The 45,332-nt window shown below is 67.5% G+C and carries 45 protein-coding genes; 31 read left to right on the top strand and 14 right to left on the bottom strand.

The window, feature by feature from the left end:
* Positions 1-280: 280 nt before the first annotated feature.
* Complete coding sequence (locus tag AX708_RS01510; RefSeq protein ID WP_067489371.1) at positions 281-1,315, top strand: DUF1176 domain-containing protein; 1,035 nt, start codon at positions 281-283, stop codon at positions 1,313-1,315.
* 90 nt (positions 1,316-1,405) lie between these two features.
* Positions 1,406-2,296, top strand: a complete 891-nt coding sequence (locus tag AX708_RS01505) for a DUF5694 domain-containing protein (protein ID WP_067489367.1) — start codon at positions 1,406-1,408, stop codon at positions 2,294-2,296.
* Here AX708_RS01505 and AX708_RS01500 read toward each other — a convergent pair.
* From AX708_RS01500 to AX708_RS01485, 4 genes are all read right to left on the bottom strand, one after another.
* Complete coding sequence (locus tag AX708_RS01500) at positions 2,287-2,985, bottom strand: nitroreductase (protein WP_067489364.1); 699 nt, start codon at positions 2,983-2,985, stop codon at positions 2,287-2,289. The two genes, AX708_RS01505 and AX708_RS01500, sit on opposite strands and share 10 nt — an antisense overlap.
* A gap of 85 nt (positions 2,986-3,070) precedes the next feature.
* The gene (gene hemA, locus AX708_RS01495) at positions 3,071-4,291 is read right to left on the bottom strand and encodes a 5-aminolevulinate synthase (protein WP_067489381.1); all 1,221 of its coding nucleotides are present in this window, start codon (positions 4,289-4,291) and stop codon (positions 3,071-3,073) included.
* Between the two features lie 171 nt (positions 4,292-4,462).
* On the bottom strand, positions 4,463-5,263 hold the full coding sequence (murI, locus tag AX708_RS01490; RefSeq protein ID WP_067489378.1) for a glutamate racemase: 801 nt from the start codon (positions 5,261-5,263) through the stop codon (positions 4,463-4,465).
* Between the two features lie 35 nt (positions 5,264-5,298).
* Positions 5,299-5,991, bottom strand: a complete 693-nt coding sequence (locus AX708_RS01485; RefSeq protein WP_067489361.1) for a LuxR C-terminal-related transcriptional regulator — start codon at positions 5,989-5,991, stop codon at positions 5,299-5,301.
* 125 nt (positions 5,992-6,116) lie between these two features.
* On the opposite strand from AX708_RS01485, the gene plsY reads away from it, so the two are divergent.
* Genes plsY through AX708_RS01470 form a run of 3 tightly spaced genes read left to right on the top strand, consistent with a single transcriptional unit; the run spans position 6,117 to position 8,608 of the window.
* Positions 6,117-6,719, top strand: a complete 603-nt coding sequence (gene plsY, locus AX708_RS01480) for a glycerol-3-phosphate 1-O-acyltransferase PlsY (protein ID WP_067489358.1) — start codon at positions 6,117-6,119, stop codon at positions 6,717-6,719.
* A 16-nt stretch (positions 6,720-6,735) separates the two neighbouring features.
* Positions 6,736-7,884, top strand: coding sequence for a DNA-processing protein DprA (dprA, locus tag AX708_RS01475; RefSeq protein ID WP_067489355.1), 1,149 nt, complete (start codon positions 6,736-6,738; stop codon positions 7,882-7,884).
* Between the two features lie 31 nt (positions 7,885-7,915).
* A complete protein-coding gene (locus tag AX708_RS01470; RefSeq protein ID WP_156454508.1) occupies positions 7,916-8,608 on the top strand; it encodes a hypothetical protein in 693 nt (230 codons plus the stop codon).
* On the opposite strand, the gene AX708_RS01465 is transcribed toward AX708_RS01470, so the two are convergent.
* Positions 8,598-9,152 carry a superoxide dismutase family protein gene (locus AX708_RS01465; RefSeq protein ID WP_067489349.1) on the bottom strand — a complete coding sequence of 185 codons (555 nt, stop codon included), beginning with the start codon at positions 9,150-9,152 and terminating at the stop codon, positions 8,598-8,600. The genes AX708_RS01470 and AX708_RS01465 overlap by 11 nt on opposite strands.
* Before the next feature lie 160 nt (positions 9,153-9,312).
* Positions 9,313-9,741 carry a hypothetical protein gene (locus AX708_RS01460; protein ID WP_067489346.1) on the bottom strand — a complete coding sequence of 143 codons (429 nt, stop codon included), beginning with the start codon at positions 9,739-9,741 and terminating at the stop codon, positions 9,313-9,315.
* A gap of 145 nt (positions 9,742-9,886) precedes the next feature.
* On the opposite strand from AX708_RS01460, the gene topA reads away from it, so the two are divergent.
* The 4 genes from topA (at position 9,887) to AX708_RS01440 (ending at position 14,251) form a co-directional block, all read left to right on the top strand.
* Complete coding sequence (gene topA / locus AX708_RS01455) at positions 9,887-12,463, top strand: type I DNA topoisomerase (RefSeq protein WP_067489343.1); 2,577 nt, start codon at positions 9,887-9,889, stop codon at positions 12,461-12,463.
* Positions 12,464-12,560: 97 nt separating this feature from the next.
* Positions 12,561-12,857 carry a hypothetical protein gene (locus AX708_RS01450; protein ID WP_067489340.1) on the top strand — a complete coding sequence of 99 codons (297 nt, stop codon included), beginning with the start codon at positions 12,561-12,563 and terminating at the stop codon, positions 12,855-12,857.
* Between the two features lie 2 nt (positions 12,858-12,859).
* Positions 12,860-13,507 carry a PleD family two-component system response regulator gene (locus AX708_RS21235; protein ID WP_255357968.1) on the top strand — a complete coding sequence of 216 codons (648 nt, stop codon included), beginning with the start codon at positions 12,860-12,862 and terminating at the stop codon, positions 13,505-13,507.
* 66 nt (positions 13,508-13,573) lie between these two features.
* Entirely contained in the window at positions 13,574-14,251 is a 678-nt protein-coding gene (locus tag AX708_RS01440) for a lysoplasmalogenase family protein (protein WP_067489338.1), read from the top strand.
* A gap of 40 nt (positions 14,252-14,291) precedes the next feature.
* Here AX708_RS01440 and era read toward each other — a convergent pair whose 3' ends face one another.
* The 3 genes from era to lepB form a co-directional block, all read right to left on the bottom strand.
* Positions 14,292-15,209 (bottom strand): GTPase Era, encoded by a 918-nt coding sequence (era, locus tag AX708_RS01435; protein WP_067489335.1) that lies wholly within the window; start codon positions 15,207-15,209, stop codon positions 14,292-14,294.
* Between the two features lie 83 nt (positions 15,210-15,292).
* Positions 15,293-15,979, bottom strand: a complete 687-nt coding sequence (gene rnc / locus AX708_RS01430) for a ribonuclease III (protein WP_067489332.1) — start codon at positions 15,977-15,979, stop codon at positions 15,293-15,295.
* Complete coding sequence (gene lepB / locus AX708_RS01425) at positions 15,976-16,815, bottom strand: signal peptidase I (protein WP_067489329.1); 840 nt, start codon at positions 16,813-16,815, stop codon at positions 15,976-15,978. The genes rnc and lepB overlap by 4 nt, the downstream gene beginning before the upstream one ends.
* Positions 16,816-16,864: 49 nt before the next feature.
* Between lepB and pgi the strand changes: the two genes are divergently transcribed.
* The 5 genes from pgi to AX708_RS01400 all read left to right on the top strand — a co-directional run bounded on the left by pgi (position 16,865) and on the right by AX708_RS01400 (position 23,627).
* Positions 16,865-18,409: a glucose-6-phosphate isomerase gene (gene pgi, locus AX708_RS01420; protein WP_067489326.1), complete on the top strand. Its 1,545-nt coding sequence runs from the start codon at positions 16,865-16,867 to the stop codon at positions 18,407-18,409.
* A gap of 369 nt (positions 18,410-18,778) precedes the next feature.
* Entirely contained in the window at positions 18,779-20,362 is a 1,584-nt protein-coding gene (locus tag AX708_RS01415; protein ID WP_067489323.1) for a DEAD/DEAH box helicase, read from the top strand.
* Positions 20,363-20,468: 106 nt separating this feature from the next.
* Positions 20,469-21,821, top strand: coding sequence for a glutathione-disulfide reductase (gene gorA, locus AX708_RS01410; protein WP_067489320.1), 1,353 nt, complete (start codon positions 20,469-20,471; stop codon positions 21,819-21,821).
* 59 nt (positions 21,822-21,880) lie between these two features.
* Positions 21,881-22,903 carry an NAD-dependent epimerase/dehydratase family protein gene (locus AX708_RS01405; RefSeq protein ID WP_067489317.1) on the top strand — a complete coding sequence of 341 codons (1,023 nt, stop codon included), beginning with the start codon at positions 21,881-21,883 and terminating at the stop codon, positions 22,901-22,903.
* A 1-nt stretch (position 22,904) separates the two neighbouring features.
* Positions 22,905-23,627 (top strand): SDR family oxidoreductase, encoded by a 723-nt coding sequence (locus tag AX708_RS01400; protein WP_067489310.1) that lies wholly within the window; start codon positions 22,905-22,907, stop codon positions 23,625-23,627.
* A gap of 1 nt (position 23,628) precedes the next feature.
* Here the strand turns inward: AX708_RS01400 and AX708_RS01395 are convergent, their stop codons facing one another.
* Complete coding sequence (locus AX708_RS01395; RefSeq protein ID WP_067489308.1) at positions 23,629-24,735, bottom strand: FAD-binding oxidoreductase; 1,107 nt, start codon at positions 24,733-24,735, stop codon at positions 23,629-23,631.
* Positions 24,736-24,839: 104 nt separating this feature from the next.
* On the opposite strand from AX708_RS01395, the gene AX708_RS01390 reads away from it, so the two are divergent.
* The 12 genes from AX708_RS01390 to AX708_RS01330 all read left to right on the top strand — a co-directional run bounded on the left by AX708_RS01390 (position 24,840) and on the right by AX708_RS01330 (position 36,481).
* The gene (locus tag AX708_RS01390; RefSeq protein ID WP_067489306.1) at positions 24,840-26,372 is read left to right on the top strand and encodes an acyl-CoA carboxylase subunit beta; all 1,533 of its coding nucleotides are present in this window, start codon (positions 24,840-24,842) and stop codon (positions 26,370-26,372) included.
* A gap of 234 nt (positions 26,373-26,606) precedes the next feature.
* The gene (gene mce, locus AX708_RS01380; RefSeq protein WP_067489300.1) at positions 26,607-27,059 is read left to right on the top strand and encodes a methylmalonyl-CoA epimerase; all 453 of its coding nucleotides are present in this window, start codon (positions 26,607-26,609) and stop codon (positions 27,057-27,059) included.
* 17 nt (positions 27,060-27,076) lie between these two features.
* Positions 27,077-27,862, top strand: a complete 786-nt coding sequence (locus tag AX708_RS01375; RefSeq protein WP_067489297.1) for an enoyl-CoA hydratase-related protein — start codon at positions 27,077-27,079, stop codon at positions 27,860-27,862.
* Between the two features lie 123 nt (positions 27,863-27,985).
* Entirely contained in the window at positions 27,986-30,139 is a 2,154-nt protein-coding gene (scpA, locus tag AX708_RS01370) for a methylmalonyl-CoA mutase (protein WP_067489295.1), read from the top strand.
* Complete coding sequence (locus AX708_RS01365) at positions 30,136-30,609, top strand: hypothetical protein (RefSeq protein WP_067489293.1); 474 nt, start codon at positions 30,136-30,138, stop codon at positions 30,607-30,609. The genes scpA and AX708_RS01365 overlap by 4 nt, the downstream gene beginning before the upstream one ends.
* Entirely contained in the window at positions 30,610-31,620 is a 1,011-nt protein-coding gene (gene bioB, locus AX708_RS01360; protein WP_067489289.1) for a biotin synthase BioB, read from the top strand.
* Positions 31,617-32,018, top strand: a complete 402-nt coding sequence (locus tag AX708_RS01355) for a hypothetical protein (protein WP_067489286.1) — start codon at positions 31,617-31,619, stop codon at positions 32,016-32,018. The genes bioB and AX708_RS01355 overlap by 4 nt, the downstream gene beginning before the upstream one ends.
* A complete protein-coding gene (locus tag AX708_RS01350) occupies positions 32,015-32,872 on the top strand; it encodes an alpha/beta hydrolase (RefSeq protein ID WP_233999588.1) in 858 nt (285 codons plus the stop codon). Before AX708_RS01355 ends, AX708_RS01350 begins: the two co-directional genes overlap by 4 nt.
* A gap of 31 nt (positions 32,873-32,903) precedes the next feature.
* Entirely contained in the window at positions 32,904-33,323 is a 420-nt protein-coding gene (locus AX708_RS01345; protein WP_067489279.1) for a lysozyme inhibitor LprI family protein, read from the top strand.
* Positions 33,324-33,475: 152 nt separating this feature from the next.
* Positions 33,476-33,892 (top strand): lysozyme inhibitor LprI family protein, encoded by a 417-nt coding sequence (locus tag AX708_RS01340; RefSeq protein WP_067489276.1) that lies wholly within the window; start codon positions 33,476-33,478, stop codon positions 33,890-33,892.
* A complete protein-coding gene (locus tag AX708_RS01335) occupies positions 33,892-35,952 on the top strand; it encodes an acetyl/propionyl/methylcrotonyl-CoA carboxylase subunit alpha (RefSeq protein ID WP_067489373.1) in 2,061 nt (686 codons plus the stop codon). Before AX708_RS01340 ends, AX708_RS01335 begins: the two co-directional genes overlap by 1 nt.
* Positions 35,953-36,199: 247 nt before the next feature.
* A complete protein-coding gene (locus AX708_RS01330; protein WP_067489273.1) occupies positions 36,200-36,481 on the top strand; it encodes a hypothetical protein in 282 nt (93 codons plus the stop codon).
* A gap of 7 nt (positions 36,482-36,488) precedes the next feature.
* Here AX708_RS01330 and AX708_RS01325 read toward each other — a convergent pair whose 3' ends face one another.
* From AX708_RS01325 to AX708_RS01315, 3 genes are read right to left on the bottom strand one after another with little or no spacing between them, the layout of a single operon-like run.
* Positions 36,489-36,947, bottom strand: a complete 459-nt coding sequence (locus AX708_RS01325; RefSeq protein ID WP_067489270.1) for a GNAT family N-acetyltransferase — start codon at positions 36,945-36,947, stop codon at positions 36,489-36,491.
* Complete coding sequence (gene aroB / locus AX708_RS01320; RefSeq protein ID WP_067489267.1) at positions 36,944-38,062, bottom strand: 3-dehydroquinate synthase; 1,119 nt, start codon at positions 38,060-38,062, stop codon at positions 36,944-36,946. The genes AX708_RS01325 and aroB overlap by 4 nt, the downstream gene beginning before the upstream one ends.
* Entirely contained in the window at positions 38,053-38,622 is a 570-nt protein-coding gene (locus AX708_RS01315) for a shikimate kinase (RefSeq protein WP_067489264.1), read from the bottom strand. Before AX708_RS01315 ends, aroB begins: the two co-directional genes overlap by 10 nt.
* Positions 38,623-38,660: 38 nt before the next feature.
* On the opposite strand from AX708_RS01315, the gene AX708_RS01310 reads away from it, so the two are divergent.
* The 5 genes from AX708_RS01310 (at position 38,661) to AX708_RS01290 (ending at position 44,216) form a co-directional block, all read left to right on the top strand.
* Positions 38,661-38,864, top strand: coding sequence for a hypothetical protein (locus AX708_RS01310; protein ID WP_067489261.1), 204 nt, complete (start codon positions 38,661-38,663; stop codon positions 38,862-38,864).
* Positions 38,861-40,780 carry a hypothetical protein gene (locus tag AX708_RS01305; RefSeq protein WP_067489258.1) on the top strand — a complete coding sequence of 640 codons (1,920 nt, stop codon included), beginning with the start codon at positions 38,861-38,863 and terminating at the stop codon, positions 40,778-40,780. Before AX708_RS01310 ends, AX708_RS01305 begins: the two co-directional genes overlap by 4 nt.
* Positions 40,780-41,667, top strand: coding sequence for a tyrosine recombinase (locus AX708_RS01300; protein ID WP_067489256.1), 888 nt, complete (start codon positions 40,780-40,782; stop codon positions 41,665-41,667). Before AX708_RS01305 ends, AX708_RS01300 begins: the two co-directional genes overlap by 1 nt.
* Before the next feature lie 9 nt (positions 41,668-41,676).
* On the top strand, positions 41,677-42,621 hold the full coding sequence (locus tag AX708_RS01295; protein WP_067489253.1) for an acetyl-CoA carboxylase carboxyltransferase subunit alpha: 945 nt from the start codon (positions 41,677-41,679) through the stop codon (positions 42,619-42,621).
* 110 nt (positions 42,622-42,731) lie between these two features.
* Positions 42,732-44,216 (top strand): M48 family metalloprotease, encoded by a 1,485-nt coding sequence (locus AX708_RS01290; protein ID WP_067489250.1) that lies wholly within the window; start codon positions 42,732-42,734, stop codon positions 44,214-44,216.
* Positions 44,217-44,383: 167 nt separating this feature from the next.
* Here the strand turns inward: AX708_RS01290 and AX708_RS01285 are convergent, their stop codons facing one another.
* The gene (locus AX708_RS01285) at positions 44,384-45,247 is read right to left on the bottom strand and encodes a L,D-transpeptidase family protein (protein ID WP_067489247.1); all 864 of its coding nucleotides are present in this window, start codon (positions 45,245-45,247) and stop codon (positions 44,384-44,386) included.
* Positions 45,248-45,332: the final 85 nt, after the last annotated feature.

Here is a 45,332-nt window from a genome sequence, read left to right as displayed (position 1 = left end):
GGCTCGGAGATGTGTATAAGAGACAGGTCATGGGGAGGGCACTTTTCTTGGAACGGCACGCGGCCTGCGCAGGGGCGCTGAATCGGGCGGATTGCCGAGGGGGGAGGAGCCGATGCGGCTGTCACCCCGCACAATCAAGGGCGCGCCATAGCGACAAATGCGCCGCTTGGCCTGTCAAAAGTGATGCGCACCGGAAATGAGCGGGCGGGGACGGGCGAGGCCGTGCTCCCCGCCGTGCGGCGCGGTTGCCGCAGGCCGGGCCCAATGGCACATTGGCCTCATGCTCCTCGCCCCGCTCCTTGCCGCCGCATCCGCCGTGCTCCTGCCGGTCGCACCCGTCCCGCCCGCAGCCCAGTTCAAGGACTGGAGCGTGGCCTGCGACAACACCCGGCGCTGCGAAGCGGTGGCCGCCGTCGAAGCGGACGAGACCGGCGACAACTGGGTGATCCACGTTGTGCGCGGCGGCGCGGCCGACGCCGTCCCCGTGGTCGAGGCTACCCCCATCTTCGGAGACCCTGTGGCCGCTGTGGGCGTTCTGGTCGACGGGCAGGCGGCGCCCTTCGGTTTCGATGTTGACGGGTTGCTGACCGGCGATCCCGCCGCCTTCCTCGCCGCGCTTGCACGGGCGCGCAAGGTCGAGGTCGCCGCGCGCGGCGGCGCGGTCATCGGCACGCTCCCCACCAGCGGCGCGAGCGCGGGCCTACGCTGGATCGACGACCGGCAGAGGCGCGCAGGCACCGTCACCGCAATTGTCGCGCGCGGGCGCGCTCCGGCAAGCGCCGTCCCCGCGAGACCGGCGCTGCCGCGCATTGCCCAGCCGCCCGTCTCCGCCGCTCCGCCCCGCATTCTCACGCCGACCGATGTGACCGCGATCCGCGCGCTCGGCGATTGTGATGGCGATGTGCCACCCGAAACCGTCGCCAACACCTACCGGCTCGATGCGGCGCATACCCTCGGGATCGTCGGCTGCTATCTGGGCGCCTATCAGGGCCCATCGGTGATCGTGGTGATCGACGAGGCGGGGCGCTGGACACCTGCGGTGATCGAGCAGGCCCAGGCCTTGCCGAAAGAGATCGAGGGTTACTGGTCCTTCCTCCTGACCAGCGCCAGCTACGATCCTGAGAGCCGGCTGCTGGGGGAATGGGCCAAGGGCCGGGGGCTCGCCGATTGCGGGCGTGCGGCATCCTGGGCGTGGGACGGGGCGGTGTTCCGGCTCGCGTATTTCGCCGCGCTCGACGAATGCCGGGGTGCGCCGCCGGGAACGTGGATGACGCGCTGGCAGACCGCGAACGCGCCGCTCGAGGGAGCGGACTAGGCGCTGACTTCACCGGTTCCGCGAGGCGCGGCCTTGTTCTCGATCCATCTTGGTGTATTAATGCAGCAATGCACCAACGGAGGGCGGAGCATGAAGTGGCTGACGATATTGGCCGGGATCGCGGCACTGTTTGCTGCGCCGGTCTGGGCTGAAGACGCGCCGGGACCGCAAGCAGCGTCCGATCGCGCTTCCGAGCCTGTGCAGGTCATGATCCTCGGCACATATCATTTCGCCAATCCCGGCCTCGACGTGGCCAATGTCGAAGTGGATGATGTCCTCGCGCCCAGGCGGCAGGCGGAGATTGCCGATCTGGCAGACAGTCTTGCCGCATGGGCCCCCACCAGGATCATGGTCGAGGACGAGGCTGTGCCGCCGATGCTCGCATTGCCTGCCTTTGCAGAGACGGAGGCGTTGCTGAAGACATCGCGCAGCGAGAGCGTGCAGATCGGCTTTCGCCTCGCGCGGCAGCTCGGCCATAAGGCTGTCTATGGCTATGACGAGCGCGGGGGCGAGGGCGAGCCCGACTACTTCCCGATCGGCGAAGTGCAGGCCTTCGCCGCGGCGAACGGAATGATGGGCGATCTTGCGGCGGTGTTTGCCCAGGTCGAGGCGATGACCAAAGAGCAGCAGGGACAACTGGCAAGGCAGTCGATCGCCGAATCGCTCTTCGAGCACAATGACGGCGCGGCATTGGCGCTGATGCACTACCGGATCTACTATGCGCTGCTCCGCTTCGGCGACGGCAACCAGCAACCCGGCGCGCAGCTCAACGCCTACTGGTACATGCGCAACGCAAAGATGTTCGCCAAGATCGCCATGGTGGCGCAGCCGGGTGACCGGATCGTCGTCCTTGCGGGCAGCGGTCATGCCACATGGCTGCGGCATTTCGTCGAACACGTGCCGGGCTTCGAACTTGTCGAAGCCATGCCCTATCTTGATCGAGCGGCCGAGCGTTCGCGGCCCGCCACTCCTCAGCCCTGATCGAACCCCACGAAGCGCGCTGCTTCCTCGACGCTCTTGCGCAGCGAGACGACCGCGTTGGCGGGGAAGTCCGGATCGGGCCAACCCATGGCGACCGCCTTCATGATCACCTGATCATCGGGGATGCCGGCGTGTTCGCGCACCACGGGGCTCTGCATGATGCCTTGCGAGTTGATCACGCAGCCAAGGCCCCTGGACCATGCCGCGTTGACCAGCGCGGTCGTCACCGCGCCGCAATCGAAGGCGGTGTCGTCGCTGCCGGAAAGCTCGCGGTCGTAGGTGACGATCACGCAGACCGGCGCGTCGAACTGGCGGAAGCCGCGCAGCACCCAGTCCTGTCGGGCAGCGGCGTCGTCACGGGCGATCCCCATTGCGCCGAAGAGCTGCTTGGCGACCTCGACCTGCCGCTCGCGGTGGACGCCCGCGAAGGCCTCGCTGCGACGGAATTCGCGGCTGTCGGGGACGCCGGCAAGGATGTTCTCGGTGTTGCCCTTGCGGATGCGATCCAATGGCGCGCCGGTGATGACGTGGAAGTGCCAGGGCTGGGTGTTCATCGAGGTCGGCGAGCGCATCGCCATCGCCAGGATCTCCTCGATCAGCGCGCGCGGCACGGGCTTGTCGAGGTATCCGCGAATGCTGCGCCGCCCGAGGACGACCTCGGCGTAAGTCTGGTCAGGCGTGCCGCCCATGTCTGCTCTCTCCCGAATCTGTCTCGGGGCAGGGGTTAGCGCAGCACCGGCCGCTCTCAAAGGACGCTACGGCAGAGCGGAGCGGCTATGCCGCCTCGGCGAGCCCCAGCTCCAGCCGGTCCCAGATTTCGACCAGCGCCGCGGTCAGCTCGTCCATCATGTCGTCGGTGTGGTGCGGTCCCGGCGTGAAGCGCAGGCGTTCGGTGCCGCGGGGGACGGTGGGGAAGTTGATCGGCTGCACATAGACGCCGTATTCGGCCAGCAGGATGTCGCTGATCTTCTTGGCGCGCACCGGATCGCCGACCATCAGCGGGACGATGTGGGTGACCGAGTCCATCACCGGCAGGCCCGCCTCGGCGAACTTCAGCTTGAGGAGCGCGGCGGCGCGCTGCTGGGCGTTGCGCTCGACGCTGCTCTCCTTGAGGTGCCGCACCGAGGCGAGCACGCCCGCGACCAGCACCGGCGAGAGCGAGGTCGTGAAGATGAAGCCCGGCGCGTAGCTCCTGATGCAGTCCACCACCTTGGCGCTCGCGGCGATGTAGCCGCCCATCACCCCGAACGCCTTGCCGAGCGTGCCTTCGATGATGTCGATCCGGTGCGCCGCGCCGTCGCGCTCCGAAATCCCTCCGCCGCGCGCGCCATACATGCCGACCGCGTGGACCTCGTCGATATAGGTCAGCGCGTTGTACTTTTCGGCCAAGTCGCAGATCGCGTGGATCGGAGCGACGTCGCCGTCCATCGAATAGACGCTTTCGAAGGCGATCAGCTTGGGGGTGCCCTCCGGCACGCTCGCCAGCAGTTCCTCGAGGTGGGCCACGTCATTGTGGCGAAAGACCTTCTTCTCGCAGCCCGAATTACGGATGCCGGCGATCATGCTGGCGTGATTGAGCTCGTCGGAGAAGATCACGCAGCTAGGCAGCAATTTGGCCAGCGTCGAGAGCGTCGCGTCGTTCGAGACATAGCCGCTGGTGAACAGCAGCGCCGCGTCCTTGCCGTGGAGGTCGGCGAGTTCCTGCTCGAGCTCGACATGCAGGTGCGTGTTGCCGCCGATGTTGCGCGTGCCGCCCGAGCCTGCGCCGACATCGTGAAGCGCGGCTTCCATCGCGCCGATCACCTTGTCGTGCTGCCCCATGCACAGGTAGTCGTTCGAACACCACACGGTGATCGGCTTGGGGCCGTTGTGCCCGTGAAAGCAGCGGGCGTTGGGATAGGCGCCCTTGTTGCGCATGATGTCGATGAAGACGCGGTAACGGCCCTCTTCGTGCAGCCGGTCGATCGCGGAATCGAAGATCTGGTCGTAGTTCACTCGCGTCTCGCTCATGTCGCGGCCGCCATGGCGGGGCGGACGCGGTTCCTGCCTTGCTTTTGTCCCGCCACAACGAGCCAGAAGGCGGAAAGTTTCGGCGGTATTTAAGGGTGCGGCGGCGCATTTTCCACCGCGATCTTTGCGAGTGTTTCGCAAGGGGACTTGCGCCAGTCAGAACGCTTCCGGGCTCCCGAAGCCGCGTGCGGCGAGGGCCCCCTCGAGGCCTGCTGCCCCGGCGAGCGGCCCGGTGACGACGAAGCGGTTGGGGCCGGGGGAGGGCGCGAAGCTCTGCCCTTCAAGCAGGTGGGCGATGCGCCGCGCGATGCCTGCCGCGCCGTCGACCTGAGCCACGTCAGGCCCGAAAGCGGCGGCCAATTCGTCGGAAAGCAGCGGGAAGTGGGTGCAGGCAAGCACCAGCGTGTCAATGCTGCCATCGCCCGCCATCGCGGTCAGGCGGTCGCGGACATCGGCGATCAGCGCCCGATCGACCGAGCCCCCGCGCAGCTTGGCTTCGGCGGCTTGCACCAGCCCCGGTGCAGCCACGCGCAGCAGGCGCTTGCCCTGGGCAAACTGCGTCTCGAGATCGTCGACATAGCGCTGGCGGATCGTCGCCTCGGTGCCGACGAGGCCGATGGTGCCGGTCTGCGTGAGCGCAGCGGCAGGCTTGATCGCGGGGACGGTGCCGACCACCGGGATCTCGAGCACGTCGCGCACCATGCCGAGCGCGATGGTGGAGGCGGTGTTGCAGGCGATGCAGGCGAGCCGCGGCTGCCAGCGCTCGGCCATGCGCCCGAGCAATCCCGCCACCCGCGCGGCGATCTGCGCCTCGGTCTTGTTGCCGTAAGGAAGGCCGGCAAGGTCGGCGGCGTAGATCACCGGGGCATCCGGCATGACCTTGCGCAACGCGTCATAGACCGTGAGCCCGCCCACGCCGGAATCGAACAGCAGGATCGGGGCAGCAGGGTCGGCCATGGCAGGCGAGGCGATGGCCGAGCCGCCGCCCGAGGTCAACTGTCCGGGAGAACCTTGATGATGGTCTTGAGCTCGATGCCGAGTTCCGCCCAGCGCGCTTCGCTCCAGGCCTCGTATTCGGCAAAGGATACGCGCCCGTCGCGGTCGGTATCGGCTGCGGTGTAGAACTCGGTGACCTGGGCGGGATCGTCGCTGTTGCCGATGACGGCGCTGCCTTCGCGCGAGTCCCCGCCATTGGGGTCGACGAACGCGATGGCGACAAAGGGCGATTCCGGGCTCTCAAGATAGCCGCTCTTGTTGCGGTCGAGATAGGCGAACACCCGCTCGAAATTGCCGTCGACCTCAATTTCGGTCGGCTCGGCAGAGGGGTAGGCGGCAGCGAGGGCAAGCCCCAGAACGGTCAGGGTCAACATGGCAATACCTCCAAGGATGATGGGTCGGTATCGCCGGGATGGCAGCGGGGTGGGGTACTCTGGAAGGTCCGGCGGAGCGGTTACGGCCTGACCATACCCGTCCGAAGCCCCCTCCGCCTCGGCCAGCATCCGCGCCGCTTCCAGCGAGGTTGCAGCGCCCAGCTTGGTCCGCGCCATCTTCAGACGCTTCTCAACCGCGTGGTGCGTAATGCCGAGATCGATTGCGATCTCCTTGGCCGACTTGTGCGCCAGCCACGCGCGCAGCACTTCCTTCTCGCGCTCGGTCAGGCGGCAGATGGTATCACTCGCGGTCATGGTAGCCAGACTAGCGGCACGCAAAGACACGCGAAAGTATGGTCGGACCGTACCCGCGCGTCGGTCGTGCCTGCGGCGAATACATGGGCTTGGGCGAATCGCGAGGGGGGCGCTATGGGGTTCGCATGGAACCGTTTTTCGCTGCTTTGCTGGGCTTTGCCCTGGGCTCGATCCCCTTCGGCCTGATCCTCACCCGCGCGGCGGGGCTGGGGGATGTGAGGAAGATCGGCAGCGGCAGCATCGGCGCGACCAATGTGCTGCGCACCGGCAACAAGGGGCTGGCGGCGGCGACCGTGCTGCTCGATGCGTTGAAGGCGGTGATCCCGGTGCTGGTCGCCAAGGCGTTCTGGCCCCATCCCGACGGACTTACGGAAGGGATCGCGGCCGTCGCGGCGGTCGCCGGGCACTGCTTCACGCCCTGGCTCGCCTTCAAGGGCGGTAAGGGCTTTGCGAGCGCGGCCGGTGCCTTGGCCGCGCTGGCCTGGCCCGCGATGCTCGCCTGCGCCGCGATCTGGGGGCTGACGCTGTTCCTGAGCCGGATTTCGTCGGTCTCCTCGCTGGTGAGCGTGGTGGCCGCGCCGCTGGTGGCATGGGGCCTCGGCTACGGCCAGGTGATCCCGCCGCTGATCGCCATTGCCGCGATCGTGATCGTCCAGCACCGCGCCAACATCGGCCGGCTGATGCGGGGGGAGGAGCCGCGCGTGGGCTCCTCTTCGGCCAAGCCGTGACGCGGGGCCGCATCTGATGGAGAGCACGGGGTCGCAGCCAACGCTCTCAGAGTCGAAATTGACTCAGGCAGAGGCCTTCGCGCGCATCCGCCTGCTGCGCTCGCCCAATATCGGCCCCATCAGTTACCGCCAGCTGCTCGCCCGCTTCGGCACGGCGGCAGCGGCGCTCGATGCGCTGCCCGATCTCGCGAGCCGGGGCGGGCGTGCCTATCGCCCGGCCAATGCGCAGAGCATCGAGCGCGAGATCCTCGCCGTGCGCGCGGCGGGGGCGCGCTACCTGTTTCACGACCAGCCCGATTATCCTGCGCTTTTGGGCGAGCTCGACAGCGCGCCGCCGATCGTGACCTGCCGGGGCAACCTCGCGCTGGCCAGCGCCCCCTGTGTGGCGCTGGTCGGTGCGCGCAATGCCAGTGCCGCGGCCGTCAAGCTCGCGCGCGATTTTTCCGCGGCGCTGGCCGAGGCGGGGTTCACCGTCGTCTCGGGCCTCGCGCGCGGGATCGACGGCGCCGCGCACGAGGGCGCCTTCCCGCAGACCATCGGCGTGATCGCCAGCGGCATCGACATCGCCTACCCCCCGCAACACACCGAGTTGCAGGAGCGCATCGCGCAAGAAGCCCTGCTGATCGCCGAACAGCCCCCCGGCACCGAGCCGCGCGGGCGGCATTTCCCCTCACGCAACCGAATCATTGCAGGCCTCGCGAGCGGCACGCTGGTGGTCGAGGCCGCGCCGCAATCGGGCAGCCTCATCACTGCAAGGCTGGCGGGCGAGGCGGGGCGCGAGGTCATGGCGATCCCCGGCTCGCCGCTCGATGCGAGGAGCCTCGGCTGCAACCAGCTGATCCGCGAGGGCGCGGTGCTGGTGCAGACGCCCGCCGAGGTGGTCGAGCTGCTCCAGAGTTTTACGGGAGCGCCGCGTTCGCGGTTCCGCGTCGCCGACAGCCCGTCGGACTTCGACTACGCCGAACTCGCCAAGCTCGACTGGGGCGAGGCCCGCGCCGATCTCAGCCACGACATCGCGCACCTCATCACCAACGCCCCGGTCGAAGTCGACGAGCTGATCCGCCAGACCGAAGCGAGCCCGGCGGAGGTGCACATGGCGCTGCTCGAACTGGAACTGGCAGGCGAGCTGGTGCGCGAGGCGGACGGCACGGTGCGGCGGGCATAACCGGCCCGGGACGGATTGCAGGAGACAGGTATTGGAAAGGGACGCGCGCGGGTTTCTCGAACGGATGATGGCCGAACAGCGGCGGCTGGCCGGCGGGGCTGCCGGCGTCATCGCCGGCTATGTCGTGTTCGCAAGCACGCCCTATGTGCTGCTCGACATCAACACCCCCGACAAGACGGTCGCCTATCTCTGGGCGAGCTTCTTCGACTGGGGGCTGGGCTATCTCATGTTCCTTGCGATGATGCAGCGCGGCGGATTGACAGCAGGCGGTTTGCGGACCGGAATCGGCACCTATTTCGTTCTCGGCCTCGTCATTGCGATCCCGGTGGCGGTCGGGCTGATCGCGCTGCTTTTGCCGGGGCTCTACCTGCTGATGCGCTGGCTTCCCGCCTATTCTCGGGCGCTGATGACGCGGGACGGCGTCTTGTCGGCAATGACGTGGAGCTGGCAGCGTACGGAGCCGTGGCAAGGACCGCTGGCGGCGGCGATGATGCTGCCACTGGCCCTCGCCGCCATCGCGGCGCTCGCCCCTTTCGCCAACACCTTCGTTTACGAGCATCTGGGCCGGACGGGTATCATCCTGCTCTCGGTGTTCTGCAACGCGGTCGCCTCGATCGGCTTTGCGGGGATGACGGTGTACGGAATCGCGGCCTATAGCCTCCTGCTCGGCCAGGATTCCACCCAAGAGACCGAGGCGGACGCCGCCACCAGTATCACCCCTTAGCCACAATCACCCCGCATGCCTGACGCCCGCCGCTCGAGGCCATGGTCTTGTAGTCGTCGGTCGCCGCGTGGATCATGATCGACGCGCCGTCTTCGTCGTGGAGCGTGTGGGGCAGGGCTTCGCTTGCCGGGCCGTGAATGGTTACGTCGGGGACGAAGAACTCGGCCGTCGCGGTGCCGTCGGCGGCGACGTCGAGGTTGGGGAGGTCGCCCGCGTGATAGCCGCCGGGGGCGTGGAAGCCGTGCTCGGTTCCGGCGGGGTTGAAGTGGCCGCCGGCCGCCATGAAATCGGGCGTGCAGGCGCCGACCGTGTGGATGTGGAGGCCGTGCTTGCCCGCCGGCAGCCCCTTGACCGCGACCGATACCACCACCCCGTGCTCGGTCTGAGTGAAGCTGATGGTGCCGACATCGGTCCCGTCGGCGAGCTTCATCGCGGCGACGGTTGCGCCATCGGCGGCGTCGCCGTGGTCATGCGCGGCGATCGGGGCGGCGAGCGCGCCTGCGGCCAGCGCGGCGGCGAGGGCGGGGCGGGCGAGACGCTTCATCGGCAGGTGCTCCTTCATGTACAGTCCGGGGGAAACACCATCCGCCGGGCCAGGTTCCACGCGCGCGCGGCAGGGCGGGCGCGCCAACCGGCCAAGCGATCCTGCCTCCCTGTCGGCGCGAGGGCTTTCCAACCCTCACCACCACCTGCGCCCGGCCCCATCAGTGGTGCTTGGGCATGCAGATCACCTTCTCGGTGACGATCTCCGAAACGGCGCGATACTTGGCGACGAAGGCGGCCCAGCCCGCGTCCTGCTTGTCGCGCGGGACATTGTCGCCGGTGGCGAAGGTCATCACCTCGTCGGGCGAGACGGTGGGCGCGCCGTCCTTCCATACCAGCACCGGAGCGACCGTCTGGGTGAGCTTGTAGCCCTTGGCCTTGTACCATGCGACATGCGCGGCGACCGCCGCATCGAAATCGGCCATGCTCGCGCCGGGCTTCAGCTTGGAGAGCCGCACGCGGGTGACATCGCCCTTGCACACGGCGGCGGTCTGCTCGGCGGTCTGGGCGAGCGCTGCCCCTGCCAGTGCCGGAACTGCCACTGCCGGAACCACCAGCGCCGCGAGCGCGGCAAACACCATCTTGCGCATATATCATTCCCCCCTAGGTAAGCGGCCGCATGGCCCCCGCGGCCCATATCCCACGGGCCCTGGCCGCGCGCAAGCCTCGCTTGACTTGGCCAACGCTTCCTCGCCACCCTCGCGCGTACACACGTAAGGACCTCCTCCCAGCCCCATGCAGCTCGTCATCGTCGAATCCCCCGCCAAGGCCAAAACAATCGAGAAGTATCTGGGCAAGGACTTCAAGGTCCTCGCCTCCTATGGCCATGTCCGCGATCTGCCGGCGAAGGATGGCAGCGTCGATCCCGAGGCGGATTTCGCGATGGAGTGGGAACTCTACCGCGACAAGCAGAGCCGCTTCAAGGAAATCGCCGACGCCGCCAAGGGCGCCTCGCGCCTCGTGCTGGCGACCGACCCCGACCGCGAGGGCGAGGCGATCAGCTGGCACGTGCAGGAGCTGCTGGCCAAGCGCAAGGCGCTGCCCAAGCAGGTCGACCGCGTGACCTTCAACGCGATCACCAAGACCGCGGTGACCGAGGCGATGGCAAAGCCCCGCGAGCTCGATAAGCCCTTGATCGATGCCTACCTCGCGCGCCGGGCGCTCGACTACCTGTTCGGCTTCACGCTCTCGCCGGTGCTGTGGAGGAAGCTCCCCGGTGCCAAGAGCGCCGGCCGCGTGCAGTCGGTGGCGCTGCGCCTGATCGTCGAGCGCGAGCGCGAGATCGAGGCCTTCCGGGCGGAGGAATACTGGTCAGTGCTGGCGAAGATGCAGCACGACGGCACGGATTTCGACGCGCGCCTCGTCAAGTTCAAGGGCGTGAAGCTGGAGAAGCTGAGCCTCGGCGAACAGGGCATCGCGATGGAGGCCAAGGCGGCGGTTGGGGCCGGCCGCTTCACGGTCGAGGGCGTCGAGACCAAGCCGGTCAAGCGCAACCCCGCGCCGCCCTTCACCACCTCGACCTTGCAGCAGGAGGCCGCGCGAAAACTCGGGTTCTCGGCGCAGCACACCATGCGGCTTGCGCAGAGCCTCTACGAGGCGGGCGCGATCACCTATATGCGCACCGACGGCGTGCAGATGGACCCCGGTGCCATCATGGCGCTGCGCGATGCGATCAAGGCTCGTTACGATGCCGCCTATCTCCCCGAAAAGCCGCGCTTCTACAGCACCAAGGCCAAGAACGCGCAGGAAGCCCACGAGGCGATCCGCCCGACCGATTTCAGCCGTGAACGGGCAGGGACCGGCGACGAGGGCAAGCTCTACGACCTCATCTTCAAGCGCGCGATGGCGAGCCAGATGGCGAACGCGCAGCTCGAGCGCACCACCGTCACTTTGCGCGATGCCACGGGGCAGCACGAGCTGCGCGCCACGGGGCAGGTGGTGAAGTTCCCCGGGTTTCTCGCGGTCTATCAGGAAGGCTTCGACGACAGCGAGGATGAAGACGGCGGCCTGCTCCCGGCGATGAAGGCGGGGGACACGCCCGCCAAGCGCAGTGTCGAAGCCACGCAGCACTTCACCCAGCCGCCGCCGCGCTTCTCCGAGGCGAGCCTCGTGAAGCGGCTCGAGGAACTCGGCATCGGCCGTCCCTCGACCTACGCCTCGACCATCCAGACCCTGCGCGACCGCGCCTATGTCCGCATGGAGAAGAACCGTTTCTTCGCCGAGGAATCGGGCCGACTGCTCACCGCCTTCCTCGAACGCTTCTTCCCGACCTATGTCGCCTATGACTTCACGGCGGGCATGGAGGACGAGCTCGACGTCGTCTCCGACGGGCGCGAGGAATACAAGGCGCTGCTCGCCCGCTTCTGGAAGGACTTCAAGCCCAAGGCCGACGAGGTGATGGAGAAGATGCCTTCGGAAGTGACCGAGGCGCTCGACGAATATCTCGCCGACTTCCTGTTCCCGCCCAAGGAGGACGGCAGCGACCCGCGCGCCTGTCCGCTCTGCGCCGCCGAGGGCCGCGCGAACGGGCGGCTTTCCTTGCGCGGTGGCCGCTTCGGGGCCTTCGTCGCCTGCGCCAATTACCCCGAATGCAAATACACCCGCCGATTCGCCCAGCCGGGCGGCGAGGGTGAGGGCGGGGCCGAAGACGGCATCCTCGGCCAGCACCCCGAAACGGGCCAGAACATCCTGCGCAAGACCGGCCGCTTCGGCCCCTATGTCGAGATGGGCGAGGGCAAGGAAGCCAAGCGCGCCAGTATCCCCAAGGACCTCGACGATTTCGGGCTCGACTGGGCGGTGAAGCTGCTCGATCTGCCGCGCATCATCGGCGCGCACCCGGACACGGGGCTGGAGATCGAAGCCAATATCGGGCGTTACGGACCATACCTGCGGCATGACGGCAAGTACGGCAAGCTGACCAACACCCGCGAGGTGTTCGAGGTCGGCATGAACCGTGCAGTCGCGATCCTCGCCGAGGCGGCCAACCGCGGCGGGCCAGGCGCGGCGCGGGTCAAGGCCGAACCCATCGCGACGCTCGGCGAACATCCGACCAGCGGGGGCGAGATCAAGGTCATGCCGGGGCGCTACGGCCCTTACGTCACCGACGGAACCACCAACGCCACGATTCCGCGCGACGTGAAGCCCGAGGACGTGACGCTCGCCGCCGCCATCGAGTTGATCGACGCGCGCGCCGCCAAGGCTCCGCCGGCCAAGAAGGGCAAGAAGAAGGCCGCGCCAAAGAAGGCCGCCGCCAAGAAGGCGCCCGCGAAGAAGAAGGCTCCGGCCAAGAAAGCGGCGGCTGTGGCGAAGTGAGGCGCGGGGCGGCGCAAAACGCTGCTCTGCGCCTGCGCGCGTTGACCAAACATAAAGCATTTGCCCGATAGAACCACGGCCAGACGAGGGCTGCGCCGTGATCGAAATCGAAGTCCAGAACGAAACCCACCAGACCCAGAGCCGGATCCGCTTTGCCGCGGTGCCGCGCATCGGCGAAGGCCTGCGCCTGCGCGAGCCGGACGGCATGTGGGCAAGCTACGACGTGATCGACGTGTGGTACCAGAAGGCCGAATTCGGCGATGTCTGGATGCCCTATCTCCACGTCCGCGTGACGCCCGGCGAAATGGTCGGGTCGATCGAGTCCGATCCCTATTCGGACGATTACGCCGCGCAGGCCTACCAGCAGAATTATGCCGTGGGCGGGGGGCGCTAGAAATGCAGAACCTGATCAAGCGCCAGACCGGCCCGGGGCGCCGCGCGCCGATGGAAGGCAAGACCCTCGCCGAAAAGCTTGCCCAGAACGAAGCGATGCTGGCTGCCGCTGCCGAGGAGGATGCCGCGCGGATCGCGGCCGGCTCTGCTGCGCCCGAGGCTCCCGCCGCGCCCGCCGCCGCAGCGACCGGGAGCGCGGTCGATCCTGACGACACCGCCGCCATCGTCGCCGCCGCGAAGGCGATGCGCGACCGCTATGCCGGAACGCCAGCGCCCGCAGCCGCCGCCAAGACCTGCCTGATCGTCGACGACAGCCGCGTGATCCGCAAGGTCTCGAGCAAGATCGCGATCAGCCTCGGCTATGTTCCGGTCGAAGCCGAGAACGGCGAGGAAGCGCTTGCGCGCTGCAAGAAATCGATGCCCGATCTGGTGCTGACCGACTGGAACATGCCCGAAATGGACGGCATCACCTTCGTCACCAAGCTGCGCAGCATTCCCACCCCGCGCGAGCCGGTGGTGGTGTTCTGCACCTCGAACGGCGAGGCAAAGGATATTCATGATGGGATTGCGGCGGGGGCGGATGATTACATCGTCAAGCCCTTCGACGAGGCGGCGCTGAAGGCCAAGCTGGAGAAGCTGGGGCGGGGGTAAGACCCTGATCCTTGCCATCATTCCTGTCGAGGTCTAGCTCACCCCAGACGTCAGTGTCGGGGTGGCATGGATCAGAGTTCAACAGCACGCTATCTGTGGCTCCTCGGCCTTGTGCTGGGCACGGGCTACTGGTTCGGCGCGGCCGCAAGGTCGGGGCTGGCATTCGCATTTCTTGCCGATCTGCCGGGCGCGCTTGTCGTAAGCTGGAAGTGCGCGGCGACCGGAGCGCTGGTGGTGAGCACCTTTCTGGCCACCCGCGGGACCAGGCTCCAGCGCCTTGCGGTGACCTTCGCCTTGATCTGGTTCGCCGATCTGATGCTTGCCGTGGGACAGGCGATAGTCTCGGGCGTGGTGTTTACTGCCGCGCATCTGTTCGCGGCGGGCGCCTTTGCGCAACTTGATCCGCGCCAGCAGGCCAAGGGCCCAGCGCTTGCGCTGACGGGCGTGGTGCTGGCTCTGGCGCTGGCGAGCCTGGTGACAGTGTGGCAGCTCGGCGGATCGCCGCTGTTCGCAATCTTCCCGCTGTTTTCGGCCATCGCCACTGCGCTTGCGGCGCGCAGTACGCTGCCCTTGGGGCTGGTGGCGCTGGGTTACGCCATCTTCTTCCTGTCCGATGCGATTGTCGTGATGGATATGACCGCGTCAACGGGTCCGAGGATTTGGGGCTGGCTCTCCTGGCTGACTTACTTTGGCGGCCTTGCGCTGTTGGCGCGCGGTCTGGCTGTGGCAGCGGACCGAGGATAGCCGGCGCTTGATCGCGGCAGGGGCGGATGACTACATCGTATCACCGCACCCAATCGAGCCCGATTTCTTCAAAGATCTCCCGGTCCTCGGCCCAGTTTTCCAGCACCTTGACGTGCAGAAACAGGTGCACCTTGACCCCCAGAACCTCGGCCAGTTCCGCCCGCGCCGCCGCGCCGATCGCCTTGATCTTGGAGCCGCCCTTGCCGAGCACGATGGCGCGCTGGTTGTCGCGGGTGACGACGATCTGCTGGTGGATCTCCACCGAGCCATCGGGGCGCACCTCGTACTTCTCGGGGCGCACCGCGCTGTCGTAGGGCAGTTCCTCGTGGAGCTGCTGGTAGAGCTGCTCGCGGGTGACCTCGGCGGCGAGCAGGCGTTCGGAGGCGTCCGAGACCTGGTCTTCGGGATACATCCAGTCGCCCTCGGGCATCAGCTTGGCGAGGTTGTCCTTGAGTTCGGGAACGCCCTCGCCGGTGAGGGCCGAGATGAAGAAGACCTCGGCGAAATTGACCTTGCCGGTGAGTTCCTGCGCCAGAACCAGCAGCGGCTCCTTCTTGGCACGGTCGACCTTGTTGAGGACGAGGATCTTGCGCTCAGGGCGGCCTGCCAGCGTTTCCAGCAGCGGCTCGAGTTCATGGCGGCGCTGCTTGATCGGGTCGACCATCAGCAGCACCGCGTCCGCCGCCTCGGCGCCCTCCCACGCGGCGCTCACCATCGCGCGGTCGAGCCGGCGCTTGGGAGCAAAGATGCCGGGGGTGTCGACGAGGATCATCTGGGTGGGCACACCCTCCAGCTCGTGCAGCGCAATCCCGAGCATCCGCGCGCGCGTCGTCTGCGCCTTGGCGCTGGTGATCGCCACCTTCTGGCCGACGAGGGCGTTCACAAGGGTAGACTTGCCGGCGTTCGGCGCACCGAGCACGGCAACGACGCCGCAGCGGGTGGGGGGCGTATCTGTCATGAGGAACCTTCTTGCATCATCGCGGCCAATCTTTCACGTGGAAGCGAAGCTGTGCCGTAGGCACAAACGTATAGAGAACAAAATCACCCGAACTGCTCGAGAAACGCCTTGGCGGCGAGCTTTTCGGCCTCGCCCTTGCTGGTGGCGGTCGCCTCGGCGCTGCCGACGTTGCGGACGGTGACGCGCACGGTGAAACGCGCCGCATGGTCGGGTCCCGAACGGTCGGTGACTTCATAGAGCGGAGGCGCGCGGCGGTTGCCCGCGGCCCATTCCTGCAGCGCGCTCTTGGGGTGTTTGGCCTTGCCGACATCACCCTCGAGCTCGCCTTCCCACAGGCGGTAGATCAGCGCCTGCGCGGCGTCGAAGCCGTGAGTGATGAAGCAGGCGCCGATCAGCGCCTCCATCACGTCGCCGAGGATCTTGTCGCTGTCCGCCCCACCATCCTCGCGCGCCTGCTTGCCGAGGCGGATGTGCTGGGGCAGGCCGATGCTGCGGGCGATCCGCGCGCAGGTCGCCCCGCTGACGAGCGCGTTGAGTCGCTGCGAGAGGCGGCCCTCGGGCGCATCGCCCGCGCGGAACAGCCAGGCGGCGACCGACAGGCCGAGGACGCGGTCGCCGAGAAACTCGAGTCGCTGGTAATCGGCCGCTTCGGCGCCCGATCCATTGAAGCTGCCGTGAGTCAGCGCCTCGAGCCAGGTCGAGTCAGCCCCGGGCGCGAAGCCCTGTTCGGCGAGCCAGGCGCGGGTCTCGGGGGCGAGGCCGCCGGTCACAGCGCGGTCCCGATCCGATCCCAGCGTGCGGCGGCAAACCACGAGACGGGATTGAGCCAGTCGGCGCTGCCATCGGTCGACCACACGATCACCGCCGCCCGGCCCACCAGCAGGTCCTGCGAGACGAAGCCCACGCCCTCGCCGGCGGAGGCGGGGAAGCGGCTGTCCATCGAGCTGTCGCGGTTGTCGCCTATCACGAACAGGGTGCCGGGCGGCACGACCCTTTCGGAGTAGGCGTCGGCCTGCCATGGGCCGAAATCGAGCGTCACATAGCTGCGCCCGTTCGGCAGGGTCTCGCGAAAAGCCTTGTAGCGGCAGACTTCGCCTTGGCCCTCTGCGGCAGGCTCGGCCGCGCCGCCCCAGGCGCAGCCGGTGTTGGGCGAGAGCGGGACGAGCACGTCGGCGGCGGGCACGCGCGGCACGCGGACGCCGTTCAGCACCAGCTGCCCGTCCATCACCGACACCCGGTCGCCCGGCAGGCCGATCACGCGCTTGATGTAGTCGCGGTTGTCGATGGGGTGCTTGAAGATCACGATGTCGCCGCGCGCCGGCGTCCCGGGCAGGAGCCGCCCGCCGGGCAGTGCCAGATCGAAGGGCAGCGAATGGCGCGAGATGCCGTAGGGCCACTTGGCGGCGAGCAGGTAGTCGCCGTTCATCAGCCGAGGCAGCATCGATTCCGAGGGAATGGAGAAGGGCGAGAACACGAAGGTGCGGAACACCAGCACCAGCGCCAGCAGCTTGACCAGGAACCACGCGAAGCTGCCCCAGCTATCGCCCGTGCGGGCACCGTCTGCGGCGGTCGGCGTTCCCTCGAGCGATTGGGTCTTAACATCCATCGTCCCAGCCCTTACTCGCAGCCGCACACTTGCGCAAAGGGGAACGGCGATGGGCGACACGGGCAACACGGCAGCGGCATGGGCAGCTTTGCGCGGATTGCCGCACCCCACGCTTGGCGCATTGTTCGCTGCCGACCCCGCCCGCCATGAAGCGCTGACCCGCCGGATCGCGTGGCCGGTCGAGCCCGGCAGCAGCGCCGAGGCGGGAATGCAGATCGACTTTTCCAAGACCCATCTGTCGGACGAGGCGCTGACCGCCTTTGAGGCGCTGGCCGAGGCCGCAGGCTTTGCCGCCGCGCGGGAAAAACTGTTCGGCGGCGGGATCGTCAACCCCACCGAGGGCCGCGCCGCCACTCACGGCGCGCTGCGGGGCAGCGGCACCCCGGCGGCGGTCGAGGAGGCCGAGGCGCTGCTCGCGCGCATGGGCATGCTGGTCGAGGCAATCCACGAAGGCGCGCTCGGCGAAATCAAGCACTGCATCGCGATCGGAATCGGCGGCTCGGCGCTGGGGCCCGCGCTCGCCATCGACGCACTGACCCGCGATCTGGCGCTGGTCGATGTCCACGTGGTCTCCAACATCGACGGCCTTGCGCTGGAACAGGCGTTCCGCGCCTGCGATCCGGAAACCACGCTGATCGCCGTCGCCTCCAAAACCTTCACCACCATCGAGACCATGACCAATGCGGCAAGCGCGCTGAAGTGGCTCGCCGACAACGGCGTCGAGGACCCGGGCGGGCGCGTTGTCGCGCTGACCGCCGCGCCCGACAAGGCGGTCGAGTGGGGGGTGGACGAGACCCGGATCCTGCCGTTCCCCGAGAGCGTCGGCGGGCGCTATTCGCTGTTCTCGAGCATCGGCTTTCCCATCGCGCTCGCCATCGGGATGGACGAGTTCCGGCAGATGCTGGCAGGCGCGAAGGCGGTGGACGACCACTTCCGCGCCACCGAGGGCCGCGCCAATGCCCCGCTGCTCGCGGCCTTCGCCGACCAGTACTACACGCGCCTTCGCGGCTGCCAGACCCGCGCGGTCTTCGCCTATGACGAGCGGCTCGCGCTGCTGCCGGACTATCTCCAGCAGCTCGAGATGGAATCGAACGGCAAGAGCGTGACCGCCGAAGGCAAGCCGGTGGATGGCCCGACGGCGCCGATCACCTGGGGCGGGGTGGGCACCGACGCGCAGCACGCGGTGTTCCAGCTGCTCCACCAGGGCACGCACCTGATCCCTGTCGACTTCATCGCCAGCATCGCGCCCGGCGACGATCTCGACCCGGCACATCACCGCATCCTGCTGATGAACTGCCTCGCGCAAGGCGCTGCGTTGATGGCGGGCAAGACCTCGGACGACCCCGCGCGCGCCTATTCCGGTGACCGCCCCTCGACCACCTTCCTCCTCGACGATTGCGACGCGGCGGCGCTGGGCGCGCTGATCGCCTTCCACGAACAGCGCACCTTTGCCAACGCGGTGCTGATGGGGATCAACCCCTTCGACCAGTTCGGCGTCGAGCTCGGCAAGGCGATCGCCAAGCAGATCGAGAGCGGGGAGGGCGACTTCGATCCTTCGACCAAGGCGCTGATGGCGGCGGCCGGGCTGGGGTGATACCCACCCCCCGTCAGTCGCCCCGTGCTTGACACGGGGTTCGGCTAAACTTGCTATGGCGGCGAAGAAGAAGAGCCTAGCCCCGTGTCAAGCACGGGGTGACGAGTAGGGTTAGGGCGGGGTGATCGCGTATTCGATTGACTTTCCGCGCCGTCACGCCCACATGGCCGCCATCGAAGCGCGCTAGCCATGCGTGAAGCGGCGGAACTCTGACAAAAATCCGCCCCGGCCGCGCCTCGGTTCTACCCCAAGACTTCCCTTTTCACGCGGGCGGTTTCAACCCCCGCGCCGCGCGTGGCGTGCCTCGTGGACGTTTGTCGTCCGAGGCAGCCCAGCGCGCGTCGCAGACTATTTGCGAGTTTATTCAACATGACCACTTTCGCTGACCTCGGGCTGTCGCAGCCCGTGCTCCAGGCCCTCGACATGAAGGGCTACAATACGCCGACCCCGATCCAGGCGCAGGCGATCCCCGCCGTGCTCAAAGGCCGCGACCTGCTCGGCATCGCGCAGACCGGCACCGGCAAGACCGCTGCCTTCATGCTCCCGAGCATCGACCGGCTGCGCGAGGCCGACAAGCCGATCCCGTTCAAGTCCTGCCGCATGCTGGTGCTCGCGCCCACCCGCGAGCTCGCGGTGCAGATCGCCGACAGCGCCAAGGATTACGGCGCGCTCGCGGGTCTCAAGGTGCAGTGCATCGTCGGCGGCACGTCCGTCGGCAAGGATCGCAACAAGCTCCACCGCGGGACCGATATTCTGGTGGCGACCCCGGGCCGCTTGCTCGATCTCGTCGACCAGAAGGCGTTCAACCTTGCGGGCATCGAGGTGCTGGTGCTCGACGAGGCCGACCAGATGCTCGACCTCGGCTTCATCCACGCGCTGCGCAAGATCCGCGAGCTCGCCCCCAAGGATCGCCAGACGCTGTTCTTCAGCGCCACCATGCCCAAGGCGATCAAGGAGCTGGTGAGCGGCTTCTGCAACAACCCGGTGCAGGTCTCGGTGACGCCCGAGAGCACGACGGCCGAGCGTATCGACCAGTATCTCTTCATGGTGCAGCAGGACGAGAAGCTGAGCCTGCTCCAGATGATCCTCCAGCGCCGCCACCAGGTGCCGGGCGAGTTCGAGCGGATCCTGATCTTCACCCGCACCAAGCACGGCGCGGACCGGGTGGTGAAAAAGCTCAGCCAGAGCGGGATCGAGGCGAACGCGATCCACGGCAACAAGTCGCAGCCGCAGCGCCAGCGCGCGCTCGACGAGTTCAGGAAGGCGCGCGTGCCGATCCTGATCGCCACGGATGTCGCCGCGCGCGGGATCGACATTCCGGGCGTCAGCCACGTCATCAACTACGAGCTGCCCAACGTGCCCGAGCAATATGTCCACCGCATCGGGCGGACGGCGCGCGCGGGTCGGGACGGGATCGCGATCGCCTTCTGTGCAGAGGACGAGCGCGCCTACCTCAAGGACATCCGCAAGACAACCGGCGCGGAACTGGAGCGTCTGCCGCTGCCGGACAACTTCCGCGCGGTGGTGGATGGCGAGGGCCCCGAAAAGCCCGCGCCGCGCCAGCCGATGAAGCGGGTGCAGGCGCGCCCGCTCGGGCAGCGGAAGCCGCAGGGCGAACAGCGCGGTGAGCGCCGTCCGGAAGGCGAGCGTCGTCCGCAGCAGGGCAAGCCGCAGGGCCGCCCGCAGCATGACCGGAACGGTGGCGGCGAGCGTCGCCATGCCGATGCCCCGCGCGGCGAGCGTCGTCCGCAGCCGCAGGGCGAAGGCCGCCCGCAGGGTGATCGCCGCCAGCCCTCGGCCAAGGCCGGGCCGGGCGGTCGTCCGGGCGGTGGCCGTCCCCAAGGGCAGGGGCAGGGCCATGGCGGCGGCGGCGGGAACGGCGGCGGCAATCGTCGCGGCGGCCGCGGTCGGGGCGGCGGTGGCGGCGGGCGTCCCCGCGCCGCGCAGGGTTGATCCGCGCCTTTCGACTTTAGTCTGAAATACGCCATTTCGGGCCCCGACGGTTGCCGCCGTCGGGGCCTTCGCCCATATGCGCTCCCGACAAGACGGGAGCGGCGGCATGGCTGACGAATACGACTACGACCTCTTCACCATTGGCGCAGGCTCGGGCGGGGTGCGCGCGAGCCGCGTCGCCGCCGCGCACGGCGCGCGCGTCGCGGTCGCCGAGGAGTACCGCGTCGGCGGCACCTGCGTGATTCGCGGCTGCGTTCCCAAAAAGATGCTCGTCTACGGCGCGCACTTTGCCGAGGATCTGGTCGACGCCCAGCATTTCGGCTGGACCATCGAGGGCAAGCGCTTTGACTGGGCCGCCCTGCGCGATCACGTGCAGAACGACGTGACCCGGCTGGAGGGGCTCTACGGCCAGACGCTCGGCAACCACAATGTCACGATCTTCGCCGAGCGCGCTACCATCACCGGCCCGCACGAGATCACGCTCGCGAGCGGCAAGACCGTCACCGCGAAAACCATCCTCGTCGCCACCGGTGCGCGCCCGCTGGTGCCCACATTCCCGGGCAGCGAGCACGTCATCACTTCGAATGAGGCATTCCACCTCGAACAATTGCCGCGCCGCATCCTGATCGCGGGCGGGGGCTATATTGCCAACGAGTTCGCCGGCATCTTCAACGAGTTCGGCTGCAAGGTGACGATCGCCAACCGCTCGGACACGATCCTGCGCTCCTATGACGCGTCCTTGCGCGACCGGCTGCTCCAGATCTCGATGGTCAAGGGCATCGGCTTCCTGTTCAACACCGAGTTCGAGAGCATCGAAAAGCAGGCGGACGGCACGCTGCTGGTCAGGCTGAGCGGTCAGGAGCCTTGCGAATACGACGCGGTGATGGTCGCCACCGGGCGTATCCCCAACACTGAGGGGCTGGGCCTGGAGACGGTCGGCGTCGAACTCGGCAAGAAGGGCGAGATCTTGGTCGATGCCTTCAGCAAGACCAGTGTCGACCACATCTATGCCGTGGGCGATGTGACCGACCGGGTGCAGCTCACTCCCGTGGCGATCCGCGAGGGGCAGGCCTTTGCCGATTCCGTCTTCGGCCCGGGCGAGCCCTATGCCGTCGACCACTCCTGCGTGCCGTCCGCGGTGTTCAGCCACCCGCCGATCGCCGCGGTCGGCATGACCGAGAGCGAGGCGCGCAACACGCTCGGCAACATCAAGGTCTTCCAGTCGGACTTCCGCCCGATGAAGAACGTCGTCGCGGGCCGCAACGAACGCAGCCTCTACAAGATGATCGTCGATGCCGCGAACGACCGGATCGTCGGCATTCACATGATCGGCCCCGAGGCGCCCGAGATCATGCAGGCCGCCGCGATCGCGGTGAAGGCCAGGCTCACCAAGGCCGATTTCGACGCCACCGTCGCGATCCACCCGACCATGGCCGAGGAGCTGGTGCTCTTCAAATAGGTTGCAATCCAAAACTTATCTGCTAAGGGCGACTCATCCACAAAAGGGGGAGGGTTCGCATGGCAGGCACGGTTCTGGTGACGGGAGCGACCGGCTACATCGCCGGGGAGCTGATCCGGCAATTGCTGACGAAGGGCTGGACGGTGCACGGCACGGTCCGCAGCGTCGCCAGGAGCGAGGCCGCCTTGCGCGCCCGGCTCGGCGATCCTTCGGAGACGACCTTTCGCCTGTTCGAGGCCGAGCTCATGTCGGACAAGGGCTGGGCCGAGGCCACGGCGGGCTGCACCCATGTCGCCCACGTCGCCTCGCCGATCCCCGCGCAGGCCCCCAAGCACGAGGACGACCTGATCGTCCCCGCGCGCGAGGGCACGCTACGCGCCCTGCGCTATGCGCGCGACGCGGGCGTCACGCGCTTCGTCCAGACCTCCTCGACCGCCGCGGTGGTCTACGGCGTCGACCGTGGCAGCTACACCTTCGATGAGAGCCGCTGGACCGACATCGACCACCCCGACGCCTACCCCTACGTCAAGTCCAAGACCATCGCCGAACGCGCCGCGCGCGAATGGGTTGCGGCCGAGGGCGGGGCGATGGAATTTGTCTCGGTCAATCCCGGGATGGTTTTGGGCCCGGTCGACAGCGGGGACTTTTCGGCCTCGGTCGAGCTGGTGCAGCAATTGCTGAGCGGCGCGATGCCGATGGCGCCCAATCTCGGCTTCCCGATCGTCGACGTGCGCGACATCGCCGCGCTGCATGTGCTGGCGCTCGAGACCCCGGGCCTCGCGGGTGAGCGCTTCCTCGGCGCGGGCAAGTTCCTCAACGCGCTCGAGGTGGCAGGCGTCCTGCGCGCGCGGCTGGGCGAGAAGGCGCGCAAGGCCCCGACCCGCCTGATGCCCGACTGGCTGGTCAACGTGCTCGCCCTGTTCAACCCCGAGGTGCGCGGCATCAAGACCGAGATCGGCAAGGTGCGCCATGTCGACGCCAGCCACGCGAAAGACCGGCTCGGCTGGACAATGCGCCCCGTGGAGGACACCATCGCCGACTGCGGTGAAAGCCTCATCGCGCATGGAGTGGTGAAGGTCTGACATGGATGTGAACGGCAAGAGCGTGCTGCTGACCGGCGGCAGCGCGGGGATCGGGCGCGAGATCGCGCGGCAGCTCAAGGTCAAAGGCGCGAAGGTGCTGCTCACCGGGCGCGATACGGCGCGGCTGGCGGCGATGGAGAGCGAAGGCTTCGAAACCCTCGCTGCCGATCTGTCGAGCGCGGCGGGAGTCGATGCGCTGGTCGCGGCGCTGGGGGATCGCCCGGTCGATATCCTCATCAACAACGCCGGGCTGGGCGTGCCGCATGATGTGAGGAATGGCCTGCCCGATCCGGATGCGGCGGACGGCTGCCTCTATGCCAACCTCTCCGCCCCCGTGCGGCTCATCACCGCGCTGCTTCCGCGTATGCGCGCGCGGCCCGAGGCGGCGATCATCAACGTGACGAGCGGCCTTGCCATCGCCCCCAACACCGCAAGCTCGGTCTATTGCGCGAGCAAGGCGGGCCTGCGCTCCTACACCATGGCCCTGCGCGCCCAGCTTTCGGGCGAGCCGATCCACGTGATCGAGGCGCTGCCGCCGGTGGTTGACACCCAGATGACCGCCGATCGCGACATGTCCAAGATGCCGCCGCAGGAATGCGCGCGCCAGATCATCGCCGCACTCGAGGGCAACCGGCCCGAAGCCAACGTCGGCATGGTGAAGCTGCTGCGCGCAGTCTACTCGATTTCGCCTGCCTTGGCGCGCAGCGTTATGCGGCGGTTCTAGGCTAGCCGCCGAGGCGCGCTGGCGAAAAGGTCGCGAACGAAAGCCCCGCCGCCGCCGCATCCTCGGGGAAGGGCAGACCCAGCGCCGCCGCCGCCGCGATGGCCGAGAGAGCGGGGGCGGTCTGGAACCCCGCTCCGCCTTGCCCTGCACACCAGACAAACCCGGGCGCGCCCTCCGCCGCGCCGATCACCGGCAATTCGTCGGCGACGAAGCTCCTGAGGCCCGCCCAGCTGTGGCTGATCCGCCGGATCGCGAGGATGGTCGCCTGCTCGACGCGGTCGGCGGCGATGGCCTTGTCGAGTTCCTCGGCCGCCGCGTCGCACGGCTCGCAAGGGGTCTGGTCCATGTGCGAGGCGAGCAATTGCCCGCGCCCCTCGGGCAGCAGGTAGAAGCCTTCGCCGACGGTCTTGGTGAAGGGCCATGCGTGCACATCCTCGCCGTCCGGGGCGGGAAAGGATATGACCGTCCGGCGGCGCGGCTCGATCCCGATGGGAGTCACCCCCGCCATGCGCGCGATCTCGTCCGCCCATGCACCCGCCGCGTTGACCAGCACCGGCGCGCCGTGCCGCTTCCCGTCGGCCCGCACCGCCACCCAGCGCCCGCCGTCGTAGCCCAACAGCATGACCCGCGCCCCCGGGATCATCGCGCCGCGATTGGCGCGGATCGTGGCGACATGGGCCTGCAGCATCGCGTTTGTATCGAGCTTGAGCGATCCGTGATCGACCAGCGCTGCGGCGCAGGCCCCGGGCTTCAACGCGGGCATCAGCGCGCGCGCCTCATCGGGGCCGACGCGGGTATATTCGCAGCCATATTGCCGGTGCACTGCCTCCAGCGCATCGAGCGCCTCGATATCGCCTTCCGCCGCGATGTGGAGCGCGGGGTGCACGCTGCCATGCGCGGCCAGCTCGCCCATGCTGAGCGCGGTCAGGCTGCGCACCGGCTCGTTCCCCAGCCCGTAATGCGCAAAGGCCACGCTGCGCCCCGAGGCATGGTATCCCGGCGCACTCTCGCCCTCGAGCACCGTCACGATTCCCCGCTCGGACAGCCGCGCCGCGACCGAAAGCCCCGCGATCCCGCCGCCGATCACCAGCACGTCAGAGACATACATCGCACGGCCTCCCTTCGTCCGTCCCGCCACTTTTGCCACGTTGACGCTTGGCGCACGCTAAGGCAACGCGTTGCGGCAAGAGACCGGTCTAGAGAGGAACCCGCGTGTCCGCCAACATCGCCGAAATGGAACGCCGCCGCGAAGCCGCCCGCCTCGGAGGCGGACAGAAGCGCATCGACGCCCAGCACGCCAAGGGCAAGCTGACCGCGCGCGAGCGGCTCGACGTGCTGCTCGACGAGGGCAGCTTCGAGGAAGTCGACGCCTATGTCGAACACGACTGCATCGACTTCGGGATGGAGACGCAGAAGATCCCCGGCGACGGTGTGGTGACCGGTTCGGGGACGATCAACGGCCGGCTGGTGTTCGTCTTCTCGCAGGACTTTACGGTGTTCGGCGGATCGCTCTCCAAGCGCCATGCCGAGAAGATCTGCAAGATCATGGACATGGCGCTGAAGGTCGGCGCGCCGGTCATCGGCCTCAACGATTCGGGCGGCGCGCGCATCCAGGAGGGCGTCGCGAGCCTCGGCGGCTATGCCGAGGTGTTCCAGCGCAATGTGCTGGCGAGCGGCGTGGTGCCGCAGATCAGCCTCATCATGGGGCCGTGTGCGGGCGGGGCGGTCTACAGCCCGGCCATGACCGACTTCATCTTCATGGTGAAGGACAGCTCCTACATGTTCGTCACCGGCCCCGATGTGGTGAAGACCGTCACCAACGAGGTCGTCACGCAGGAGGAACTGGGCGGGGCGATCACCCACACCACCAAGACCTCCGTGGCCGATCTTGCCTACGAGAACGACATCGAGGCACTTCTGGCGACCCGCCGCTTCTTCGACTTCCTCCCGCTCTCCAACCGCGAGGAAGGGCCGACGCTTCCCACCAGCGACCCATGGGACAGGCTGGAGAACAGCCTCGACACGCTGATCCCCGACAACGCCAACCAGCCCTACGACATGCACGAGGTGATCACCAAGGTGCTGGACGAGGGCGATTTCTTCGAGATCCAGCCGGCCCACGCGGGCAACATCATCTGCGGCTTCGGCCGCGTCGAGGGCCGCACCGTGGGCGTGGTGGCGAACCAGCCGATGGTGCTGGCGGGCGTACTCGACATCAATTCCTCGAAGAAAGCCGCGCGTTTCGTGCGCTTCTGCGATGCCTTCGAGATCCCGATCATCACCTTCGTCGACGTCCCCGGCTTCCTCCCCGGCACCGCGCAGGAGCTGGGTGGGATCATCAAGCACGGCGCGAAACTGCTCTTCGCCTATGCCGAAGCGACCGTGCCCAAGATCACCGTCATCACCCGCAAGGCCTATGGCGGGGCCTATGACGTGATGGCGAGCAAGCACCTGCGCGGCGATTTGAACTACGCCTGGCCCACCGCCGAAATCGCGGTGATGGGCGCCAAGGGCGCGGTGGAGATCATCTTCCGGCAGGAAAAGGACGACCCGGCCAAGATCGCCGAGCGGACCAAGGAATACGAAGACCGCTTCGCCAACCCCTTCGTCGCCGCCCAGCGCGGCTATATCGACGAGGTGATCCACCCCCACTCGACCCGGCGGCGGATCGCGCTGGGGCTACGCAAGCTGCGGACGAAGCAGTTGGAGAACCCGTGGAAGAAGCATGACAATATTCCGCTGTAGATATGCCTTGGCCCGTCAAATTCTTGTTTCTGGGAATGTTCGCGACCTTTTTCGTCGGCGCGCTTGTTTTGGCTCGGAAAAATCTTGAGCGTGGTAGCTACTTTCGCTTCTGGACAATGGATTGGGCCGAACGAAGTGAGCGGGGATGGGAATTTTACCGACAAACCTACGGCTTCCCGGTGGCTAGCGGCATGGCTCTAGCATTCACCCTATTTCAGATGGTTAGGAACTGAAATGAAACTCGGACGCTTGAACCACATCGGGGTCGCCACACCCTCCATCGCGGATTCTATCGCGTTTTACCGCGACGTCATGGGCGCGACCAAGATCCACACGCCCTTCGACCTTGAGGAGCAGGGCGTGAAGGTCTGCTTCGTCGACACCCCCGGCGCGGACGGGGCGATGAATGGCACGCAAATCGAGCTGATCGAGCCGCTGGGGGAGAACTCCACCCTCGCGGGCTTCCTCGCCAAGAACCCCTTGGGCGGTCAGCATCACCTGTGCTTCGAGGTGCTCGACATCGCGGAGGCGCGCAGCGAATTCGAGGCGCTCGGCAAGCGCATCCTCGGCCCCACCCGCATCGGCGCGCACGGCACCCTTATCTTTTTCGTCCATCCCAAGGACATGGGCGGCATGCTTACCGAGATCATGGAGACGCCCAAAGAGGGCACGCACTGGTCGAACTGAACCTTTCGGAGAGAAGAATGTCCTACGAAACCATCCGCGTCGAACGTGACGGCCCGCTGCTCACCATCACCCTCAACCGCCCAGAGCGGCTCAATGCCATGCCGCCGCAGATGGCGGACGAGATCGGGCAGGCGTTCTATGATCTGGGCGATGCGCGCGCGGTGCTGATCACGGGCGAGGGCAAGGGCTTCTGCTCGGGCGCGGACCTTTCGGCGCGCGGCAGCGGCTCGGCGCTGGGCGGAAAGGGCGGGAGCCACGAGGCGCTGATCAATCACTACAACCCCGCGATCAGCCATCTGATCCGCGCGAGCGTGCCGGTGATCTGCGCGGTCAACGGCCCGGCGGCGGGCGTGGGCTGCTCGCTCGCGCTGGCGGCGGACTTCACCATCGCGGCCAAGAGCGCCTATTTCCTCCAGGCCTTCGTCAACATCGGCCTCGTGCCCGATGGCGGCTCGACCTGGCTGCTCGCCCGCGCCATCGGCCGCGCGCGCGCCACGCGGATGATGATGCTGGGCGAGAAGATTTCGGGGCAGCAGGCCGAGGACTGGGGCCTCGTCTACAAGTGCGTCGAGGATGCCGATCTCATGACCGAAGCCCGCGCGCTCGCCGAGAAGCTCGCGAACGGCCCGACGGTCGCCTACGCCACGATGAAGCGCAACATCGCCACCGCGCTCGACCAGAACCTCCAGATGGTGCTGCTCGCCGAGGCCGAGGGCCAGCGGATCGCGGGCGCCACCAAGGATGCAATGGAGGGCGGCATGGCCTTCCTCCAGAAGCGCAAGGCGGAGTTCAAGGGCGAATAGTCCGAAAGGACTTTTCGTCCGCAGCCCCCACGTAGGCGGGGGCCCATCCGGCCTCTCGCGCGTTGGCGAGGGGTGATGGACCCCCGCCTTTGCGGGGGTGACGATTGGTGTATAGGCTAGAACATGACCGACAAACCGACCCTTTCCGACTGGAACGCCCTCGCCGCCAAGGAAGTGAAGGGCCGCGACCTCACCTGGCACACGCCCGAAGGTTTTGCGATCAAGCCGCTCTACACGGCGGAAGATCACGCCGGGTTCGATCCGGGCCTCCCCGGCTTTGCGCCCTTCACGCGCGGGGTGAAGGCCTCGATGTATGCGGGCCGTCCGTGGACGATCCGGCAATATGCGGGCTTCTCCACGGCCGAGGAATCGAACGCCTTCTACCGCCGCAACCTCGCGATGGGGCAGAAGGGGTTGTCGGTCGCCTTCGACCTCGCCACCCACCGCGGCTATGACAGCGATCACCCGCGTGTCGTCGGCGATGTCGGCAAGGCGGGTGTGGCGATCGATACGGTTGCGGACATGGAAATCCTGTTCGACCAGATCCCGCTCGATTCCATGTCGGTCTCGATGACGATGAACGGCGCGGTGATCCCGGTTCTGGCCTTCTTCATCGTCGCGGCGGAACGTCAGGGCGTGTCGCAGGACAAGCTGGACGGCACCATCCAGAACGACATCCTCAAGGAGTTCATGGTCCGCAACACCTATATCTACCCGCCCGAGCCTTCGATGCGGATCATCTCCGACATCATCGCATATACCTCGGCCAACATGCCGAAATTCAACTCGATTTCGATCAGCGGCTACCACATGCACGAGGCCGGGGCGACCGCGGTGCAGGAGCTTGCCTTCACCATCGCCGACGGCAAGGAATATGCCCAGCGCGCGATGGCGGCGGGGCTGGATATTGACGCCTTCGCGGGCCGCCTCAGCTTCTTCTTCGGCATCGGCATGAACTTCTTCATGGAGATCGCCAAACTGCGCGCTGCGCGCACGCTGTGGTGGCGGGTGATGGACGGGCTGGGGGCGAAGGACGAGCGCTCCAAGATGCTGCGCACCCACTGCCAGACCAGCGGCGTCAGCTTGCAGGAGCAGGACCCCTACAACAACGTCATCCGCACCACGGTCGAGGCGATGGCGGCGGTGCTGGGCGGCACCCAGTCGCTCCACACCAATGCGCTCGATGAAGCGATCGCGCTCCCCACCGATTTCTCCGCCCGCATCGCGCGCAACACCCAGCTGGTGCTGCAGGAGGAAAGCGGCATCTGCAACGTCGTCGATCCGCTCGGCGGCTCGCACTATATCGAGGCGCTCACCGCAACGCTGGTCGACGAGGCGTGGACACTCATCGAGGAGGTCGACGCGGCGGGCGGCATGACCGCCTTCGTCGCCACCGGCGCGCCCAAGGCCGCGATCGAGCGCGCGGCGGCGGAAAAGCAGACCCGGGTCGACAAGGGCGAGACGGTGATCGTCGGCGTTAACAAGTATCGCAAGGAACAGGAAGACGCGCTCGAGACGCTCGAGGTCGACAACCAGAAGGTGCGCGCCGGCCAGATCGCCCGCCTCGCCAAGGTGCGCGAGAACCGCGACGAGGCCGCCTGCCGCGCGGCGCTGGAAGCGCTCACCGAGGGCTGCAAGAGCGGCGCGAACCTTTTGGCGCTGGCGGTGGAAGCCGCCCGCCACGATGCGACGCTCGGGGAAATCTCCTCGGCGATGGAAGAGGTTTTTGGCCGCCACGATGCCACCCCCGCGCCGGTCACGGGCGTCTACAAGAGCGCCTACGAATTCGACCGCCGCTGGGCGCAGGTGACGGACGGCGTGGAAGCCGTGGGCCGCCGCCTGGGCCGCCGCCCCCGCATCATGATCGCCAAGATGGGCCAGGACGGCCACGACCGCGGCGCGAACGTGATCGCGAGCGCCTTCGGCGACATGGGCTTCGAAGTTGTCTCCGGTCCGCTGTTCCAGACCCCGCAGGAATCGGCCGCGATGGCGCTCGAACACGATGTCGACGTGGTCGGCGCGTCGAGCCTCGCGGCGGGCCACAAGACCCTGATCCCCGAACTGATCCGCCTTCTGCGCGAGGCCGGCCGCGGCGACATCAAGGTGACGGCGGGCGGCGTGATCCCCCCGCAGGACTACGACTTCCTGCGCGAGGCAGGGGTGCAGGGCATTTACGGACCGGGCAGCAATGTGGTGGAGTGTGCGGCGGATATCCTTGTGCTGCTCGGCCACAACATGCCGCCGCTGGGTGAGGGGCTGGACGAGGCGGCGGCGTGAGGAAGATCGTCCTGATTTCCATGATGGCAGTCGCGCTGGCTCTTCCCTTGCCGGTACTTGCCTGCCCCACTGGACCAACAATTTCGGACTTTGAACGGTTCGACCAATGGCTCCGAAATCAGTCCGAGGTCGAGGGTACGATCGTTTTCCGCAACTCCGAAACTGCAGATGATCCCGATGATCCAGATTATCAGGCCACGGTAGTTCATGCGACGATCACCTCTGCCAATGACGGGAAGGTGGAGGTAACCTTGTTCAATCCCGGGATGATCACCGTTAGTTGCGGTGTCCGCGCCATCATTCCAGCCGATGGAGCGTCTGGCTTCTTCTACGTCTCAGACCTAGGTCAGGTCGTGCATTGGAGCGAACAACGCCTGCCTCCACCCGTAGCTTTTGATTTCGGCCCCGCGAGTTCGATCGAGCCGATGTCAGCCGACATTCCGACGTTGGATGAGAATGGAAGTCACTGAATGACCCACCCCCGCACCGACTGGACCCGCGCCGAGATCGCGGCCCTCTTCGACCTGCCCTTCACCGAGCTGCTGTTTCAGGCCGCCAGCGTTCACCGCAAATATCACCCTGCGACCGAAGTCCAGCTCTGCACCCTGCTCAGCATCAAGACCGGGGGGTGTCCGGAGGATTGCGGCTATTGCTCGCAGTCGGTCCATGCTGACAGCGGTGTGGAAGCCACCAAGCTGATGGACGTGCAGGCCGTGCTCCAGCGCGCGGCGCAGGCGAAGGATGCAGGGAGTCAGCGGTTCTGCATGGGCGCGGCGTGGCGCAATCCCAAGGACCGCGACATGCCCGCGATCGTCGAGATCGTGAAGGGCGTCCGCGCGATGGGCCTCGAGACCTGCATGACGCTCGGCATGCTCGAGCCGCATCAGGCCGAGATGCTGGCCGAGGCCGGGCTCGATTACTACAACCACAATATCGACAGCTCGCCCGAATATTACGAGCGCGTCATCTCCACCCGCGATTTCCAGTGCCGGCTCGATACGCTGGTTCACGTGCGCAAGGCGGGCATCAACGTGTGCAGCGGCGGGATCGTCGGCATGGGCGAGACGCGCGAGGACCGGGTGGGCTTCGTCCACACCCTAGCCACCCTGCCGCAGCACCCGGAGAGCGTCCCGGTCAATGCGCTGGTGCCGGTGAAGGGCACGGTGCTGGGCAACATGCTCGCCGACACGCCGCTCGCCAAGATCGACGATATCGAGTTCGTCCGCACGGTCGCGGTCGCGCGCATCACCATGCCGCGCTCGATGGTGCGGCTCTCGGCCGGGCGCGAATCCATGTCCGAGGCGACGCAAGCGCTGTGCTTCCTTGCCGGGGCGAACAGCATCTTCACCGGCGACAAACTGCTCACCGCGCCCAATGCGGGTGACGACAAGGACGGCGCGCTGTTCGCCAAGCTCGGCCTCACCGCGCTGAAGGGCGAGGAGCCCGCGCGCGCGTGCAAGACGGCGGTGCCGGCGGAGTGATCGGCCTGCTGGCCCTTGCGCTGGCAGCCGCCGACCCCGCGCCAGACGTGGTGCCCGGCTGCGAGGAGCGGGCCCCCATCCGCGACCCTGCCGTCTGCGCGCCGCTCTTCGACAACGGCGAATATGTGATCCAGAACATGGAGAGCGTCGCGGTCGGGACGACCGAAGAGATGGAGCGCATCCGCAAGGAGACGCGGCACTGCGGTCTCGACAACCGGATCGATGGTGTGGGTGGGCTGGATCTTGCGGTCTACGACATATTCAACGCCACCGAAACGTCGCGAGCCTGTGTCCGTGACTGGATTCGCGATAACGCGCCCGAGCTGGTCTTCTCGGAGGAGCGCTTCGAGCAGAAGTTCAGGACTGCGCCCCCGCTGCCGACGGCTGAAAAGCCGTGAGAGCGCGCTGGCTTTGCGCCGCAGTGGCCGCGCTGGTGCTTGGCGGAGCGGTTCCAACGAAGGCGCAGGACCCGCAGCCCCTTGCCATCGGCGAGACAATTACCCTCGAAGCGCTCGGGCAGAGCCGTGAGGTCAACATCGTCTTGCCGCCCGATTACGCGAGCCAGCCCGACAAGCGCTGGCCCGTCGTCTACCAGCTCGACGGGGCGCTTCGCCAAGACCTGATGATGGGCGCAGGCCTGATGCGCTGGGGGGCGCTGTGGGGGCGCAACAAGGATGCGATCCTCGTGGGGATCGAGACTCGCGACCGTCAGCGCGAGCTGCTCCCGGCGACGCAGGACCCTGCCGAGGCCAAGCGCTACCCCACCGCGGGCGAAAGCGCCGCCTTTCGCGCGTGGCTCGCGCAGACGGTCAAGCCGTTCATCGAGGCCCGCTACCGCACCGATGGCCGCGCCTTCCTCGTCGGCGAGAGCGCGGCGGGGCATTTCGTGGTCGAGACCTGGGCCACCGCCCCCGGCCTGTTCACCGGCTACGCCGCGATCAGCCCAAGCCTGCAATGGGATTTCGAGGCTTTGAGCCGCAAACCCTTGGGCGTGGGCCCGCGCCCCCCGCTCTACCTCAGCCTCGCCGACGAGGGCGGGGCGACCGAGAGCGGCATGTTGCGCCTCCTCACCGCGCTCCCCGCCAGCCAGCCCTTCTGCTTCTCCGACCGCCGCACCGAGCTGCACCATGCGACCGCGCTCCACGGCCTCTTGCCCGAGGCGCTGCAATATCTGCTGCCGACCAAGGCCGATTGGCTGGAGGAATATGGCATGGTGCTCAGGTGCGAGAAGCGGGGCGGGGTGACGCAATGACCCGAACCTTTCCGCGCCAAGGAAGCGCCGCATGATCGCCACGCTCATCTTCCCGCTGCTGCTGCAATCCGCCGAGCCGCTGCCCGAGTGCAATCAGGCAGAAGCCGACAGAGGCATCCAGCCCGAAATGAACCAGTGCGCGTGGCGGGAATTCAGGATTGCTGATGCCAAACTCAACGCGCAGTGGAGAATCACGGTTGCAGTCATGAAGGATCGCGATGCGCGCGAAGCACCCTATCGGGACAAGAATGACACACGGCTTGGCGCGTACGACAGCCTGCTGACGGCGCAGCGGGCTTGGCTGACGTATCGTGACGCGCATTGCGGGAACGAACGCTATGCCTCGACAAGTGGGGGCAGCATGGAACCGATGCTGGTGGCATTCTGCATGAGGGAGCTCACGCAGGAACGCATCGAGCAACTCAAGCACTTGGCCGACCCCGAGCTTTGACGCCCCAAATCCGCTAGCTTGCAGCCTGGCCAATCCCTCGGCATAGCCGCTGGCAAGACGTGCCCCCTTCGTAGAGAGGACTCATCCTTGTTCTCGAAATCCTTCATAGCCAGCTGCGCCGGGATCGCGGGCAGGGTCATGGAGGCCGCTAGGTGATCCTGATTTCCGGTCTTTCCCTGTTGGCTATTGCCGCCGGAAGCGCGCCCGCTTGGGCAACCGGCAATGTTGATTGCGACCGGCCACCATTCTGGTCGTCGCAGCAGGAATGCACCGGCGTCAGACTCGGCGCGGCAGAGCGTGAACTGGAGGAGGTCTACGTCGACGCGCTCGATTACGCGGCAAAGCTCGATGCGGGCAATGCAGGCGATTACGACGATCCCTCGCCGGGCTATCGCGCCAAGACCTATCTGGCCGAATCGCAAGCTGCCTGGAAGCAGTACCGCGACCGGACGTGCCATCTCGACTATTTCAAGGATCCCGGAGCCCTGTCCCGCGTGGCTGAAGGTGAGTGCTTGCTGGCACTGACTAAGGCGCGGATCAGGGGGCTCAAAGCGTTCATGGAGCAATGATGTTCAGCAAAATCCTGATTGCCAACCGCGGCGAGATCGCCTGCCGGGTTATCACCACCGCGCGCAAGATGGGGATCAAGACCGTCGCGGTCTATTCCGATGCCGATGCGCGCGCGCCCTTCGTCGCGATGGCTGACGAGGCGGTGCATATCGGGCCTTCGCCTGCGGCTGAATCTTATCTGATCGCCGACAAGATTATCGCCGCGTGCAAGCAGACCGGGGCCGAGGCCGTGCACCCCGGCTATGGCTTCCTCTCCGAGCGCACCTCCTTTGCCGAGGCGCTAGCCAAGGAAAACATCGCCTTCATCGGACCGCCGGTCGGCGCGATTGCCGCCATGGGCGACAAGATCGAATCCAAGAAGCTGGCGAAAGAGGCGGGCGTCAATGTCGTCCCCGGTTTTGTCGGCGAGATCGAGGATACCGAGCACGCGGTGCGCATCTCGAACGAGATCGGCTATCCGGTGATGATGAAGGCCAGCGCCGGGGGCGGGGGCAAGGGGATGCGCCTTGCCTATAGCGAGGCGGACGTGCGCGAGGGCTTCGAGAGCGTGAAGCGCGAAGGCCTCAACTCCTTCGGCGACGACCGCGTTTTCATCGAGAAGTTCATCCTCAACCCGCGCCACATCGAGATCCAGATTCTCGGCGACCAGCACGGCAACATCCTCTACCTCAACGAGCGCGAATGCTCGATCCAGCGCCGCCACCAGAAGGTGGTCGAGGAAGCGCCGTCGCCCTTTGTCACGCCGAAGATGCGGAAGGCGATGGGCGAGCAGTGCGTCGCCCTCGCCCGCGCGGTGGGCTATTACTCTGCGGGCACGGTCGAGCTGATCGTCAGCGGCGCGGACCCGACGGGGGAGAGCTTCTACTTCCTCGAGATGAACACCCGTCTCCAGGTCGAGCACCCCGTCACCGAGGCGATCACCGGCATCGACCTCGTCGAGCAGATGATCCGCGTCGCGGCGGGCGAACGCCTCGCCTTCACCCAGGACGACATCGGGATCGACGGCTGGGCGATCGAGAACCGCGTCTATGCCGAAGACCCCTATCGCGGGTTTCTGCCCTCGACGGGGCGGCTGGTGCGCTACGCGCCGCCGCTTGCTGGCTGGAGCGAGGACGAGACCGTCGCGGGCAAGGCGCGCCGGGGTGTGGCGCGCGGCACCGGATCGGTGCGCGTCGATGACGGCGTCTATGAAGGCGGCGAGGTTTCGCGCTTCTACGACCCGATGATCGCCAAGCTGATCACCTGGGCCCCGACGCGCGACGAGGCCGCCGATCTTCAGATCGAAGCGCTCGACCGGTTCCGCATCAAGGGCCTCGGCCACAATGTCGATTTCCTCAGCGCGATCATGCAGCACCCGCGCTTCCGTTCGGGCGAGCTCACCACCGGCTTCATCGCCGAGGAATACCCCGAAGGCTTCCACGGCGCAGCGACGTCGGACGAGGTGAAGCGCCTGCTCGCGGCGGTCTGCGCGGGCAATGAATTCACCCTCCAGAGCCGCGCGCATCGCATTTCCGGCCAGCTCGACGGGGATGACGGGCGCGAGGGGGTGATCCGCGTCACCACCGAATGGCTGGTCAAGCTCGGTGACGAGCGCTTCCACGTCACCCTCGGCGAGGGCCATGCCATGGTCGACGGCGTGCGGGTCGAGGGCACCTGCACCTGGCGTCCGGGCATGGTGCAGGCCGAAGCGACCGACGGCGCGGGCCTGAAGCTCGGCATCATCGTCGAGCGGCAGGGCAACCAGTGGAAGGTCACCACCCGCGGCGCGCAGCACACCGCGCTGGTGATCCCGCAGCGGCTGGCACGCCACGAATCGCTGATGCTCGAAAAGGTCCCGCCCGACCTTTCACGCCTGCTGATCTGCCCGATGCCCGGGATGCTGGTGAAGCTCCACGTGGCCGAGGGCGAGACCGTGCAGCCCGGCCAGCCGCTCGCGACCGTGGAGGCGATGAAGATGGAGAACATCCTGCGCGCCGAAAAGGAAGGCGTGATCGCCAAGATCAATGCCGCCGAGGGCGAGAGCCTCGCGGTCGATGCGGTGATCTTGGAACTCGAGTGACCGACCTGCCGCGCGCGTCGCTTGACGGCGCGCGCGCTTCACCACTGCTTGGCGTCAATCCGACGCAAAGCTGCGCTGCGCCGCAACATCATTCCAAAATCTGTTGTAGTTTTGCGGCAGATTAATGATTTCCGACGGAAAATCCGCGGCGGCTCTGTCCTACAGTCCGTCTTGTGAGAAACTCTTCCTGCCGAGTCGCGGTATTCCCCGTGGCTCGTGGATTGAATCTCTGTGGGAGGATTTGATCATGGCACATACAGGCACAGGCTTCTTCGATCGGAAGGGCCATTTCTTCAAGACCGCGCGCGATGCAACGGTGAGCGATCTGGCGGCATTGCTCGGGCAGATCGGCGAGGGCGAGAGCCTTGCGCCGGGCATTGCCTACATGCTGCTCGAACGCCGCACCGAAATCGAGCGCCTGTTCGCCGAGCACGACCTGATGCTCGAGGAGGAGGCGGCGATGAAGGCGGCGCGCGGTGCGGAGCTGCGCGACAATATCGCCAAGCTGCCGAGCCGCCCGGCGAATTGACCGTCTCTCAGTCCAGCGCCAGATGCAGGCACTGGTTGAAGTCGGTCAGCACGTAATCGGCGAAGGCGGGGCCGTTCACAAAGCCGCGTCGTCGGTAGAGCGCCAGAGCGGGCTCGAAAGCCGCGCCGGTGCCGGTCTCGAGGCTGAGCGTCCTGATCCCATCGGCCCGGGCGTGGGCGATGATCGTCTCAAGCAGGGCTGCCGCAAGGCCTTGACGCAAAAACCGCGGCAGCGTCCGCATCGATTTGAGTTCGGCTGATGTTTCATCCATCCGCTTGAGCGCGCCGATCGCCGCTGCCTGCCCTTCGACATGGGCAGCCCACACTGTCACGCCGGGCGCCTTGAGACCCGACAGGTCAAGCGCGAAGCTGAAGCCGGGGGGAGATTCGGCGGCTATGCTGCGCTGGTGATAGGCGATGACCGCCTGAACATCGGGGTCATCGAGGTCGGCTAGCGCAATCCTCATCCCGAAAGTTCCTCGTCGAGGAAGGCGGCGATGTCGGCAAGGTCGACATCGCGCGCCACATAGGCCTCGCCCAGCGCGCGCAGCAGCAGGAAGGGCAGGGTGGTGGCTTCCGCCTTCTTGTCGTGGCGCATGTGATCTACCAGCACGGCTCCGTCGCAGGTGAGGCCGAGATCGGCGAGGCGCGAGGGAAGCCCGGCCGCCGCTATCGCAGCCGCTGCCCGCGCGGCGTCCGTGTCGGCAAGCTCGCCCCGCCGCGCCGAATACTTCGCCGCCAGCACCATGCCGAGCGCCACCGCCTCTCCGTGCAGGAGGCGGTCGGAAAAGCCGGTCTCGGCCTCCAGCGCATGGCCGAAGGTGTGGCCGAGATTGAGGAGCGCGCGCTGGTCGAGCGTCTCGCGCTCGTCTGCGGCGACGATCGCTGCCTTCATCGCGATGCTGGTGGCGATGGCGTGTTCGAGCGCCTGCGGCTCGCGCGCCAGTACCTTCTCGCCATTGGCCTCCAGCCAAACGAAGAACGCGGTATCGCCGAGGAGTCCGTATTTGAGCACCTCCGCATAGCCCGCGCGCATTTCGCGGGGCGGCAGGGTGGCGAGCACCAGCGGGTCGATCAGCACCTGCGAGGGCTGATGGAAGGCGCCGATGAGGTTCTTGCCCGCCCGCGTGTTGATCGCGGTCTTGCCGCCCACCGAAGAATCGACCTGTGCGAGCAGCGTCGTCGGCAGTTGCACAAAGCCCACCCCGCGCTTGGTGATCGAACAGGCGAAGCCGACGAGATCGCCGACCACCCCGCCGCCGAGCGCGAAAACATGGTCCGAACGCGTGACGCCCAGCGCCAACAGCCAGTCGCACAACCTTTCGAGCACGCCCCAGGTCTTGGCGTCCTCGCCCGGCTCGACGACGAACCATTCCGCCGCCAGTCCGTGTGCGGCAAGGTGCGCGTCCACCCGGGCGGCGAACAGCCGCTGGGTGTTGGTGTCTGCCACGAAAGGCACGGGGCGCTGCAGTCCGTATCCCTTGAGAAAAAGCGCGGCAGCTTCGACGATCCGGTCGAGCAACCCTTCCTCGATCACCACCTCATAGGCGCGCCCGGCCAGCGCGACAGGAATTACAGCCATTTATCAATCGCCTCGATAATCGCGCGCGCGGTGTCGGCGTGGGGGCCGGTCTCGCTCACGATACGGATATGCGCCTGCCCGTAGAACGGCGCCCGCTCGCGCGCCAGCCGGGTGAGGATCTCGTGCGGGTCGCCCTGCTTCAGCAGCGGACGGTTGGCGCGCCGCGCGGTGCGTTCGACCAGCGTGTCGACGTCGCAATCGATCCACACCGCGATGCCTTTCTCCAGCACCGCCGCGCGCGTCTGCGGATCGACGAAGGCGCCGCCGCCGGTCGCGATCACGCCGTGACCCTCGGCCAGCAGGCGGGCGATCACGCGGCGTTCGCCGTCACGGAAATGGGCCTCGCCGAAGGTTTCGAAGATTTCGGGGATCGAGCGCTGGGCGGCTGCGGCGATGGCATCGTCGGCATCGACGAAGTCGCGGCCCAGCATCGCGGCAAGCTTGCGACCGACGGTCGACTTGCCCACGCCCATCAGCCCCACCAGCACCACCGGACGGTCGATGCGCGCGCTGATGGCGGCGATATCGCGATCATGGGGGGAGGGGCACGCGGCGGACATTGCCGCAAGGCCTATAGATGGGCTAGGGCACGCGCAATATGGCAAACTTGCGGCAAGAGCGTCTCACTCCCGGCGGTTTCGAGCAGGGCCCCCATGCGCGCGGCGTGCGGCGCGGGCTGCGTTGGCCGTGGGTGGCGGGCGTGCTGGTGGTGCTGCTGCTGGCGCTGGCGTGGTTCGACGGGGGCGAGGAAGCCCTGCGGCCGATCGCGCAGGATGTCACCTTGCCGGAGCAGGGCCAATGAGGGCGCATCGCCGGAACTTCGGGGCAAGCGTGCTTGCCGTCGCGGTGGCAGGCACGCTCGGCGCGGTGGGGCTGACCGGCTTCGCGCTGGCGCAAGGCAAGCCCGAATCGCTGCTGCCGCCGGGCTTCGACGATCCCGCGCCGGCCCCCACGCCCCGCCCGAGCGCGGCGCCACGGCCCGGACCGAGCCAGCCGTCCCAGCAAGGCCGGCCGCCGCTCGCCCAGCCGGGCACCGCGCCTGCGCCGGACGTCGCGGTCGATCCGTCCAGCCTCCCACCGCTCCCGGCGATCAGCCGCGACGAGCTTTCGCGCCTGCCGAGCCTCGAGCAATTGGAGAACATGTCGACCGAGGAGCTCGACCAGCTGCTCGGCCTGGCGCCCAAGTCCGATATTCCGGCGGGCGCACAGCGCGCGCTGACCCGCATCGGCGTTCTGGCGGTGGAGGAGGGCGGCCTGCCGCCGATGGCCTTGGCGAACCAGTCGGACAAGCTGGTGCGCGCCGCGCTCAACGGTACGCAGGGCCCGCTGGTGTCGCGCTGGGGCCATATCCTGCTGAGGCGCGCGCTGGCGAGCCGCCTCGCCGCGCCGCTTGGCATGGACCCGGTCGAATTCGCCGCGCTTCGGGTGGGCCTGCTCAACCGGATGGGCGAATTCGCCCTCGCCCGCGCGGTGGTGCAGGATATCGACACCGCCAACTGGTCGCCCGCGCTGACGCAGGAGGCGCTCACTGCCTACCTCGCCGCCGGGGACATCACCGGGGCCTGCCCAGCGGTGCGCCTGCAGGGCTCGCAGCGGCAGGACGGCGAGTGGCAGATGTGGCAGGCAATCTGCAACGCCTATGCGGGCGAGAGCGCGCTGGCCGCCACCCAGCTTGACCGTGCGCTGTTCCGCGGGGCGGCGCCGCGGGTCGATGTGCTGCTGGCGCGGCGTTTTGCGGGCGCGGCAGGGCGCGGGCAGCGCGGCGTCAATATCGAGTGGCAGGGCGTGGACGATCTCAACCCCTGGCGCTTCGGGCTCGCCAATGCGGTGGGCGAGCCGCTGCCCGCAGGGCTGCTCGATGCGGCGCTGACGGCTCGCGGCGGGGCCTATTACGCGAGGAGCGGCGCGCTCCTGCCGATGCTGCCCGCCGCCCAGCGCGCGCCTTTTGCCGGCCGCGCCGCGCGCGAGGGGATCCTCTCGGCCGATGCGATGGTCGATCTCTATTCCGAGGTCCACGCCGATACGGCAGCGAGCGAGGAGGCGAAGGCCCATGCCGCCGCTCTGCGCGAGGCCTATCTCGCGACCGATCCTGCCGCCCGCATCGCAGCGATGCAGCGCCTGTGGGCGGACGGGGCAAAACTGGGCGGCGGTGACGGCTACGGCGCGCGGGTGCTCACCGCCTATGCCGCCGCGCGCATTCCCGCCAGCGCCGATCATGCAGACGATGCGGGCGACCTCATCGCCGCGATGCTTGCCGCCGGGCTCGACCGCAATGCGGCGCGCTGGTCGGATGTGGCGCCCGAAGGCTCTCTGGGCTGGGCGCTGATCGCGCTTTCGGCGCCGAACATCACCTCGGTCGGCCAAGGCCAGGTAAGCAGCTTCACGGGCAGCGATGGCAGCGAGGGGCAGAGGAAGTCCGCCTTCCTCGTCGCCGGGCTCGCCGGGACCGGGCGCTTGTCCGAGGGCGATGCGGGCGCGCTGGCGGGTGATCTCGGCTTCGACCTCGCGCGCAAGACCCGCTGGACCTCCGCGATTTCGCGCGCGGCCGAAGTCGGCAATCCGGCGCTGGTCGCGCTGCTGGCGGGACTGGGGATGCAGGGCAACAGCTGGTCGCAGATGACCCCGCTCCACCTCTACCACATCACCGCCGCGCTGACCCGGGTGGGGATGGCGGCCGAGGCCCGGATGATCGCGGCCGAGGCGGTCGCGCGGGGCTGATGTCGGCGAGCACCGAGGCGTTTCTCGCGATGCTCGCGGCGGAACGCGGTGCCGCGCTCAACACGCTGGCCGCCTATCGTCGCGATCTGGAACAGGCCGAGGAGGCTATCGGCGATCTGTCGCAGGCCGACCGCGACGCTGTCGCCACGCTTGCGGGCGAATGGGCGAGCCTTGCGCCGGCCAGCGTGGCCCGCAAGGCTTCGGCCCTGCGGCAATTCTTCGGCTTTGCCGTCGACGAGGGCTGGCGGCAGGACGATCCCTCGGGCGCGCTCCCCGCGCCGCGCCTTAGGCGGCCCCTGCCCAAGGTCATGGGCCACGACCAGATCGCGGCGCTGTTCGAGCGCGCCGAGGACGAAGCCTCCAGCGAGGATCCCAAGGCGGTGCGGCTGCTGGCGCTGATCGAACTGCTCTACGGCTCGGGCCTGCGCGCCACCGAACTGGTGAGCCTGCCGCTCAATGCCGTCCCGCGCGATGCGCCTTTTTTGACCGTGACGGGCAAGGGCGGAACCACGCGGCTCGTGCCGGTCGGCGGGCGGGCGCTCGTGGCAGTCGGGCGCTGGCTGGCGCTGCGGCCGCAGACACCGACATCGCGCTATCTGTTCCCCTCGGGCAAGGCCGGCCACCTCAGCCGAGTCCGGCTGTTCCAGCTCCTCAAGGACCTCGCCGCGCGCGCCGGGCTCGACCCTGCCGCGATCAGCCCCCACGTGTTGCGCCACGCCTTTGCCACGCATCTGCTGGAGGGGGGGGCGGACCTGCGCGTGTTACAAACCCTGCTCGGCCACGCCGACATTTCCACGACGCAGATTTACACCCATGTCGATGCCGCGCGTCTGGTTGCCCTCGTCAATTCCCGCCACCCGCTTGCAACCCGCACAACATCCGACTAGCCCCGCGCAATGATTTCCTACCTCGATTTCGAGAAACCCGTCGCCGCACTCGAAGAACGCATCGCGCAGCTGCGCAGCGTCAATGCGCTCCACGATGTCGATGTCGCGAGCGAGATCGGCCGGCTCGAGACCAAGAGCGCCGAGCTTCTGGCGAGCACCTATGCCTCGCTCACCCCGTGGCAGAAGACGCAAGTGGCCCGGCATCCGCAGCGGCCCCATTTTCGCGACTATGTCGCCCATGCATTCAGCGACTTCATGCCGCTGGGGGGCGACCGGCTCTATGCCGACGACCTTGCGATCATGGGCGGCTTTGCCCGTCTGGGCGAGCGGCGCGTCATGCTGATCGGCCACGAGAAGGGCCACGACACCAAGAGCCGCATCGCCCACAATTTCGGCATGGGCAAACCCGAAGGCTACCGCAAGGCGATCCGCCTGATGGAACTCGCCGGACGATTCGGCCTGCCCGTGGTGACGCTGGTCGACACCTCGGGCGCCTTCCCGGGGATCGAGGCGGAGGAACGCGGCCAGGCCGAGGCCATCGCGCGGGCGACCGAGGCGTGTCTTGCGATCGGCGTGCCGATGGTCGCCGCGATCGTCGGCGAAGGGGGTTCGGGCGGCGCGGTGGCGCTCGCCAGCGCCAACCGGGTGCTGATGATGGAACACGCGGTCTATTCGGTGATCTCGCCCGAAGGCTGCGCCTCGATCCTGTGGCGCACATCCGAAAAGGCACCCGAGGCCGCGCAGGCGATGAAGGTCACCGCGCAGGACCTGAAGCGGATCAATGTCATCGACCGGATCGTCAAGGAGCCCGTCGGCGGTGCGCACCGCGATCCGGCGTCCGCAGCGCGGATGCTGGGTGAGGCGCTGGCCGAGGAAGTCGCCGCCCTTGCGCCCAAGAGCGCCGAACAGCTGATCGCCGCGCGCGAAGACCGCTTTCTCGCCATCGGCGGCTGATCGGCAAACGCAGGTTAAGGTTTCGTTTGCCACGTCCCTGATGCATGAAGCTTGGCCTTGGAGCTGCAGGAAGGCAGCCGGGGGACAGGCGAAGAGGGACGACACGAACCATGGCACGATTTTCACGCAAGGCGCTCGCTTTCGGCGCGGCCACGCTGGCGCTGGGCGGGTGCATGACGGCAGGCGACGCGAAGATTCCTTCCTCCGCCACCCCGATCACACCCGCCGAAGCCAAGCAGGGCGCCGAATACCACCCGCAGCTGCTCGCCGAATTCGGCGGCGCGATGAGCGGCACGCATGCGGCCTATGTCGAACAGGTCGGCAAGAACATCGCGGTGCAATCGGGCCTCGGCAATGCGCGCGAGAGCTTTACGGTGAGCCTGCTCAACTCGCCGGTGAACAACGCCTTCGCGATTCCCGGCGGCTATATCTACACCACCCGCCAGTTGGTCACGCTGATGAACAGCGAGGCGGAGCTGGCCGCGGTGCTCGGCCATGAGGTCGGTCATGTTGCCGCGCGCCATTCGCAGCGGCGCCAGCAGGCGGCGACCAAGAACACGCTGCTCGGGATCGGCGGGGCGATCCTGTCGGGCCTGCTGCTGGGCGATTCGGGCCTGGGGCAGACCCTGTCGCGCGGGTTCCTGCAGGGCTCGCAGCTTTTGACGCTGCGGTTCAGCCGCAAGCAGGAGCTCGAGGCCGACGGGCTCGGCATCGAGTACCTCGGGCGGGCGGGCTATGATCGGCGGGCTATGGGGACGGTGCTGGCGAGCCTTGCCGCGCAGAACGCGCTCGACGCGCGGCTTTCGGGCCAGAACGCCAGCGTGCCCGAATGGGCCTCGACCCACCCCGATCCGGCAAGCCGCGTGCAGAACGCGCTCGCCCGGGCGGGCACCGCGCCGGCCGCTTCGGCCAGTGTCAGCAATCGCGAAACCTTCCTCACCCGGATCGACGGATTGCGTTATGGCGACGACCCGGCGCAAGGTGTGATCGAGGGCAGCACCTTCATCCATCCCGTGCTGCGCCTCGCCTTCACCGCGCCCGCGGGCTTCTACATGGTCAACGGCACGCGCGCGGTGAGCATCCAGGGGCAGGCCGGCAAGGCGCAGATGACGACTGCGGCCTATAACGGCAATCTGGAAAGCTACGTGCGCGCCGCCTTCACTGCGGCCGGCGGCCAGAACGCCAACCTTGCACCGCAGACGATCGAGCGGACCACGATCAACGGCCTTCCGGCAGCGATCGGCACCGCGCGGGTCAACAACGGCAATTCGCAGGTCGATCTGGTGGTCGTCGCCTATGAATTCGCGCGCGATTCGGCGTTCCACTTCATCACCATCGCCCCGGCAGGGCGGGCCGGGACCTTCAACGCGATGTACCAGTCGATGCGGCGCATCTCGGCGGCCGAAGCGGGCGCGGTGGTGCCGAGGAAGCTGCAGGTGGTGACCGTGGCACGCGGCGACACCGTGGCAAGTCTCGCGCGGCGCATGGCTTACGATTCGGCGCAGGAGGAGCGCTTCCGTGTGCTCAACGCGCTGAGCGGCACCGCGACGGTGACCCCGGGCCAGAAGGTCAAGCTGGTGGTGCGCGGGGTTTAATCGGGTTGCTTGTTTACGGCCACCTTCGGTGGCGTTGACGCCCCGCCCGGCCTCCCCACCCGGCCACCATAACATAGCGGTACTATTGGTGGCTTCCGGCGTCGCCAGCCGCCTACAGCGGTGGGGAGGCGGGGCGGGTGGTCTGCGCCACCGAAGGTGGCCGAAAACTAAAGAATCTTGTCGCCGAGGCCTACCATCCGCCCGCGCGTGATGATCACCTTGTCGCCGCGCTTGGCGGCAGCGAACAGCTTGGCGGCGAAATCGTCGGGCACGCCGATGCAGCCGTGCGAAGCGTAGCCGTTCATCACCGGCGAGCCGTGGATCGCGATCCCGTCCCACGTCAGCCGCAGCGTCCAGGGCATGGGCGCGTCGTTGTACTTCTCGGAGACGTTGTTGCGCTCCTTGGTGAGGATCGGGAAGGTGCCGAGCGGAGTGGGGTGTTCCTGCGTGCCGACCAGCACCACCGCGGTGCCGATCTCGTGCCCGTCGCGGAACGCGCTGATGACCCGCGCTTCGAGGTCGACGGTGATCACCAGCGGGCCGCTCGCCGGCGCTGCGCTTTCGTCCCAGTACCAGTCGCCGTAGCGGAACGCGCCTTCGACCGGGAGGATCGACTTGATTACGAAGCCGCCGCCCGGGGGCGCGGGTTTCGCAGCGGGGGCGAGGGCGGGCGGCTTTGCGGCGGGCGCGGGGAGCGCCTGAACCACCGGGCTCGAGATCATCCGCACCGCCGGACCGCGCGGTGCTTCGGCATCGGCATCGGTGGGCGCGGGGACGGCTGCGGCAAGCGCATTGTCGGGTTCTGCGGCCGGACCCGCGCCGGTCAGCGGCGGAAGACCGGCATAGACCGCCGCGGCATCATCGGGAGCGGGCATCTGGCTGTCGGGATCGATTTCCTCGAAGGTCCCCGTGGCGCGCGCGGCCACCGCTGCGGCGGCATCGGCAGCGCGGCCCGTGTCGGGGGCAACCTGCGCAAGGGCAGCGAATTGCAGCGCGGCAATCGCGACGAGAAAGGCAAGAATCCGGACCATGCGCAGCCATATGCCGCGCGGCGCTGTCAGTTTCCAGCGATTAACCGCACGGCGTCCCTTGCGGGGACGGGCGGGGGGGAGGGGT

The sequence above is a fragment of the Erythrobacter sp. CCH5-A1 genome, from assembly GCF_001557115.1.
Classification (GTDB): Bacteria; Pseudomonadota; Alphaproteobacteria; order Sphingomonadales; family Sphingomonadaceae; genus Erythrobacter.
The sequence above is the reverse complement of the archived record's forward strand: the minus strand, read 5'-3'. Positions and strand labels throughout refer to the sequence as shown.

Bases quoted from the DNA above. Each gene is read 5' to 3' on its own strand.
- AX708_RS01315 (WP_067489264.1), bottom strand. From the start codon at position 38,622: ATGTCCGCCGCGTGCCCCTCCCCCCATGATCGCGATATCGCCGCCATC.
- scpA (WP_067489295.1), top strand. From the start codon at position 27,986: ATGACCGACAAACCGACCCTTTCCGACTGGAACGCCCTCGCCGCCAAG.
- AX708_RS01505 (WP_067489367.1), top strand. From the start codon at position 1,406: ATGAAGTGGCTGACGATATTGGCCGGGATCGCGGCACTGTTTGCTGCG.
- plsY (WP_067489358.1), top strand. From the start codon at position 6,117: ATGGAACCGTTTTTCGCTGCTTTGCTGGGCTTTGCCCTGGGCTCGATC.
- AX708_RS01415 (WP_067489323.1), top strand. From the start codon at position 18,779: ATGACCACTTTCGCTGACCTCGGGCTGTCGCAGCCCGTGCTCCAGGCC.
- AX708_RS01375 (WP_067489297.1), top strand. From the start codon at position 27,077: ATGTCCTACGAAACCATCCGCGTCGAACGTGACGGCCCGCTGCTCACC.
- AX708_RS01335 (WP_067489373.1), top strand. From the start codon at position 33,892: ATGTTCAGCAAAATCCTGATTGCCAACCGCGGCGAGATCGCCTGCCGG.
- lepB (WP_067489329.1), bottom strand. From the start codon at position 16,815: ATGGATGTTAAGACCCAATCGCTCGAGGGAACGCCGACCGCCGCAGAC.
- AX708_RS01285 (WP_067489247.1), bottom strand. From the start codon at position 45,247: ATGGTCCGGATTCTTGCCTTTCTCGTCGCGATTGCCGCGCTGCAATTC.
- aroB (WP_067489267.1), bottom strand. From the start codon at position 38,062: ATGGCTGTAATTCCTGTCGCGCTGGCCGGGCGCGCCTATGAGGTGGTG.
- AX708_RS01345 (WP_067489279.1), top strand. From the start codon at position 32,904: ATGATCGCCACGCTCATCTTCCCGCTGCTGCTGCAATCCGCCGAGCCG.
- AX708_RS01305 (WP_067489258.1), top strand. From the start codon at position 38,861: ATGAGGGCGCATCGCCGGAACTTCGGGGCAAGCGTGCTTGCCGTCGCG.
- bioB (WP_067489289.1), top strand. From the start codon at position 30,610: ATGACCCACCCCCGCACCGACTGGACCCGCGCCGAGATCGCGGCCCTC.
- AX708_RS01325 (WP_067489270.1), bottom strand. From the start codon at position 36,947: ATGAGGATTGCGCTAGCCGACCTCGATGACCCCGATGTTCAGGCGGTC.
- AX708_RS01330 (WP_067489273.1), top strand. From the start codon at position 36,200: ATGGCACATACAGGCACAGGCTTCTTCGATCGGAAGGGCCATTTCTTC.
- AX708_RS01405 (WP_067489317.1), top strand. From the start codon at position 21,881: ATGGCAGGCACGGTTCTGGTGACGGGAGCGACCGGCTACATCGCCGGG.
- AX708_RS01500 (WP_067489364.1), bottom strand. From the start codon at position 2,985: ATGGGCGGCACGCCTGACCAGACTTACGCCGAGGTCGTCCTCGGGCGG.
- gorA (WP_067489320.1), top strand. From the start codon at position 20,469: ATGGCTGACGAATACGACTACGACCTCTTCACCATTGGCGCAGGCTCG.
- AX708_RS01295 (WP_067489253.1), top strand. From the start codon at position 41,677: ATGATTTCCTACCTCGATTTCGAGAAACCCGTCGCCGCACTCGAAGAA.
- pgi (WP_067489326.1), top strand. From the start codon at position 16,865: ATGGGCGACACGGGCAACACGGCAGCGGCATGGGCAGCTTTGCGCGGA.
- AX708_RS01440 (WP_067489338.1), top strand. From the start codon at position 13,574: ATGGATCAGAGTTCAACAGCACGCTATCTGTGGCTCCTCGGCCTTGTG.
- AX708_RS01310 (WP_067489261.1), top strand. From the start codon at position 38,661: ATGGCAAACTTGCGGCAAGAGCGTCTCACTCCCGGCGGTTTCGAGCAG.
- mce (WP_067489300.1), top strand. From the start codon at position 26,607: ATGAAACTCGGACGCTTGAACCACATCGGGGTCGCCACACCCTCCATC.
- era (WP_067489335.1), bottom strand. From the start codon at position 15,209: ATGACAGATACGCCCCCCACCCGCTGCGGCGTCGTTGCCGTGCTCGGT.
- AX708_RS01460 (WP_067489346.1), bottom strand. From the start codon at position 9,741: ATGCGCAAGATGGTGTTTGCCGCGCTCGCGGCGCTGGTGGTTCCGGCA.
- topA (WP_067489343.1), top strand. From the start codon at position 9,887: ATGCAGCTCGTCATCGTCGAATCCCCCGCCAAGGCCAAAACAATCGAG.
- murI (WP_067489378.1), bottom strand. From the start codon at position 5,263: ATGGCCGACCCTGCTGCCCCGATCCTGCTGTTCGATTCCGGCGTGGGC.
- AX708_RS01400 (WP_067489310.1), top strand. From the start codon at position 22,905: ATGGATGTGAACGGCAAGAGCGTGCTGCTGACCGGCGGCAGCGCGGGG.
- AX708_RS01465 (WP_067489349.1), bottom strand. From the start codon at position 9,152: ATGAAGCGTCTCGCCCGCCCCGCCCTCGCCGCCGCGCTGGCCGCAGGC.
- AX708_RS01300 (WP_067489256.1), top strand. From the start codon at position 40,780: ATGTCGGCGAGCACCGAGGCGTTTCTCGCGATGCTCGCGGCGGAACGC.
- AX708_RS21235 (WP_255357968.1), top strand. From the start codon at position 12,860: ATGCAGAACCTGATCAAGCGCCAGACCGGCCCGGGGCGCCGCGCGCCG.
- AX708_RS01290 (WP_067489250.1), top strand. From the start codon at position 42,732: ATGGCACGATTTTCACGCAAGGCGCTCGCTTTCGGCGCGGCCACGCTG.
- dprA (WP_067489355.1), top strand. From the start codon at position 6,736: ATGGAGAGCACGGGGTCGCAGCCAACGCTCTCAGAGTCGAAATTGACT.
- AX708_RS01395 (WP_067489308.1), bottom strand. From the start codon at position 24,735: ATGTATGTCTCTGACGTGCTGGTGATCGGCGGCGGGATCGCGGGGCTT.
- AX708_RS01510 (WP_067489371.1), top strand. From the start codon at position 281: ATGCTCCTCGCCCCGCTCCTTGCCGCCGCATCCGCCGTGCTCCTGCCG.
- AX708_RS01485 (WP_067489361.1), bottom strand. From the start codon at position 5,991: ATGACCGCGAGTGATACCATCTGCCGCCTGACCGAGCGCGAGAAGGAA.